At 72.3% G+C, this 57,082-nt stretch carries 53 protein-coding genes (2 of these 53 running past the window's edge); 19 read left to right on the top strand and 34 right to left on the bottom strand.

Features of this window, described 5'->3' with window-relative positions:
- Positions 1–153: the 3' portion of a DNA integrity scanning diadenylate cyclase DisA gene (gene disA, locus GSY65_RS21275; protein WP_159771210.1), read on the top strand. The gene continues 972 nt to the left of window position 1, outside the view; 153 of the gene's 1,125 nt are visible here — the last part of the coding sequence; the start codon falls outside the window, past its left edge; the stop codon is at positions 151–153.
- Between the two features lie 146 nt (positions 154–299).
- On the opposite strand, the gene GSY65_RS21270 is transcribed toward disA, so the two are convergent.
- The gene (locus GSY65_RS21270; RefSeq protein ID WP_159771209.1) at positions 300–1,124 is read right to left on the bottom strand and encodes a hypothetical protein; all 825 of its coding nucleotides are present in this window, start codon (positions 1,122–1,124) and stop codon (positions 300–302) included.
- A gap of 380 nt (positions 1,125–1,504) precedes the next feature.
- On the opposite strand from GSY65_RS21270, the gene GSY65_RS21265 reads away from it, so the two are divergent.
- From GSY65_RS21265 to cseC, 6 genes are all read left to right on the top strand, one after another.
- Positions 1,505–2,584, top strand: a complete 1,080-nt coding sequence (locus GSY65_RS21265; RefSeq protein ID WP_159771207.1) for an LLM class flavin-dependent oxidoreductase — start codon at positions 1,505–1,507, stop codon at positions 2,582–2,584.
- Positions 2,585–2,802: 218 nt separating this feature from the next.
- Positions 2,803–3,726, top strand: a complete 924-nt coding sequence (locus tag GSY65_RS21260; protein ID WP_159771205.1) for an A/G-specific adenine glycosylase — start codon at positions 2,803–2,805, stop codon at positions 3,724–3,726.
- Positions 3,727–4,107: 381 nt separating this feature from the next.
- On the top strand, positions 4,108–4,659 hold the full coding sequence (locus GSY65_RS21255) for a SigE family RNA polymerase sigma factor (RefSeq protein ID WP_159771203.1): 552 nt from the start codon (positions 4,108–4,110) through the stop codon (positions 4,657–4,659).
- Positions 4,647–5,327, top strand: coding sequence for a hypothetical protein (locus GSY65_RS21250; RefSeq protein WP_159771202.1), 681 nt, complete (start codon positions 4,647–4,649; stop codon positions 5,325–5,327). The genes GSY65_RS21255 and GSY65_RS21250 overlap by 13 nt, the downstream gene beginning before the upstream one ends.
- A gap of 57 nt (positions 5,328–5,384) precedes the next feature.
- The gene (cseB, locus tag GSY65_RS21245; protein ID WP_159771200.1) at positions 5,385–6,092 is read left to right on the top strand and encodes a two-component system response regulator CseB; all 708 of its coding nucleotides are present in this window, start codon (positions 5,385–5,387) and stop codon (positions 6,090–6,092) included.
- Between the two features lie 20 nt (positions 6,093–6,112).
- A complete protein-coding gene (cseC, locus tag GSY65_RS21240; RefSeq protein WP_443043245.1) occupies positions 6,113–7,660 on the top strand; it encodes a two-component system sensor histidine kinase CseC in 1,548 nt (515 codons plus the stop codon).
- A 185-nt stretch (positions 7,661–7,845) separates the two neighbouring features.
- Here cseC and GSY65_RS21235 read toward each other — a convergent pair whose 3' ends face one another.
- The gene (locus tag GSY65_RS21235; protein WP_201452614.1) at positions 7,846–9,537 is read right to left on the bottom strand and encodes an MDR family MFS transporter; all 1,692 of its coding nucleotides are present in this window, start codon (positions 9,535–9,537) and stop codon (positions 7,846–7,848) included.
- Positions 9,538–9,703: 166 nt separating this feature from the next.
- On the opposite strand from GSY65_RS21235, the gene GSY65_RS21230 reads away from it, so the two are divergent.
- Positions 9,704–10,339, top strand: a complete 636-nt coding sequence (locus GSY65_RS21230; RefSeq protein ID WP_236579952.1) for a TetR/AcrR family transcriptional regulator — start codon at positions 9,704–9,706, stop codon at positions 10,337–10,339.
- An 18-nt stretch (positions 10,340–10,357) separates the two neighbouring features.
- Here the strand turns inward: GSY65_RS21230 and GSY65_RS21225 are convergent, their stop codons facing one another.
- Both GSY65_RS21225 and GSY65_RS21220 read right to left on the bottom strand, forming a co-directional pair.
- A complete protein-coding gene (locus GSY65_RS21225) occupies positions 10,358–10,966 on the bottom strand; it encodes a M23 family metallopeptidase (RefSeq protein ID WP_159771196.1) in 609 nt (202 codons plus the stop codon).
- Positions 10,967–11,489: 523 nt separating this feature from the next.
- On the bottom strand, positions 11,490–14,015 hold the full coding sequence (locus GSY65_RS21220) for an ATP-dependent Clp protease ATP-binding subunit (RefSeq protein ID WP_159771194.1): 2,526 nt from the start codon (positions 14,013–14,015) through the stop codon (positions 11,490–11,492).
- A gap of 463 nt (positions 14,016–14,478) precedes the next feature.
- Here GSY65_RS21220 and GSY65_RS21215 point away from each other — a divergent pair, with 463 nt between their 5' ends.
- Positions 14,479–15,174 (top strand): SCO3374 family protein, encoded by a 696-nt coding sequence (locus GSY65_RS21215; protein WP_159771191.1) that lies wholly within the window; start codon positions 14,479–14,481, stop codon positions 15,172–15,174.
- Here the strand turns inward: GSY65_RS21215 and GSY65_RS21210 are convergent.
- From GSY65_RS21210 to GSY65_RS21170, 10 genes are all read right to left on the bottom strand, one after another.
- On the bottom strand, positions 15,153–15,488 hold the full coding sequence (locus GSY65_RS21210) for a histone-like nucleoid-structuring protein Lsr2 (protein ID WP_159771188.1): 336 nt from the start codon (positions 15,486–15,488) through the stop codon (positions 15,153–15,155). The two genes, GSY65_RS21215 and GSY65_RS21210, sit on opposite strands and share 22 nt — an antisense overlap.
- A 300-nt stretch (positions 15,489–15,788) precedes the next feature.
- Complete coding sequence (locus GSY65_RS21205) at positions 15,789–16,328, bottom strand: amino-acid N-acetyltransferase (RefSeq protein ID WP_055522484.1); 540 nt, start codon at positions 16,326–16,328, stop codon at positions 15,789–15,791.
- Positions 16,329–16,337: 9 nt separating this feature from the next.
- The gene (locus tag GSY65_RS21200) at positions 16,338–16,808 is read right to left on the bottom strand and encodes a BlaI/MecI/CopY family transcriptional regulator (protein ID WP_236579950.1); all 471 of its coding nucleotides are present in this window, start codon (positions 16,806–16,808) and stop codon (positions 16,338–16,340) included.
- 113 nt (positions 16,809–16,921) lie between these two features.
- Entirely contained in the window at positions 16,922–17,098 is a 177-nt protein-coding gene (locus GSY65_RS33355) for a hypothetical protein (RefSeq protein WP_201452613.1), read from the bottom strand.
- A 19-nt stretch (positions 17,099–17,117) separates the two neighbouring features.
- Positions 17,118–17,810 (bottom strand): hypothetical protein, encoded by a 693-nt coding sequence (locus GSY65_RS21195; RefSeq protein WP_159776221.1) that lies wholly within the window; start codon positions 17,808–17,810, stop codon positions 17,118–17,120.
- A gap of 302 nt (positions 17,811–18,112) precedes the next feature.
- On the bottom strand, positions 18,113–18,910 hold the full coding sequence (locus GSY65_RS21190) for a type III pantothenate kinase (RefSeq protein WP_055513136.1): 798 nt from the start codon (positions 18,908–18,910) through the stop codon (positions 18,113–18,115).
- 15 nt (positions 18,911–18,925) lie between these two features.
- Complete coding sequence (gene nadC, locus GSY65_RS21185) at positions 18,926–19,912, bottom strand: carboxylating nicotinate-nucleotide diphosphorylase (protein ID WP_159771182.1); 987 nt, start codon at positions 19,910–19,912, stop codon at positions 18,926–18,928.
- 5 nt (positions 19,913–19,917) lie between these two features.
- Entirely contained in the window at positions 19,918–21,672 is a 1,755-nt protein-coding gene (locus GSY65_RS21180; RefSeq protein WP_443043301.1) for an L-aspartate oxidase, read from the bottom strand.
- A gap of 11 nt (positions 21,673–21,683) precedes the next feature.
- A complete protein-coding gene (gene panC / locus GSY65_RS21175; RefSeq protein WP_159771179.1) occupies positions 21,684–22,676 on the bottom strand; it encodes a pantoate--beta-alanine ligase in 993 nt (330 codons plus the stop codon).
- A complete protein-coding gene (locus GSY65_RS21170) occupies positions 22,673–23,611 on the bottom strand; it encodes a Rossmann-like and DUF2520 domain-containing protein (protein ID WP_159771176.1) in 939 nt (312 codons plus the stop codon). Before GSY65_RS21170 ends, panC begins: the two co-directional genes overlap by 4 nt.
- A gap of 181 nt (positions 23,612–23,792) precedes the next feature.
- Between GSY65_RS21170 and GSY65_RS21165 the strand changes: the two genes are divergently transcribed.
- Positions 23,793–25,094, top strand: a complete 1,302-nt coding sequence (locus tag GSY65_RS21165; RefSeq protein WP_443043244.1) for a threonine aldolase family protein — start codon at positions 23,793–23,795, stop codon at positions 25,092–25,094.
- A 180-nt stretch (positions 25,095–25,274) separates the two neighbouring features.
- Entirely contained in the window at positions 25,275–26,381 is a 1,107-nt protein-coding gene (locus GSY65_RS21160) for a DUF5937 family protein (RefSeq protein WP_159771173.1), read from the top strand.
- 193 nt (positions 26,382–26,574) lie between these two features.
- Here GSY65_RS21160 and GSY65_RS21155 read toward each other — a convergent pair whose 3' ends face one another.
- Complete coding sequence (locus GSY65_RS21155; protein ID WP_159771170.1) at positions 26,575–27,243, bottom strand: response regulator transcription factor; 669 nt, start codon at positions 27,241–27,243, stop codon at positions 26,575–26,577.
- 75 nt (positions 27,244–27,318) lie between these two features.
- On the bottom strand, positions 27,319–28,521 hold the full coding sequence (locus GSY65_RS21150) for a sensor histidine kinase (RefSeq protein WP_159771167.1): 1,203 nt from the start codon (positions 28,519–28,521) through the stop codon (positions 27,319–27,321).
- A gap of 55 nt (positions 28,522–28,576) precedes the next feature.
- On the opposite strand from GSY65_RS21150, the gene GSY65_RS21145 reads away from it, so the two are divergent.
- Positions 28,577–29,875 (top strand): SAM-dependent methyltransferase, encoded by a 1,299-nt coding sequence (locus GSY65_RS21145; RefSeq protein ID WP_443043243.1) that lies wholly within the window; start codon positions 28,577–28,579, stop codon positions 29,873–29,875.
- Positions 29,876–29,930: 55 nt separating this feature from the next.
- On the opposite strand, the gene GSY65_RS21140 is transcribed toward GSY65_RS21145, so the two are convergent.
- A complete protein-coding gene (locus GSY65_RS21140; RefSeq protein WP_159771161.1) occupies positions 29,931–31,091 on the bottom strand; it encodes an NADH-quinone oxidoreductase subunit D in 1,161 nt (386 codons plus the stop codon).
- Between the two features lie 31 nt (positions 31,092–31,122).
- On the opposite strand from GSY65_RS21140, the gene GSY65_RS21135 reads away from it, so the two are divergent.
- Entirely contained in the window at positions 31,123–31,629 is a 507-nt protein-coding gene (locus GSY65_RS21135; protein WP_159771158.1) for a PH domain-containing protein, read from the top strand.
- A 302-nt stretch (positions 31,630–31,931) separates the two neighbouring features.
- On the top strand, positions 31,932–33,227 hold the full coding sequence (locus GSY65_RS21130; protein WP_159776215.1) for a PH domain-containing protein: 1,296 nt from the start codon (positions 31,932–31,934) through the stop codon (positions 33,225–33,227).
- Positions 33,228–33,373: 146 nt separating this feature from the next.
- On the opposite strand, the gene GSY65_RS21125 is transcribed toward GSY65_RS21130, so the two are convergent.
- Positions 33,374–35,221 carry a hypothetical protein gene (locus tag GSY65_RS21125; protein ID WP_443043300.1) on the bottom strand — a complete coding sequence of 616 codons (1,848 nt, stop codon included), beginning with the start codon at positions 35,219–35,221 and terminating at the stop codon, positions 33,374–33,376.
- Between the two features lie 491 nt (positions 35,222–35,712).
- The gene (locus tag GSY65_RS21120) at positions 35,713–36,837 is read right to left on the bottom strand and encodes an alpha/beta hydrolase (RefSeq protein ID WP_159771152.1); all 1,125 of its coding nucleotides are present in this window, start codon (positions 36,835–36,837) and stop codon (positions 35,713–35,715) included.
- A gap of 192 nt (positions 36,838–37,029) precedes the next feature.
- Here GSY65_RS21120 and GSY65_RS21115 point away from each other — a divergent pair, with 192 nt between their 5' ends.
- Positions 37,030–38,874, top strand: coding sequence for a phosphatidylglycerol lysyltransferase domain-containing protein (locus GSY65_RS21115; protein WP_159771149.1), 1,845 nt, complete (start codon positions 37,030–37,032; stop codon positions 38,872–38,874).
- A gap of 80 nt (positions 38,875–38,954) precedes the next feature.
- Here the strand turns inward: GSY65_RS21115 and GSY65_RS21110 are convergent, their stop codons facing one another.
- The 11 genes from GSY65_RS21110 to dacB form a co-directional block, all read right to left on the bottom strand.
- Positions 38,955–39,440 (bottom strand): DUF3180 domain-containing protein, encoded by a 486-nt coding sequence (locus tag GSY65_RS21110; RefSeq protein ID WP_159771146.1) that lies wholly within the window; start codon positions 39,438–39,440, stop codon positions 38,955–38,957.
- Between the two features lie 121 nt (positions 39,441–39,561).
- Positions 39,562–40,173 (bottom strand): 2-amino-4-hydroxy-6-hydroxymethyldihydropteridine diphosphokinase, encoded by a 612-nt coding sequence (gene folK / locus GSY65_RS21105; RefSeq protein WP_159771143.1) that lies wholly within the window; start codon positions 40,171–40,173, stop codon positions 39,562–39,564.
- Positions 40,170–40,529 carry a dihydroneopterin aldolase gene (folB, locus tag GSY65_RS21100; protein WP_159771140.1) on the bottom strand — a complete coding sequence of 120 codons (360 nt, stop codon included), beginning with the start codon at positions 40,527–40,529 and terminating at the stop codon, positions 40,170–40,172. The genes folK and folB overlap by 4 nt, the downstream gene beginning before the upstream one ends.
- Positions 40,530–40,778: 249 nt before the next feature.
- Positions 40,779–41,279, bottom strand: coding sequence for a nuclear transport factor 2 family protein (locus GSY65_RS21095; RefSeq protein WP_159771137.1), 501 nt, complete (start codon positions 41,277–41,279; stop codon positions 40,779–40,781).
- Positions 41,276–42,142, bottom strand: a complete 867-nt coding sequence (gene folP, locus GSY65_RS21090) for a dihydropteroate synthase (protein WP_159771134.1) — start codon at positions 42,140–42,142, stop codon at positions 41,276–41,278. The genes GSY65_RS21095 and folP overlap by 4 nt, the downstream gene beginning before the upstream one ends.
- 59 nt (positions 42,143–42,201) lie before the next feature.
- Complete coding sequence (gene folE, locus GSY65_RS21085) at positions 42,202–42,807, bottom strand: GTP cyclohydrolase I FolE (protein WP_159771131.1); 606 nt, start codon at positions 42,805–42,807, stop codon at positions 42,202–42,204.
- 178 nt (positions 42,808–42,985) lie between these two features.
- Entirely contained in the window at positions 42,986–45,001 is a 2,016-nt protein-coding gene (gene ftsH / locus GSY65_RS21080; protein ID WP_159771128.1) for an ATP-dependent zinc metalloprotease FtsH, read from the bottom strand.
- A 199-nt stretch (positions 45,002–45,200) separates the two neighbouring features.
- Entirely contained in the window at positions 45,201–45,761 is a 561-nt protein-coding gene (gene hpt, locus GSY65_RS21075) for a hypoxanthine phosphoribosyltransferase (RefSeq protein ID WP_159771125.1), read from the bottom strand.
- Positions 45,762–45,843: 82 nt separating this feature from the next.
- Positions 45,844–47,025, bottom strand: a complete 1,182-nt coding sequence (gene tilS / locus GSY65_RS21070) for a tRNA lysidine(34) synthetase TilS (RefSeq protein ID WP_159771122.1) — start codon at positions 47,023–47,025, stop codon at positions 45,844–45,846.
- A 191-nt stretch (positions 47,026–47,216) separates the two neighbouring features.
- The gene (locus tag GSY65_RS21065) at positions 47,217–48,341 is read right to left on the bottom strand and encodes a zinc-dependent metalloprotease (protein WP_159771119.1); all 1,125 of its coding nucleotides are present in this window, start codon (positions 48,339–48,341) and stop codon (positions 47,217–47,219) included.
- A 183-nt stretch (positions 48,342–48,524) separates the two neighbouring features.
- Positions 48,525–49,928, bottom strand: coding sequence for a D-alanyl-D-alanine carboxypeptidase/D-alanyl-D-alanine endopeptidase (gene dacB / locus GSY65_RS21060; RefSeq protein ID WP_328707508.1), 1,404 nt, complete (start codon positions 49,926–49,928; stop codon positions 48,525–48,527).
- Between the two features lie 25 nt (positions 49,929–49,953).
- On the opposite strand from dacB, the gene GSY65_RS33930 reads away from it, so the two are divergent.
- The 3 genes from GSY65_RS33930 (at position 49,954) to GSY65_RS21050 (ending at position 52,615) form a co-directional block, all read left to right on the top strand.
- A complete protein-coding gene (locus tag GSY65_RS33930; RefSeq protein ID WP_236580279.1) occupies positions 49,954–50,211 on the top strand; it encodes a hypothetical protein in 258 nt (85 codons plus the stop codon).
- 48 nt (positions 50,212–50,259) lie between these two features.
- On the top strand, positions 50,260–50,751 hold the full coding sequence (locus tag GSY65_RS21055; RefSeq protein WP_055520960.1) for an inorganic diphosphatase: 492 nt from the start codon (positions 50,260–50,262) through the stop codon (positions 50,749–50,751).
- 145 nt (positions 50,752–50,896) lie between these two features.
- Entirely contained in the window at positions 50,897–52,615 is a 1,719-nt protein-coding gene (locus GSY65_RS21050) for a threonine/serine ThrE exporter family protein (RefSeq protein WP_159771113.1), read from the top strand.
- A gap of 133 nt (positions 52,616–52,748) precedes the next feature.
- Here GSY65_RS21050 and GSY65_RS21045 read toward each other — a convergent pair whose 3' ends face one another.
- Entirely contained in the window at positions 52,749–53,735 is a 987-nt protein-coding gene (locus GSY65_RS21045) for a DedA family protein (RefSeq protein ID WP_159771110.1), read from the bottom strand.
- A 151-nt stretch (positions 53,736–53,886) separates the two neighbouring features.
- A complete protein-coding gene (locus tag GSY65_RS21040; protein WP_159771107.1) occupies positions 53,887–54,648 on the bottom strand; it encodes a MerR family transcriptional regulator in 762 nt (253 codons plus the stop codon).
- 88 nt (positions 54,649–54,736) lie between these two features.
- Between GSY65_RS21040 and GSY65_RS21035 the strand changes: the two genes are divergently transcribed.
- A complete protein-coding gene (locus GSY65_RS21035) occupies positions 54,737–56,170 on the top strand; it encodes a glutamate decarboxylase (protein WP_159771104.1) in 1,434 nt (477 codons plus the stop codon).
- 46 nt (positions 56,171–56,216) lie between these two features.
- On the opposite strand, the gene GSY65_RS21030 is transcribed toward GSY65_RS21035, so the two are convergent.
- Positions 56,217–56,996: an ABC transporter permease gene (locus GSY65_RS21030; protein WP_159771101.1), complete on the bottom strand. Its 780-nt coding sequence runs from the start codon at positions 56,994–56,996 to the stop codon at positions 56,217–56,219.
- Positions 56,993–57,082: the end of an ATP-binding cassette domain-containing protein gene (locus tag GSY65_RS21025; RefSeq protein WP_201452612.1), read on the bottom strand. 879 nt of this gene lie beyond the right edge of the window; only the last 90 of its 969 coding nucleotides appear in the window; its start codon lies off the right edge, out of view; it ends in the stop codon at positions 56,993–56,995. The genes GSY65_RS21030 and GSY65_RS21025 overlap by 4 nt, the downstream gene beginning before the upstream one ends.

The following is a 57,082-nucleotide window of genomic DNA, read 5'->3' as shown; positions in this document are numbered from 1 at the left end:
CTGGTGGAGCACTTCGGCGGTCTGCAGAAGCTGCTCGCCGCGAGCGTCGACGACCTCCAGACGGTCGACGGCGTCGGCGAGGCTCGCGCCCGCAGTGTCCGCGAGGGCCTGTCGCGCCTGGCGGAGTCCTCGATCCTGGAGCGCTACGTCTAGGGCGACCGGCCGAACCCACCACCGTCCACACCCCCGGCGGGCCACGGCTGCACGCGCGCCCGGCGCCGCGCCCCGACGGACCGCCCGTCAGGAGGCCCGCCACCTGCCCGTTCCCGAGCACCCGCCGGCGCGTCCACCCCGGAGGGTCAGTCCTTCTCCAGTACGAACGAGGTCCGGTCCTTGGCCAGGCCGGGGGCCTTCGCCTCGACGAGGTACGTGCCGGGCTTGGCCGAACCGGCGGACGGGGTGGCGCAGTTGGGGGCGCTGGGGTCCCGGTTCCACTGGACGGTGTAGGTGACCTGGTCGCCGGCCGGGACCCGGAACAGCAGGCTGCCCGCGGTCTCGTGGCAGTCGTCGGACGACCAGAACGCGTCGTCGGCGCCGGTCGGCGTGATCGTCACGACCGTGTGCTCAGGCCCCAGGTCGAGCTTGCAGTCCTTGCCCGAGGAGTTACGGGCGACGAGCTCGAACGTGGGATCCGTGCCGGGCGCGTAGGCGTTGCGCACACTGCGGATGCTCAACTTCACCGCCGAGGACGTGCAGTTGGGCAGACTGGACCCCACCGGCACCTGCTCGCCGGACGTGCTTCCGCCGCCGCTCCCGGTGCCGCCGCCCTGCGAGCCGCCGCCGGTGCCCGTACCGCCGTCACCATCGCCGGACCCGGAACCCGAACCAGTGTCCGAGCCCGAACCGGAGCCGTCGCCCCCGGAGCCGGACCCGTCGCCCGTCTCGTCACGGCCGCCCGGCGCCTGACTGATCGCCGGGCCGGAGCCGGAGGGCCCGGGGGTGATGGAGGGCACGGGGTTCTTGCCGTTGGAGCCGCCCGCGTCGTTCTTGCCGTTGCCGCCACCGCTGGTGACGACCCATACGACCAGCAGGGCGAGCACGCCGAGGACGGCCAGCATGACGGCCCTCCGTCGCCAGTAGATGGTGGAGGGAAGCGGCCCGACCGGATTGCGCAGAGATCCCACGGCGCAAACTGTACGAGAGATCAGGCACGTAACTGGCCCCACCCGCCGCCCTGAACCGCAACTTTTCCGGATCATCATCCCGGTCGGCCCGACTCACCGCCGATCAGGGAAGTCAACGGTCGCGGTCAGTAACGACGAGGACGGAACGGACACCGTCCGTGATCATCCCGATCAGGCGGGCGCGAGGTCAACTCCCGTATCGGCGTGACATGTTCACCGGGCCGGTGCGCGAGTCCCCCGGATCGGCCGCCGACGCCCCGCCTCCCCCGGCCGGGTTCGCGATCGCACCCCTTGCACCTCTGGCCATGCCCCAGCCACCGCCGCCCCACCGGACCCGCCTGCGACAATCGTCCCCACCGCGGACCAGTTGGAGGACGACCATGCACCACACCGTGCCGCCGGGTGCGCGGCCCTTGCGGAAGCTGGGCTTTCTGACCATCGGCCTGTTCGACGAGGCGGATCCCCGTCGGGGCCACGAGTCGACCCTGGAGATCATCGAGCTGGGCGAACAACTCGGCTTCGACAGCGCCTGGCTGCGCCACCGTCACCTCCAGTACGGCATCTCCTCCCCCGTCGCCGTGCTCGCGGCAGCCTCACAGCGCACGCGCCGCATCGAACTGGGCACCGCCGTCATCCCGTTGGGCTGGGAGAACCCGCTGCGGCTCGCGGAGGACCTGGCGACGGTCGACATCCTGTCCGGCGGCCGGCTCAACCCCGGCGTCAGCGTGGGCCCGCCGATGCACTACGACACCGTCAGGTCGGCGCTCTACCCCGACACCGCCGACGCCGAGGACTTCAGTTTCGAGCGGGTCCGGCGGCTCCTCGGCTTCGTCCGCGGCGAGGCGGCGACGGACTTCCGCGGCACCGAGGGGTTCGAGGTCTTCTCGGACCGGGTCCAGCCGCGCTCCCCCGGCCTCGGAGACCGCATGTGGTACGGCGGCGGCAGCCTGCGGTCGGCCCGCTGGGCCGGGGAGAACGGGATGAACTTCCTCACCAGCAGCGTCGTGAAGGCGGAGCCGCCGGAGGCGACGCGGAGCGAGGAGCGGCAGGAGGAGGGGGCGCAGGGGACGCCGGACTTCGCCGCGATCCAGCTCTCGCACATCCGGCAGTTCCGCGCGCACCACCCCGACGGGGAGCGGGCGCGGGTCTCGCAGGGACTGGTGGTGATCCCGACGGACTCCGCGAGCGCGGAGCAGCGGGCCCGCTACGAGGCGTACGCCGCCGCCCGGCTGCCCCGGACGGCGGCTCCGCAGGGGCCGGGCCGGCTGCTGTTCGCGCCGGACCTCGTGGGAACGGCCGAGGAGATCGCCGAGCGGCTGCACGCACAGGTCGCGTTCCGCGAGGTCGACGAGGTCGCGTTCGCCCTGCCCTTCACCTTCGAGCACGAGGACTACGTGCAGATCCTGACGGACATCGCGACGCGGCTGGGCCCGCGGTTGGGGTGGACGGGCGCCCAGTAACGTGCCGGGGCTGCGCCCCGTGCCCCTCAGCATGAAGGCCGGGCCGCGGGCCCATGCCTTCAGGGGGAGGGCGGGCCGCGGGCCCGATCCTCCAGGGGCGCGGGGAACCGCGCGACCAGCCCCCATCCACCCGCACCGGCCCTCCGCATCCCACGGCCCCGCCCACCCGCCGCGCCCCCACCACCCCGGCGGAGCGACATGGCAGGATCGGATGCGCCATGACTGCACCCACCAAGCCCCAGGGCAACACCGTCGACCCGACCCCGTCCGCCTCCCCCCTGCACACCCCGGTGATCGCCTGGTTCGAGACGCACGCGCGGGATCTTCCGTGGCGGCGGCCGGAGGCCGGCCCGTGGGGGGTGATGGTCAGCGAGTTCATGCTGCAGCAGACGCCGGTCAACCGTGTACTGCCGGTCTACGAGCAGTGGTTGGCCCGCTGGCCCCGCCCCGCGGACCTCGCGAAGGAACCGCCGGGTGAGGCGGTGCGCGCGTGGGGCCGGCTCGGCTATCCGCGCCGGGCGCTGCGGCTGCACGGCGCGGCGACGGCCATAACGGAACGGCACGGCGGCGACGTACCGAAAGACCACGCGCAACTGCTGGCGCTCCCGGGCATCGGGGAGTACACGGCGGCGGCCGTGGCGTCGTTCGCGTACGGGCAGCGGCACGCGGTGCTGGACACGAACGTCCGCCGGGTCCTCGCCCGCGCGGTCACCGGGACGCAGTACCCGCCGAACGCCACGACGGCCGCCGAGCGGAAGCTGGCGCGCGCCCTGCTACCGGAGGACGAGGGCACGGCGTCACGCTGGGCGGCCGCGTCGATGGAGCTGGGCGCGCTGGTGTGCACGGCGAAGAACGAGTCCTGCCACCGCTGCCCCATCGCCTCCCAGTGCGCCTGGCGGCTCGCCGGGAAGCCCGCGCACGACGGGCCGGCGCGCCGGGGCCAGACGTACGCCGGGACCGACCGTCAGGTGCGCGGCAAGCTCCTCGCCGTGCTGCGGGACGCGATGGAGCCCGTGCCGCAGGCGGTGCTGGACCGGGTCTGGGACGAGCCGGTGCAGCGGGCCCGCGCGCTCGACGGCCTGGTCTCCGACGGCCTGGTGGAGCCCCTCCCCGACGGCTTCTACCGCCTTCCCCTCACCTGACAGCCCTCATCCGGCATCTGACGACCGGCCTGGCGACACACGGAGTCCGTCACGGCGATCCGGCGGACTCCGTCACAGCCATCCCACAGCCCCATGGGGGCGAATCACCCGATACCCGCCCCCCATCGCCCCTCGCTTTACCCCGTTCCTACTTCTGTTACACAACCGACGGACAGCCGCGCGTTCTCCGCAGGCTGCCTCGGACACCTCCGTGACAACAGCTCCGTAGCTTCTTCGACGTGCCGCGGGAACACGCGAACGAACCAGCGGGACACAGCGGCGGAACGCACGACCAGAACGCGTTCGGCGGCACGAAGGAGCGGAGGACCGACGGCGCAGACCGCGCGCGGGTCGGCAAACGGGGAACGGAGGCGGTTGATCATGGCGCACGGCGAGGTGCTCGAATTCGAGGAGTACGTCCGCACCCGGCAGGACGCGCTGCTGCGCAGTGCCCGTCGACTCGTGCCGGACCCGGTGGACGCCCAGGATCTGCTGCAGACGGCGCTGGCCCGGACGTACGGCCGCTGGGACGGCATCGCGGACAAGCGGCTGGCGGACGCGTACCTCCGCCGGGTCATGATCAACACGCGGACCGAGTGGTGGCGGGCCCGGAAGCTGGAGGAGGTCCCCACCGAGCAGCTCCCCGACGCCTGCATCGACGACTCCACCGAGCAGCACGCGGACCGCGCGCTCCTCATGGACATCATGAAGGTGCTCGCTCCGAAGCAGCGCAGCGTCGTGGTCCTGCGACACTGGGAGCAGATGTCCACGGAGGAGACGGCCGCCGCCCTCGGTATGTCGGCCGGAACCGTGAAGAGCACGCTCCACCGTGCGCTGGCCCGGCTCCGCGAGGAGCTGGAGTCGCGGGACCTCGCAGAGCGCGCCCCCCGCGCGCTCGCACCGAACAAGGAGCAGGAGCGTTGCGCGGCCTGAGCACAGCGGCCGGCCCGGACCAGGGGACCCGGCAGGCCACGAAGGCGGTGATCACGGCGGTGGCCGTGCTCGCCGCCCTCGGCCTTTCCGTCTCCGCCTGCGGCACGGGCGGCACCGGCGCACGCGACGAGGGCCCGGCGGACAGCGAGTCGCTGGCCACCGGCGCCGCGTCACCGGCCGTCTCCGCCTCGGCGCACGGGGACCAGCCGAGCGTGGCGGAGGTCGTGCGGATCGTCCGGGCCGACCCTCAGGTCAGCAGGGCGGTGAAGGCCGACCTGGAGCCGTGTGTGGCCGACAAGCCGCCGATCGACGTCATCTACGGCGATCTGACCGGGAGTTCGGCGGACGACATCGTGGTGAACGTGCTGTCCTGCGCGGACGCCGTCGGCGTGGCCTCGTACGTGTACCGCTCGGAGAAGGGCCGGTACCGCAGCGTCTTCCGCTCCGAACAGCCGCCGGTGTACACGGAGATCGACCGGGGGGACCTGCTGGTGACGCGGCAGCTGTACGAGAACGACCGGTACGGCGACCCGTCCGCGTATCCGTCCAGCGAGGACGTGACCACCTACCGCTGGCTGAAGGACCGCTTCGTCGAACGGTCCAGCACACGCACGGAGTACAGCACCTCGGTGGGCGGCGCGGAGACACCCAGCCCCGAACCCCACTGACGCCGGCCCCCTTTCCCCACCCCACCGATCACTACCGAGAGCGGACGAGAAGACCGGATGGCAGAGCAGACCCACGTCCTGTTCGTCGAGGACGACGATGTCATCCGCGAGGCCACCCAGCTCGCGCTGGAGCGGGACGGCTTCGCGGTCACGGCCATGCCCGACGGGCTGTCGGGCCTGGAGGCGTTCCGGGCGAACCGGCCGGACATCGCCCTCCTCGACGTCATGGTCCCCGGCCTCGACGGGGTCTCGCTGTGCCGCCGCATCCGTGACGAGTCGACCGTCCCGGTGATCATGCTCTCGGCGCGCGCCGACTCCATCGACGTCGTCCTCGGTCTGGAGGCGGGCGCCGACGACTACGTCACCAAGCCCTTCGACGGGGCCGTGCTGGTCGCCCGGATCCGGGCGGTGCTGCGCCGTTTCGGGCACGCGAGCGGCGGCGACGCGCGGGCCGACGGCGACGGGTCCGCCGGCACCGGCGGGGTCCTCACCTTCGGTGAGCTGGAGGTCGACACCGAGGGCATGGAGGTGCGCAGGGCCGGCGACCCGGTGGCGCTGACACCGACCGAGATGCGGCTGCTCCTGGAGTTCTCGTCGGCCCCGGGCACGGTCCTCTCCCGTGACAAGCTCCTCGAACGCGTCTGGGACTATGGCTGGGGCGGCGACACCCGTGTCGTCGACGTCCATGTGCAGCGGCTGCGCACGAAGATCGGCCAGGACCGCATCGAGACGGTCCGCGGCTTCGGCTACAAGCTCAGGGCCTGAGCGGGGCCGCCGGTATGGCCATGAGGGGGACACGAGGACGGCGGGGGCCGGGAGCGCCGGTCGGGGCCGGTACGGAAACCGCCCGGCCGAGAAGCGGTGCGGCCGTCGGTCCGGGCGCCGTGGCCGGCCGCGGCGGGGGCGACGGCGGCGGGAACGGTGTGGGCGCGGGCGGCGGGCGAGGGGCCGGAGCGGGCGGCCCGGGTGCCGGTGCCGCCGACGGCGTCGACACGGTCTCCGGAGGTCCGGTCCCGGGTCTGCGCACCGGACTGCGCTGGCAGCTCAGCGCCGCGATCGCGTTCGTCGGGGCGCTGGTGGCGATCGCGCTGAGCCTGGTCGTGCACAACGCGGCGCGGGTGTCGATGCTGGACAACGCGCGTGACCTGGCCGACGAGCGCATCCAGGTCGCCCAGCGCATGTACGAGTCGGGGCGCCCCCTGAAGTCGGGGGCGTTCGGGGTGCGGATCAACGATCCCGGCATCCCGCCGGACCTGCTGGCCAAGGTCATGGAGGGCCGCCGGGCGACGTACGTCTCGGAGGGTCCCGACGGGGTGCCGGACATCTGGGCGGCGGTGCCGTTGAAGGACAACCGGGTGCTGTCGCTGCACACGCACACGGACCACAGCTCCACGGTGCTGAGGGATCTCGACCAGGCCCTGATCATCGGCTCGATCGCGGTCGTCTTCGGCGGCTCGGCCCTCGGTGTGCTCATCGGCGGGCGGATGTCGCGCCGGCTGCGCAAGGCGGCCGCCGCCGCGAACCGGGTCGCCAAGGGCGAGACCGATGTCCGTGTGCAGGACGCGATCGGCGGGATCACGCGGGACGAGACCGCCGAGCTGGCGCGGGCGGTGGACGCCATGGCCGACACGCTGCGGCAGCGCATCGAGGCGGAGCGCCGGGTGACGGCGGACATCGCCCACGAGCTGCGCACCCCGGTGACGGGTCTGCTCACCGCGGCGGAGCTGCTCCCTCCGGGCCGCCCCACCGAGCTGGTCCGCGACCGGGCCCAGGCGCTGCGGACGCTCGTCGAGGACGTGCTGGAGGTGGCACGGCTCGACGGCGCGTCGGAGCGGGCCGAGCTGCAGGACATCCTGCTGGGCGAGTTCGTGAGCCGGCGGGTGGCGGCGCGGGACGCGGGCGTGCGCGTACGGGTGGTGCACGAGTCGGAGGTGACGACGGACCCCCGCCGTCTGGAGCGGGTGCTGCTGAACCTGCTGGCCAACGCGGCCAAGCACGGCAAGCCGCCCATCGAGGTGTCCGTCGAGGGGCGGGTCATCCGGGTCCGTGACCACGGTCCCGGCTTCCCCGAGGAGCTGCTGGCCGACGGCCCGCGCCGCTTCCGGACCGGCGCCTCGGACCGCGCCGGCCAGGGCCACGGCCTCGGGCTCACCATCGCCGCCGGTCAGGCCCGGGTGCTCGGCGCCCGCCTCACCTTCCGCAACGTCCGCCCGCCCGGCGCCGCGGACTCCGTCCCGGCGGAGGGCGCCGTCGCCGTCCTCTGGCTCCCCGAACACGCCCCCACCAACACGGGCAGCTACCCGATGCTGCCGGTGACGGGGGAGACGGCCTGACGACAGCCTGAAGGACAAGGGCGTGAACCCCTGCCCTTCGGGAGGCGGCGCGTCTCGGGAGACGGTGCGGGCCACAAGGCGGTGCGCCTCGGGAAGCGGTGCGTGCCGGGAAGCGGTGCAGGCCGCAAGGCAATGCGGGCCGGGAAGCGGTGCGACTCGGGAGGCGGTGCCGCCGGGCTCGTCTGCTACTCCGCCGCCACCGGCGGCGCCCCGGCCCCGCGCAGCGGAACCTCCTTCACGAACACCGCGGCCGCCAGCGCGAGGGCGGCCACCACCGAGCCCAGCAGGAACGCCGAGTGCGTGCCGGAGGCCACCGCGTACTGGTACGCCTCCCGCGCGGCCGCCGGCAGCTTCGCCAGGCTCGCCGCGTCCAGCTGCGCGGACTGCTCGGTCACCTTGGACCCGAGCGCACCGGCCCGCTCGGCCATGACGTCCTGGACCCGGCTGTTGAACAGCGCGCCCATGATCGCGACACCGAAGGACGACCCGAGCGTCCGGGACAGCGTGGTCGTCGAGGACGCGACACCCATGTCCTTCATCTCGACGCTGTTCTGCGCGACGAGCATGGTGATCTGCATCAGGCAGCCCATGCCGGCGCCGAGCACCGCCATGAAGATCCCGGACGTCAGCCGGCTCGTCCCCGTGTCCATCTGCGCCAGCAGGAAGAGGCCCACGATCATCAGGACGCTGCCGACGAGGGGGAAGACCTTGTAGCGTCCGCTGCCCGTGGTCACCCGCCCGGCGACCATCGACACCACGAGCATCGCGCCCAGCATCGGCAGCAGCAACAGCCCGGAGTTGGTCGCGGACGCGCCCTGCACGGACTGCTGGTAGAGGGGCAGGAAGAGCACCGCGCCGAACATCACGAACCCGGTGATGAAGCCGATCAGGGACATCAGGGCGAAGTTCCGGCTGCGGAAGATGTGCAGCGGCATCACCGGCTCGGCCGCCTTGGTCTCCACGAACAGGAATCCCGCGAGCGCGGCCACACCGATCGCGGCCAGCTCCATGATGACGGCCGACCCCCACGCGTACTCGGTCCCGCCCCACGTCGTGACCAGCACGATCGCCGTGATGCCGACGGTGAGCAGGGCCGCGCCCAGGTAGTCGACACTCCGCGCCGAGCGCGCCTCGCGCGACGGCTTCGGCAGGTGCAGGACGGCACTGATGGCGGCCAGGGCCAGCACGCCGAGCGGCAGGTTGATGTAGAAGGACCAGCGCCATCCCCAGTGGTCGGTGATGGTCCCGCCGACCAGCGGCCCCGCGATCATCGCCAGGGCCATGACACCGGCCATCATGCCCTGGTACTTGCCCCGCTCCCGCGGCGGGATCAGGTCGCCGATGATCGCCATGACGCCGACCATGAGGCCGCCGGCGCCGAGGCCCTGCAGGGCCCGGAAGCCGATCAGCTGCCCCATGTCCTGGGCCATGCCGCTGAGCGCCGAACCGATCAGGAAGATCACGATCGAGGTCATGAAGACGCTCTTGCGGCCGTAGAGGTCGCCGAGCTTGCCCCAGACGGGGGTGGAGGCGGCGGTCGCGAGCGTGTACGCGGTCACCACCCACGACAGGTGTTCGAGCCCGCCCAGCTCACCGACGATCGTCGGCATCGCGGTGCCCACGATCATGTTGTCGAGCATCGCGAGCAGCATCGCGATCATGAGGGCGAACAGCACGACGCGCACACTGCGCGGCTGCGGCTCCTTGGCCCCCTCGCCCCCGCCGGGGACCCCGCCGGAAGCCCTCTCGGAGGTTTCGCCGGGGGCGGCGTCACGCACCGCGTCACGGACCGGTTCGTCGGCCACGGCGGCGTAACCCGCTGCCCCTCCGGCCCCACCGTCCCCTCTGATCGCTTCCTTCTCGGTGTCCGCGCTCATGACGGTCCTCCCTCTCCCCCGGACCGCTTCCCTACTTACTTGCCGCCCGGCTAGTTGACTACACTAGGGGAAACTAGGCCGCCAACTAGCCGGTCGTCAAGTAAGTTCGGCGGGCTTGGCAGAGGCTTGACCCATCACCAGGGTCGCGGCGACGAGGAGCAGCAGGATGAGCGAGACGACAGCCGACGGTGAGACGCCCGTCGGCACCACGCCCGCCGGTACGGCACCGAAGCGGCATCGCCGCGGGGACACCCGTCAGCGCATCCAGGACGTCGCCCTCGAACTCTTCGCCGAGCAGGGCTACGAGAAGACCTCGCTCCGGGAGATCGCCGAGCGCCTGGAGGTGACGAAGGCGGCGCTCTACTACCACTTCAAGACGAAGGAGGACATCCTCGTCAGCCTCTTCCAGGACCTCCAGCGGCCGATCGACGAACTGATCGAGTGGGCGGGGCACCAGCCGCGCACCCTCGGCACCAAGCGGGAGATCCTGCGCCGCTACAGCGTGGCCCTGGCCGACGTGGCGCCCCTGTTCCGTTTCATGCAGGAGAACCAGGCGACGGTGCGGGAGCTGAGCGTCGGCGAGTCGTTCAAGGACCGCATGCTGAGCCTGATCGACACCATCAAGGAGCCGGACGCCGCCCTGACGGACCAGGTCCGCTGCATCAGCGCCCTGTTCACCATGCACGCCGGGATGTTCGCGCTCCGGGACGTCGAAGGCGACCCCGAGGACAAGCGCAAGGCCGTCCTGGAGGTCGCGATCGATCTGGTGACCCAGGCGCACGCCGGCACGCCGGGGGCCTGAGGCGCGTCACGCCGCCGGTCAGAGGGTGATGCCCTTGCCGCGCAGGAAGGCGACGGGGTCGACGGCGGAGCCGTAGTTCGGGGTCGTACGGATCTCGAAGTGCAGGTGCGGCCCGCTGGAGTTGCCGGTGTTGCCGGAGAGGGCTATGCGCTGGCCGGTCTTCACGATCTGCCCGACCTTCACCTGGACCCGGGAGAGGTGGGCGTACTGCGAGTACGTGCCGTTGCCGTGCTTGATGACGACGGCGTTGCCGTACGCGGGGCCGTCACCGGCGCCGTTGCCGCCGGCCTTCACGACGGTGCCGCCGTGCGCGGCGAAGACGGCCGTGCCGCTCTTGACGGCGAAGTCCTGCCCGCTGTGCGTGGAGTTCCACATGTTGCCGGCCTGGGCGTAGCGGGCGCTGAGCTTGTAGCCCTTGACGGGCGCGACCCACGAGGTCGCCTTCTTGGCCGCGGCGGCCTGGGCGACGCCCGCGGTCTGGACGGTGCCGGCGCTCTGAGCACCGCCGGCCGCGGCCGCGACCCCGACGCCCAGCACACCCGAGACCCCCACTCCGGCGGCCACGACGGCGGCACGGACACGAAGGGCGGACATACGGGCACGGGGGGAGCGAACGCGCTGCGACATGGGTGACCTCACGGGGGACGGAGACAGGGACCGGTGCCTCGGGAGGCACACGAAGACCACCCGGCGCTCAGCTGCGACCGCCGAATGGCACGTCCCTTGGTACCCCCACTCCCCCCGGCACCCAAAACCCCTCATCTACGACACAAGGCCGTATCAACCACGCAAACCCCTCCTCTCCCCTGGATCACCCAAAACACCCAAAGCCCTGCACGTCAGCCCACACCTATCCAAATGCTGCACCATAAGTCCGTTTTGCCCCGTCGAGGCCTCACCACTATTCCCCCTAGTACGTGACGCAGGCCCTATGCGGCATGTCACGACCCCCACCGCGGAACCCCCGCCCGAATGTGACCCGGACTACGGGCAGCCGAGCCGTGGCACGCTCGCGAAAGCGGGTTCCGTCCTCCCGGACGACACCTCCTTTGCGGCACTGCTCGGTCGCTCATGCCACGCAAAAGGGGCTGCCCCGGGACCGAAGTCCCGGGGCAGCCCCTTGTCGTTCGCTCAAGCCCTGCGCAGCGGACTACGCGTCCTTGCTCAGGTTCGGCCCGGCACCGCCGGCCGCCTGCTCGATCGGCGGGACGTCGGGCAGCGCCGACTTCTCCTCACCGCGGAAGGTGAAGGTCTGCGCGTCGCCCTCGCCCTCGGTGTCCACGACCACGATGTGTCCGGGGCGCAGCTCGCCGAAGAGGATCTTCTCCGAGAGCGTGTCCTCGATCTCGCGCTGGATGGTCCGGCGCAGCGGCCGGGCGCCCAGCACGGGGTCGTAGCCCTTCTTGGACAGCAGCTCCTTCGCGGACTGGGAGAGCTCGATGCCCATGTCCCGGTCCTTGAGGCGCTCGTCCACCTTGCCGATCATCAGGTCGACGATCCGCAGGATGTCGGACTGCGTGAGCTGCGGGAAGACGACGACGTCGTCCACACGGTTGAGGAACTCGGGCCGGAAGTGCTGCTTCAGCTCGTCCGAGACCTTGTTCTTCATGCGCTCGTAGTTGGTCTTCGTGTCGCCCGAGGCCGCGAAGCCCAGGTTGAAGCCCTTGGAGATGTCCCGCGTGCCGAGGTTGGTCGTCATGATGATGACCGTGTTCTTGAAGTCCACGACCCGGCCCTGGGAGTCGGTCAGACGACCGTCCTCCAGGATCTGCAGCAGCGAGTTGAAGATGTCCGGGTGGGCCTTCTCGACCTCGTCGAAGAGGACGACGGAGAACGGCTTGCGGCGGACCTTCTCGGTCAGCTGGCCGCCCTCCTCGTAGCCCACGTAGCCGGGGGGCGAACCGAAGAGACGCGACACCGTGTGCTTCTCGCTGAACTCCGACATGTCGAGGGAGATCAGCGCGTCCTCGTCGCCGAAGAGGAACTCGGCGAGCGCCTTGGACAGCTCGGTCTTACCGACACCGGACGGGCCGGCGAAGATGAACGAACCACCGGGACGCTTCGGGTCCTTCAGACCGGCGCGGGTACGGCGGATCGCCTTCGACAGCGCCTTGACGGCGTCGTCCTGGCCGATGACCCGCTTGTGGAGCTCCTCCTCCATGCGCAGCAGGCGGGAGGACTCCTCCTCCGTGAGCTTGAAGACCGGGATGCCCGTGGCCGTGGCGAGGACCTCGGCGATCAGCTCGCCGTCGACCTCGGCGACGACGTCCATGTCGCCGGCCTTCCACTCCTTCTCGCGCTTGGCCTTGGCGGCCAGGAGCTGCTTCTCCTTGTCGCGCAGGGAGGCGGCCTTCTCGAAGTCCTGCGAGTCGATCGCGGACTCCTTGTCGCGGCGGACACCGGCGATCTTCTCGTCGAACTCGCGCAGGTCCGGCGGCGCGGTCATCCGGCGGATGCGCATCCGGGAACCGGCCTCGTCGATCAGGTCGATCGCCTTGTCCGGCAGGAAGCGGTCCGAGATGTACCGGTCGGCCAGCGTCGCGGCCTGGACCAGCGCCTCGTCGGTGATCGAGACACGGTGGTGGGCCTCGTACCGGTCACGGAGACCCTTGAGGATCTCGATCGTGTGCGGCAGGGACGGCTCCGCGACCTGGATGGGCTGGAAGCGGCGCTCCAGGGCCGCGTCCTTCTCCAGGTGCTTGCGGTACTCGTCCAGGGTGGTGGCGCCGATGGTCTGGAGCTCACCGCGGGCCAGCATCGGCTTCAGGATGGAGGCCGCGTCGATGGCGCCCTCGGCGGCACCCGCACCGACCAGCGTGTGGAGCTCGTCGATGAACAGGATGATGTCGCCGCGGGTGCGGATCTCCTTGAGCACCTTCTTCAGGCGCTCCTCGAAGTCACCGCGGTAGCGGGAGCCGGCGACCAGCGCGCCGAGGTCCAGGGTGTAGAGGTGCTTGTCCTTGAGGGTCTCGGGCACCTCGCCCTTGACGATGGCCTGGGCGAGACCCTCGACGACGGCGGTCTTGCCGACGCCGGGCTCACCGATCAGGACCGGGTTGTTCTTGGTACGGCGGGACAGCACCTGCATGACCCGCTCGATCTCCTTCTCGCGCCCGATGACCGGGTCGAGCTTGGACTCACGAGCGGCCTGGGTGAGGTTCCGGCCGAACTGGTCGAGGACCAGGGACGTCGAGGGCGTGCCCTCGGCAGGCCCGCCGGCGGTGGCGGTCTCCTTGCCCTGGTAGCCGGAGAGCAGCTGGATGACCTGCTGCCGCACCCGGTTGAGATCGGCGCCCAGCTTGACCAGGACCTGGGCGGCGACGCCCTCGCCCTCACGGATCAGGCCGAGCAGGATGTGCTCCGTGCCGATGTAGTTGTGGCCCAGCTGAAGGGCCTCGCGGAGCGACAGCTCCAGGACCTTCTTGGCACGGGGGGTGAAGGGGATGTGGCCGGACGGGGCCTGCTGGCCCTGGCCGATGATCTCCTCCACCTGCTGGCGGACCGCCTCGAGCGAAATCCCGAGGCTCTCCAGGGCCTTAGCGGCGACACCCTCACCCTCGTGGATCAGGCCCAGGAGGATGTGCTCGGTGCCGATGTAGTTGTGGTTGAGCATCCGGGCTTCTTCCTGAGCCAGGACGACAACCCGCCGCGCGCGGTCGGTGAACCTCTCGAACATCGTTAATCGCTCCTCAGAGCGGTCAGGCAGTAAGGGGACGCTCCCCTCTCTGTCCTTCCGCAGCTTAGTCCCGCAAGCGGGGACCGCTCATTCCAACTGCCGACACCGTCCGGTTCACCTCCGCTCTCGCGGAGACAGAAGTCGCTGCCTCCTGGGTCCCGAACGCCGACATCTGCTCCAACCCGATGGTGCGAGACGATGTTCCCGCAGGCCAGGCAGTTACCCCCACCATCAGTACGCCGATGGCGAACGTGAGACGGCCTGTCCTGCGTGTCGCCCCCTCCCACTAGGGATGTCTTACCCGTAGGGACTGACACTCCATGCCGGGTGCACCGGTTCCCTCCGCTAAGGGCGAACACCCTTGCGTCGATACCCACAGCTGAACGCCCCCTTTCCCAGCACCCTGTGCAGCCGCACCGGCACCCAGCGTAACTCCGGGCCCCTTCGCACGGTTGCTCCTGACATGGCCATCGTCCCCCTTCCCCGCCGACCGCTCGACCCGAGCGACAACTCGGGCGGTGCCACAGGCATAAACCCAGGCCACACCGCGGGCGGCCGCCCCGGCGTTCCGGGCGTTCCGGGCGATCCGTGGGACGCGGTACGGCAGTGGTACGAGAACGATCTCGGGTGGGCGACCGTGCCCGGGACGCCCTTACACCTCATTACGGGGCTGCGCTTCGATGTGCTCGACGTGCCGGCGCCGGCGGGGTTCGCGGCGCTGCGGCACCTGGGCCCGGTTCCCGGGCCCGGCTCGCCGGTGGCGCTGCGCGGCGGGCGGATATGGCTGCTGGTCGCGGCGGGCGGCGCCGAGGAGGTGCCGGGGCTGCTGGAGTGGCTGGACTGGGGCGGCCTCGACCTGGACCTCACAGCCGTGGGAACGGGCGGTCGCATCGAGGCGCCGGCACCCGCGGGTGGGGCCACGGGGCGCGGGGGCATGCCGGAGGGCACCGGTTCACAGGGGGCCGCCGTATGGTTGCGGCCCCCCGAGCCGGGGCGCGAGGTCGAGGCCTCGCTGCCGACGATGTCGGCGTTGGGGGGCGCTGCGGGCACCCCCGACCTCGTACGGGTGGTGGACACGGTGGCCACGCACTGCCACCGCGTCCGGCTGCGGCGCGCGAGCACCGGACCGTCCGAGTCTCAGCCGTTGGCCTTCTCGTAGGCCTCGCGGATGGCGGCGGGGACCCGGCCGCGGTCGTTGACCTCGTGGCCGTTCTCCTTCGCCCAGGCGCGGATGGCCGCGGTGTCCTGGCTGCCGCCGGAAGCGGCACGGGCCTTGCCGCGCCCGCCGGAAGCACGGCCTCCGGTACGCCGCCCACTCTTGACGTAGGGGTCGAGAAGGCCGCGAAGCTTGTCCGCGTTGGCGGTCGTGAGGTCGATCTCGTACGTCTTGCCGTCCAGCGCGAACGTCACGGTCTCGTCGGCCTCGCCGCCGTCGAGGTCGTCGACAAGAAGGACCTGAACCTTCTGTGCCACCGGATTTCCTTTCATCGATAACTTCAGGGCCGAGGGCCTGCGGCGTCCGCCGCTGTTTCACGTCCCCTGTTATATGCAGTACTGCAGTACGTCGGAAAGCAAACCGCTTTTCCAGGAAAAACACAAACCCCTGGGAGAGACTGAGGAGAGGCCGAGGAGAGGGCCGGGAGAGACCGGGGAGCCCGGAGCGGAGCGAGAAGATGCGCGTTTCGGACATAGGGAACCTGGGCAAGGCATCCTCACCGGAATAGCGCTTGAGGCTCCTTCGGAAGCCGCCGGTCCTTGCCGATCGCCCGACGATCACAGATGCAGAAGCATCCGGCTGTTGCCCAAGGTGTTCGGTTTCACTCGTTCGAGACCGAGGAACTCCGCGACGCCCTCGTCATAGGAACGCAGCAGCTCCGCGTAGACATCGGTGTCGACGGGCGTCTCGCCGATCTCCACGAAGCCGTGCTTCGCGAAGAACTCGACTTCGAAGGTCAGACAGAAAACCCGGCGAACACCCAGCCAGCGAGCGGTCTCCAGCAACTTCTCCAGCAACCGGTGACCGACCCCGAGTCCCTTCGCCTCCGGGTTCACCGCGAGAGTGCGGACTTCCGCGAGGTCTTCCCACATCACGTGCAGCGCCCCGCAGCCCACGACCTCCGCGTCCGCGCCGGAGCCCCGCTCCGCCACCCAGAACTCCTGGATGTCCTCGTAAAGGGTCACCGTCGCTTTGTCGAGCAGGATGCGGCGCTGGACGTAGGAGTCGAGGAGCCGGCGTACGTGGGGCACATCGCTGGTCCGAGCCCGTCGGACGGTGAGGGCTTTAGCGGTGACTTCGGGACTCTCTGCTGGCATGAGCGGACGCTATCGCCCGGGGTGATCCGGGGATTGGCCGGGGGTACCCCTGGTTTCGCCGGACGATGAGGGGGATTCGACGCCGGTTTCGGCAGGGGTTTCGGCTTCGGGGGCGGGCGGCGCGAGCGCTTCGGGACCTTGCACGATGCGTACGGCGTCAGTGAGGGACCGCCGCTGTTCCTCGCTCATCATCCCGAAGAAGGCGACGAGAGCGGCTGCCGGGTTGTCGCTCTGCGACCAGGCCTCGTTCATGAGAGCGGCCGCGTAGGCGGCCCGCGTGGAGACCGCCTCATATCGATAGGCCCGGCCTTCCGACTCCCGCCGGACCCAGCCCTTCTGATGGAGATTGTCCAGAACGGTCATCACCGTCGTGTACGCGATGGACCGTTCCTGTTGCAGATCTTCCAGGACTTCCCGAACAGTCACCGGGCGGTTCCACTTCCACACCCGCGTCATGACCGCGTCTTCGAGTTCTCCCAATGGGCGAGGCACAGTTCCGCACGATATCCGGAGAACATGAACAAAAAGGGCGTACGACTCGAAAACCACACGAGTCGTACGCCGTTGGGGTGCGAGGCGCCGGGCTGCGAGCCTCAGCGGTCGCCGTCGGAGGCCGGGCGGGCGCGGTCCGCGCGGGCGAGCGCCGCGTCGACGGCCGCGTCCTCCTTGGCCTTGTTGGGGCCACCCTGGGTCTTCACGATCACCCTGATCACAGCGATGAACAGTGCGGCCATCACGAAGGGGGGCAGCAGCGCGGAGACGTAGTCCATGCGTCCAGGGTAGCCAGGGCTAGACGGCGGCCAACTGGTGGGGCGGGTTCGCCGGCGGGGCACCGGGCTTCCGCTTGGGCGGGAACACCTCGCCCGGGGTGGGTACGGGCCGGCGGCCCGGCCGGGGAGCGTCGGGCCGGGGCGCGGGGCCCGGCTTGTCGGCAGGCTGCGCGGGACGGGCGGGCCGGGACGGCTTGGGCGGCTGCTCGGCGGGCTCCTCACCGGCGGAACGCGCGGGTGCCGCCCACGCGGACCGGCCGCCCGGCAGGGCGGTGAGCAGGGCGCGCGCGGGGGCGCCGACGCCGGAGCGGGAGGCCGGGACGACCACCGTCCGCACCGCGCGCCCCGCGAAGCGGGCGCGCACGTCGCGCTCCGCGAGGGAGCGGCAGCGGTCCAGGAGCGCGGCCACCGTGGGATTGCCGCGCAGGGCACGCAGCGCCGCGAGGTCGTCCGGCTGGGGGCGGTACCCGGCTTCCAGGGCCTCCTCCAGCAGGGCCGTGTAGCCCGTGACCGTGCCGGGGAGCGCGGCGCGGTAGCGGGCGAGGTCGGCCAGCAGGAAGGCCCTCAGGCGGGCGTCCTCGCGGGTCGCCTCGTCGACGGACTCGGCGAGCCGGAGGCAGTCCTGGACGTCCTCCGCCGAGGCGGGACTGGGGTTCAGGGCGAGGGCGAGGGCACGACGGAGCACACGCAGCTCCTCAGCGCCGAACGCCATGCCGCCGCGGGTTCCGTGGGGCGTGGGCATACGGCGACGATACGCGCTAATCAGACAAAAGAGGCCCGCGCGGGGGCGCGTGGCGCCGGGGACCACCCGCGTGGAGGGATCTCGGGGTGGGGATCGTGGAGCGGGGGTGCCTACAGCTCGGAGCGCGGGTGGATTCGGCGGGTGCGGCCGGGTGCGGGCTGATCGCGCCCACGCGGCGGAGCCGGACACGGGGCGCGGGGAACGGCGCGAGAAACCACGACGACCGCCGCGCCCGCGGGCACACTCCCGCGGCCCCGAGCCGCACGGCGCCCTCAGAGACGCGACACGTTCCGCTCGTACACCAGCCGCAGTCCGATCAGCGTCAGCCACGGTTCGTGCTCGTCGATCACCGAGGACTCGCCCAGCACCATCGGCGCCAACCCGCCCGTGGCGATCACCGTCACCTCCTCCGGGTCGTCCGCCAGCTCGCGGACCATACGGCTCACCACGCCGTCGACCTGCCCGGCGAACCCGTAGACGATGCCCGCCTGCATCGCCTCGACCGTGTTCTTGCCGATCACGCTGCGCGGCCGGGCCACCTCGATCTTGCGCAGCTGCGCGCCCTTGACACCGAGCGCGTCGACGGAGATCTCGATGCCGGGGGCGATGACACCGCCGACGTACTCGCCGCGCGCGCTGACCGCGTCGAACGTCGTGGCGGTACCGAAGTCGACGACGATCGCGGGCCCGCCGTACAGCTCGACCGCGGCGACCGCGTTGATGATGCGGTCGGCACCGACCTCCTTGGGGTTGTCGGTGAGGATCGGCACGCCGGTCTTCACGCCCGGCTCGACGAGGACCGCCGGGACGTCCCCGTAGTAGCGCCGGGTCACCTCGCGCAGCTCGTGCAACACCGAGGGCACCGTCGCGCAGATCGCGATGCCGTCGATGCCGTCGCCGAGTTCCTCGCCGAGCAGGGGGTGCATGCCCATGAGGCCCTGGAGGAGGACCGCCAGTTCGTCGGCGGTGCGGCGCGAGTCCGTGGAGATGCGCCAGTGTTCGACGATGTCCTCGCCGTCGAACAGTCCGAGGACGGTGTGGGTGTTGCCCACGTCGATCGTCAGCAGCATGTCCGGCCCCCGTCCCTACTCGGCCGCGCGCAGGTCGAGGCCGATGTCCAGGATCGGGGACGAGTGGGTCAGGGCCCCGACGGCCAGGTAGTCGACGCCGGTGTCCGCGTACGCCCTGGCGCCCGCGAGCGTGAGGCGCCCGGAGGCCTCCAGCAGCGCGCGGCCGGCGACGAGAGCGACGGCCTCCTCGCACTCCAGGGGCGTGAAGTTGTCCAGGAGGATCAGGTCGGCGCCCGCGTCGACGACCTCGCGGAGCTGGTGGAGGGTGTCGACCTCGACCTCGATGGGCACCTCGGGGAACATCTCGCGGACGGCCTTGAATGCCTGCGCGACCCCGCCGGCGGCGACCACGTGGTTGTCCTTGACGAGGGCCGCGTCGGACAGTGACATGCGGTGGTTGACGCCGCCGCCGCAGCGGACCGCGAACTTCTCCAGGGAGCGCAGCCCCGGCGTGGTCTTCCTGGTGTCGCGGACCTTCGCCTTGGTGCCCTCCAGGGCGTCCGCCCACGCGCGCGTGGCGGTCGCGATGCCGGACAGGCGGCACAGCAGGTTCAGGGCGCTGCGTTCGGCGGTGAGGAGGTCGCGGGTGGCGCCGGTGACGCTGAGGAGCTTCTGCCCGGCCTCCACACGGTCGCCGTCGTCGACGTGGCGCTCGACCTCGAACTCGTCGGAGCAGGCCACCGACAGGACCGCCTCGGCGACCCTGAGGCCCGCCACGACGCCGCCCTCGCGGGCGGTGAAGTCGGCGGTGGCGCGGGCGTCCTCGGGGATCGTCGCGACGGTGGTGACGTCGACGCCGTGGTCGAGGTCCTCCTGGATGGCGACGTTGGCGATGTCCTCGACCTCGACGGGGTCGAGTCCGGCGTCGGCCAGGAGCTGGGCGAGCGCGGGGTCGAGCCCGCACTCCAGGTACTCCTCGCCCGTGAGGCCGTCGTCGGCGCCGCACGCGCAGCCGTCGCCGCAGCCGCCTGCGGAGGCGAGGGGAAGTTCGGGGGTGCTCACGTCTGTCACTGCTCCTGGTGATGCGGCCGGGTCGGGGGGAAGTCTGCGGTATCCGTGGTGTGTAGAGCGAGCGTGCGGTCCGGTTCGAGCCGTACGACGATGTGGCGGCGCCAGTCGGTGTCGTCGCGGTCGGCGTGGTCCTCGCGCCAGTGGCAGCCGCGGGTCTCCTCGCGCAGCCGGGCGGCGGCGACCAGGACGCGGGCCACGCACAGGAGGTTGGTGGTCTCCCAGGTGTCGACGCCGGGCTCGGCCGTCTTGCCGTTCTCGGCGAGCGCGTCGCGGGCCTCGGCGTGCAGCCGCTCCAGGGCCGCGGCGGCGGTCGCCAGGGACGCCTCGGACCGCAGGACGCCGGCGCCCTCGGTCATGGTCCGCTGGATCGCGAACCGTGCCTCCGGGGCGAGCAGCGGGTGCGCGGGCTGCTCGTCGTACGGGACGGGCTGGGGCACCCGCGCGCGCAGACCGTTCTCCGCGTGGGCCGCCGCGATGTCGGCGACGATGCGCTCGGCGTAGACCAGGCCCTCCAGCAGGGAGTTCGAGGCGAGCCGGTTGGCGCCGTGGACGCCGGTGCAGGCGACCTCGCCGCAGGCGTACAGGCCGGGGACGGTGGTACGGCCGTGGGAGTCGGTGCGGACGCCGCCGGAGGCGTAGTGGGCGGCCGGGGCAACCGGGATGGGCTCGGTGACGGGGTCGAGGCCGTGGGCGCGGCAGGCGGCGAGGATCGTCGGGAAGCGGTGCTCCCACATGTCGGCGCCGAAGTGCCGGGCGTCCAGGTACATGTGCTCGGCGCCCTGCTCCTGCATCCGGCGCATGATGCCCTTGGCGACGATGTCGCGCGGCGCCAGCTCCGCCAGCTCGTGCTGCCCGAGCATGAAGCGGGTGCCGCCGGCGTCGACCAGGTGGGCGCCCTCGCCACGGACGGCCTCGGACACCAGCGGCTGCTGGCCCTCGGCGTCCGCGCCGAGGAACAGCACGGTGGGGTGGAACTGCACGAATTCGAGGTCGGAGACCTCGGCGCCCGCGCGCAGGGCGAGGGCCACGCCGTCGCCGGTGGACACGGACGGGTTGGTGGTGGCGGAGAAGACCTGGCCCATGCCGCCGGTGGCCAGGACCACGGCGGGGGCGTGGACGGCTCCCACGCCGTCGTGCTGGCCCTCCCCCATGACGTGCAGGGTGACACCGGCGGTGCGGCCCTCGGCGTCCGTCAGCAGGTCCAGGACGAGCGCGTTCTCGATCGTGCGCAGGCCACGCGCGCGTACCGCCTCGACGAGGGCCCGGGAGATCTCCGCGCCGGTGGCGTCGCCGCCCGCGTGGGCGATGCGGCGGCGGTGGTGGCCGCCCTCGCGGGTCAGCTCCAGGCCGCCTTCCTCGGACTCGTCGAAGTGGGCGCCGGTCGCGATGAGACGGCGGACGGCGTCGGGGCCCTCGGTGACGAGGAGGCGTACGGCCTGCTCGTCGCAGAGGCCGGCACCCGCGACGAGGGTGTCGTCCAGGTGCTGTTCGGGGGTGTCGCCCTCGCCGAGGGCGGCGGCGATGCCGCCCTGGGCCCAGCGGGTGGAGCCGTCGTCGAGACGGGCCTTGGTGACGACGACCGTGTCGAGGCCGGCGGCCTCGCAGCGCAGCGCGGCGGTGAGGCCGGCGACGCCGGAGCCCACGACGACGACGTCGGCGGCGATGGACCAGCCCGGCGCGGGAGCGGGCAGGTGGGGGCGAGCGTGAAGCGCTCCCGTCCCGGGGTGGTGGTGGGTGGCGGGCGGGCGTATGCCTGTGCTGCTCACGAGGCGGCTCCGAAGCTCAGCGGGATGTTGTCGATCAGCCGGGTCGTCCCCACGCGGGCCGCGACGGCGAGGACGGCTTCGCCGGTGAAGTCGTCGGGGATGTCGGTGAAGTCGGACGGGTCCACCAGGGCCAGGTAGTCCAGTTCCAGCGGTGGCTTCATGCGCAGGGCCTCGTCGAGGACCAGCCGGGCGGCCGCGCGGACGGCGGCGGGGCCGCCGGGCGCGGACTTGGCCATGGCGTGGGCGTCGGCGGCCGCGCGGGACTCGCCGAGCGCGCTGAGCGCCTCGGCACGCGCACGCGTGGCGGGCACCTCGCGGGCGCGCGCGCGGAGCGCCTCCTGCGCGGCGTGCCGGTCCCGGCCCGCGAACAGGGCCTGGGAGAGGGCGAGGGCCGTGCGGCGTTCCGGCGCGGACAGGTAGCGGTTGCGGCTGGAGAGGGCCAGCCCGTCGGGTTCGCGGACGGTGGGGACGGCGACGACGTCCACGCCGAAGTTGAGGTCCTTGACCATGCGGCGGATCAGGGCGAGCTGCTGGGCGTCCTTCTGGCCGTAGAGCGCCACGTCGGGGCGGGTGAGGTGGAGCAGCTTGGCGACGACGGTGAGCATGCCGTCGAAGTGGCCGGGGCGGGAGGCGCCCTCCAGCCGTCCGCCCATGGGGCCGGCGGTGACGCGGACCTGGGGTTCGCCGCCGGGGTAGACCTCGTCGACGGACGGGGCGAACACGACGTCGGCGCCGGACTGTTCGGCGAGCTTGACGTCGGCGTCCAGGGTGCGCGGGTAGCGGTCGAGGTCCTCGCCCGCGCCGAACTGGAGGGGGTTCACGAAGACGGTGACGACGACCTCGCCCTCGGCGCCCGCGATCCCGCGCGCGGTGCGGACCAGGGTGGCGTGGCCCTCGTGCAGGGCACCCATGGTCATCACGACGGCGCGGCGGCCCGCACGCGTGCGTGCGTGCAGTTCGGCGGCGGTGCGCAGCACGGTGGTGGTCATCCGGCGTTCCCTCCGGTCCCGGTGGTCCCGCCCGCTCCGTTCGCGAGCACCCCGAGGAGGTCCTCGGCGAGCTCCGGCTTGAGCAGGCCGTGGGCGAGGGCCCGGTCGGCGGTGGCGCGGGCCATCGCCAGATACCCGGACACGGTGGCGGGGGCGTGCGTGCGCAGCTCGGCGATGTGCGCGGCGACCGTGCCCGCGTCCCCGCGCGCGACGGGGCCGGTGAGGGCGGCGTCCCCGGACCGCAGGGCGTTGTCGAGGGCGGCGCCGAGGAGCGGGCCGAGCATGCGGTCGGGGGCCGTGACACCGGCCGTGCGCAGCAGCTCGATGGACTGGGCGACCAGGGTGACCAGGTGGTTGGCGCCGAGGGCGAGGGCCGCGTGGTAGAGCGGGCGGTTCGCCTCGGCGATCCACTCGGGCTCGCCGCCCATCTCGATCACCAGGGCCTCGGCGGCCAGCCGCAGCTCCTCGGGCGCCGTGACCCCGAAGGAGCACCCGGCGAGTCGCTGCACGTCCACGGCGGTCCCGGTGAACGTCATCGCGGGGTGCAGCGCGAGGGGCAGCGCCCCGGCCCGCAGCGCCGGGTCCAGCACCTTCGCGCCGTACCGCCCGGAGGTGTGCACCAGCAGTTGTCCCGGTCGGACGGAACCGGTCTCGGCGAGGCCCTCCACGAGGCCCGGCAGGGCGTCGTCGGGGACGGTCAGCAGAACCAGGTCGGCGTGGCGCAGCACGTCGGCCGGGGGCATCAGCGGCACGTCGGGCAGCAGCTCGGCGGCGCGTCGCCGGGAGGCGTCGGAGACTCCCGACACGGCCACCGGGCGGTGTCCCGCGAGCCGCAGCGACGCGGCCAGCGCCGGGCCGACGCGGCCGGCGCCCACGACGCCGACGGTGAGCCGCGCGGGGCGGTCCTTCGGCTCTGGTTGCTGGAATGTACTCACTCGTGGTGGCCTTCCCGTTCCAGTCCGCTCCGGGTACCGGACGATTTCTCGTCATGTTAACGCGATTGGTTCGAGGGCCGTTCGGTTGTCCACAGGCTGTGGGTTTCCGTGTGGAATGTCCGCAGGTCACGACGGTGCGACATGCGTGTGCCCGGAGGGCGGCGCACGGGATGATCCGGGGATGACTGACGCGGCGGGCAGGACGACGGCACACACGCACGACGGGACGGACTCCACGGAGGGGCCCGCGGCGCACGAGCGGCACGAGCAGTCCGCGGCGGACGCGGCGGATCCGGCGGGCGCGGCCGGCGCGGCCGACGAGGCCGGCGGGGAGTCCGCGGCGATGTCCCGGTACCGGCGGCGGGTGGTCGCGCACCGCGCGGCGGACCGGGTGCTGTCGCGGCCGGGCGCCCTGGCGACGGTCCGGGAGCGGCTGGCCGTGCTGGACGCGGCCGGGGACCTGTACGACCTGGACGAGTCTGCGGACCTCTACGGCAACGGGGTCGTCGAGACCCTGGAGGAGCGGACGGCCGCGCTGCTCGGCACGGAGGCCGCCGCCTTCTTCCCGACCGGCACGATGGCCCAGCAGGTGGCCCTGCGCTGCTGGGCGGCCCGGACCGGGAACCCGGCTGTCGCACTGCACGCCCTGTCCCATCCCGAGGTGCACGAACGGAACGCGTTCAGCCAGCTCAGCGGGTTGCGCCCGGTCCGGCTGACGGGTGAGGCCCGGCAGCCGACCGCCGGCGAGGTCGAGGGCCTCCCCGAACCCTTCGGGACGCTGATGCTCGAACTTCCCCTCAGGGAGGCCGGGTTCGTGCTGCCGACCTGGGAGGAGCTGACGGCGCTGACCGAGGCGGCGCGGGAACGCGACGCGGTGGTCCACTTCGACGGGGCCCGACTGTGGGAGTCGGCCACGTACCTCGGCCGCCCGGTGGACGAGATCGCGTCCCTCGCCGACAGCGTCTACGTCTCGTACTACAAGTCCCTCGACGCCTACGGCGGTGCCGCGGTCGCCGGTCCCCGGGCCCTGGTCGAGGACCTGAGGACCTGGCGGCACCGCTACGGCGGCCAGCTGTTCCAGCAGTTCCCGACCGCGCTGTCGGCCCTGGTGGGGCTGGAACGGGAGCTGCCCCGCCTGCCGGAGTACGTCCGGCACGCGCGCGTGGTCGCCGCCGCGCTGCGCGAGGGGTTCGCCCGGGCGGGGGTGCCGTGGGCGCGGGTGCACCCCGAGGTGCCGCACACGCAGGAGTTCCAGGTGTGGCTGCCGTACGACGCCGACGTCGCCGCGGAGGCCGCGGTCCGGCAGGGCGAGGAGACAGGGACACTGCTGTTCGCCCGCGCCTGGGACAGGGGCGGTCCGGGACTGGCCGTCACCGAGGTGGAGGTGCGGGCGGCGGGGCTGGAGTGGACCGCGGAGGACGTACGGCGGGCGGCGGAGGACTTCGTGGCGCGGGTGGGGACGGTGGTCGAGGCGCAAGGGTGAGGCCCGTGCCGCGGGCAGAAGGGTGAGGCCGGTGCCCTGGGGGTCGCGGGCGAGGACCCTGGGGCGGGTCGCTGCGGGCGAGGACCCTGCTCGGCCGTGGCGGGCGAGGACCCCGCTCGGTCGTGGCGGGCGGGCGTCCGCGCCGGGGGCGTTGTCGGTGGTCGGGTGCACCATGGGGTCATGAGCGTGCGCATCGACATCACGGGGCTGCGGCCGGAGCGGGTGGCCTTCGTGCCCTCTCCCCTGGCCGAGCTCGGCATGGCGCTGCACGTGCTGGCCGAGCCGGGGCACCATCCGGGGGCGCAGGGCTGGGCGACCGGGGTGGCCGCCCGGCTCGATCCGCATCTCGCGGACCGGATGTGCGAGGCGGACTTCCTGTGGCGCACGACGTTCTCGGACCTGTTCATGCCGTTCGCCGGTGTTCCCGGCCGGGCCACGCTCCCCGGTGGGACCCTCGCCGAGGAGCTGGACCTGCTCGACAAGCTGACGGACGACCAGTTCGTGGACGCGGGGCTGGAGTTCGTCTGCACCCCAGGCTACGACGCGCGGAAGCGGGACGTGCTGTCCGATCCGGAGACGCGCCGGCTCGCCCTGGAGCTGGCCGCCGCGCGGGGGCCGCGGCAGGTGCGGTTCGCGCAGCGGCTGCTGGCGGACCCGCCGGCCGTGCGGGCCTGGCTGCGGCAGTTCCTGGAGGACTGCGACGAGGCGTTCTTCGCCGAGACGTGGTCCCGGCTGCGCCACACCCTCGCCGCGGACGCCCGCCACAAGACGGAGCTGCTGCGGCACAAGGGGCTGGCCGAGGCGCTGGGTGCCGTGTCCCCGTCGATCGCCCACGACGAGGCGGCGGCCCGGATCACCGTGGACAAGCTGGTCGAGAGCCGGACGGCCACGGAGGACGGGGGCCTGCTCCTGGTGCCGACCAGCCTCGGCCGGCCCCACCTCACCGTCCTGCACCGGTTCGGCTGGCAGCCGGTCCTGCAGTACCCGGTCGGTGGCGCCGAGCCCGTGGCGCCGCCGTCGGTGGAGCAGCTCGCGCTGCGCATGACCGCCCTGTCGCACCCGGTCCGGATGCGTCTGTGCCGCAATCTCGCCCGCAGCGCGTACACCACGGGCGAGCTGGCCCAGATGCTGGGCATGACGGCACCGGAGATATCCCGGCACCTCGCCGTCCTGAAGAAGGCGGACCTCCTGACGACCCGTCGCCGCGGCCGGTACGTCCTGCACCAGTTGGACGTGGCGGTGGTGGCCCGTCTCGGCAGCGACTTCCTGGAAGGGGTCCTGCGGTAGACGGGGTGATCTGAGCCGAACAGGTGAGCGACCCGCGCCGGTCCCGTCTGCGGCAACGGCGACCGAGGAGAGCGGACGGAACATGCGATGGACCGTGCGCGGCGAGCACATGCCGGGGAGGCTCACGGCGTCCGGTGCGGGGCGCGTGTCACGCCGGGGTCACGCTCCCGCGGACGGCGGGGAGCCGGCCGGCTCAGCCGTGGCCGCCGGCCCGCACCAGCCCGGTCTCGTAGGCGAGGACGACGACCTGGACGCGGTCGCGCAGGCCCAGTTTGGTGAGGATGCGGCCGACGTGGGTCTTGACCGTGGCCTCGGACAGGACGAGACGGGCGGCGATCTCGCCGTTGGACAGGCCCTGGGCGACGAGGATCATCACCTCGCGTTCCCGTTCGGTGAGCCGCTCCAGTTCCTTGTGCTCGGGATCGGCGGCGCCCGGCAGCATCGGCGCGAACCGGTCGAGCAGCCGCCGGGTCGTGGAGGGCGCGACGACGGCGTCGCCGCTGTGCACGGAACGGATCGCGGCGAGCAGTTCGCCGGGCGGCACGTCCTTGAGCATGAAGCCGGAGGCGCCCGCCTTCAGCCCGGAGAACGCGTACTCGTCGAGGTCGAAGGTGGTCAGGATGAGCACCTTCGGCGGGTTCGGTTCGGCGCAGATCCGGCGGGTCGCCTCGACGCCGTCCAGCTTCGGCATCCGGACGTCCATGAGGACCACGTCCACGGCCGTCGAGCGCACCGCCTGGAGGGCCTCGACGCCGTCGCCCGCCTCGGCCACGACCTCCATGTCCGGCTGGGCCGCCAGCACCATCCGGAAACCGGTGCGCAGCAGCACCTGGTCGTCGACGAGCATTACGCGGATCGCCATCGGGGTCCTCTTCCGTGTCCGTGGGGTGTCGCCGGGTGCCGTCCGTGACAGGTGTCAGCCGGAGGCATGATCGTGTCAGTGTGCGGGTTTGAGGGGCAGGAGGGCGCTGATGCGGAAGCCGCCACCGGGCCGGGGACCCGCGTCGAGCGTGCCGCCGACCATACCGACGCGCTCGCGCATCCCGATCAGGCCGTGCCCCTGGCCGTCCACGCCGCCCTCCTCGTACAGCTCGTGCGGGGCGCCCTTGCCGTCGTCCTCGACGAGCAGACCGAGCCCGTCGTCGAAGTAGACCAGCCGGACGCTCGCACCCGCGTTCGGGCCGCCGTGCTTGCGGGTGTTGGTGAGGGCCTCCTGGACGATGCGGTACGCCGTCAGCTCCACCCCGCTGGGCAGCGGGCGCGGGGTGCCCTCGATCTTGAAGTCGACGGGCAGCCCGGCGGTGCGGCACTGCTCCACGAGGTCGTCGATCTGCTCGACGTCCGGCTGCGGGACGTACTCGCCGCCCTCCTGGTGCTCGCCGGTGCGCAGGACGCCCAGCAGGCGGCGCATCTCGGCGAGGGCCTGACGGCCGGTGGAGGAGATGGTCTCCAGGGCCTTCTTCGCCTGGTCGGGGGCGGCGTCCAGCACGTACGCGGCACCGTCGGCCTGGACGACCATCACCGACACGTTGTGCGCGACGACGTCGTGCAGTTCCCGGGCGATCCGGGCGCGCTCGGCGGCGACGGCGACCTTGGCCTGCGCCTCGCGCTCCTTCTCCAGGCGGGCGGCACGCTCCTCCAGCTGCGCGAAGTACGCCCGGCGGGTGCGCAGCGAGTCGCCGAGCACCCAGGCGAGGGCGAACGGCACCGTCAGGATGACCGCGAGCACGGCGTTGCCGAGCATCCCCGACTGCTGGTCCTGCCACCGCATCTGCGCCAGCGGCGCCGCGCACAGCCCGCCGGCCAGGGCGAACCGGGAGGCCCAGCGGGCGCCGTCCGCGGCGACCGTGTAGATGACCACCAGCATCGCGAAGTCGGCCGGGATCATGGGCACGTCGAGGATCAGCTGCGCGAGGCCCGCGAGGGCGGCCAGCACCAGCGTCTTCTCCGGCATGCGCCGCCGCAGGGCGACCGCCAGGCACAGGGCCAGCGTGATCGGCACGAGAGCGGAATAGCTGACACCCACCGCGTGGTCGGTGTTGATAGGTCCGCCCAGCACGGACATCCCGAGCAGGACGAGGGCCCAGAAGGCATCGACCCATGTCGGGTGCCTGCGGAGGAAGTCATAGAGGCGCTGCACGTAACCCAGCGTAGGGAAGCGCGCGGCGCAGCGGGGTCAACCGGAGGATCGATCCATGACAGGGCCAAGTACTCCCCAAGGTGGAGGCGGCATAGCCTCTGGCGGCGAGGGATCACCGGGACGTCGGGAGGGTTGCGTGGCGCACGACCGCGGGTCGCAGGAGGCCGGCCGCTCCGCCGCGCCGGATCGGCACGGGTCACGGCCGTCCGCCCCCGGCGGGACGGGCCGGTGGCTGCCGTGGCGGGCCGCCACCGAGGAGGCCCTGTACGGGGCCCAGGGCTTCTACCGGCGGCCGGAGGGGCCCGCCGGGCACTTCCGGACCTCCGTGCACGCGTCCGCGCTCTACGCGGGCGCCGTGGCACGGCTGCTGTGCCGGGTGGACGAGGCACTGGGGCGGCCCCGCGAACTGGGGTTCGTGGACATGGGCGCGGGCCGGGGCGAGCTGGGCGCCGGGGTTCTGGCGGCGCTCCCCGCGGACGTGGCCGCCCGCACGCGGGCGTACGCCGTCGAGATCGCCGACCGGCCGGCGGGACTCGACGACCGCGTCGAGTGGCGGGCCGAGCCGCCGGAGCGGGTCCGCGGGCTGCTGTTCGCCAACGAGTGGCTGGACAACGTGCCGGTGGACGTCGTGGAGGTGGACGCGGCGGGCACGGCCCGGCTGGTCCTGGTCCGCGCGGACGGCCGGGAACGGCTCGGGGAGCCGGTCGGCGGCGAGGCGGCGGCCTGGCTGGAGCGGTGGTGGCCGACGGCCGGGGAGGAGGGGCTGCGGGCCGAGATCGGGCTGCCCCGGGACCGTGCCTGGGCCGCGGCCGTCGCGGGCGTCGAACGGGGGCTCGCGGTCGCCGTCGACTACGCGCACCGCGCGGACGCCCGGCCGCCCTTCGGGACGCTCACCGGCTTCCGGGAGGGCCGTCAGACGGCGCCCGTGCCGGACGGTTCCCGCGACATCACCGCGCACGTCGCCCTGGACGCCTGCGCGCTGCCGGGCGCGCGGCTGCTGACCCAGCGGGACGCGCTGCGGGCCCTCGGCGTCACCGCCGGCCGCCCCCCGCTGTCCCTGGCGGCCACGGACCCCACCGCGTACGTACGCGCCCTCGCGGCCGCCGGGGAGGCCGCCGAACTCACCGCGCCGGGCGGACTCGGCGACTTCGGCTGGCTGATCCAGCCGGTGGGCATCCCCCACCCGCTCGGGGACGGCGACACGGAGAACGCCACGGAGTACGGCACCGAGGACGCCACCGAGGACGGCACCGAGGACGCCACTGAGCACGGCACTGAGCACGGCACTGAGCACGACGAGACGTGCGACGGGAAGCAAGGCGGGCAGTACGACGGGAAGCGCGACGGCGCATAGACAGGGGTTCGCCGTCAGTCCACTTGTCGACGTATTCGTCGACGTGCTTGTCGATCTACTTGTCGATGTCCCCCACCACGAAGAACATCGATCCCAGGATCGCCACCATGTCGGCCACCAGGGTCCCCGGCAGCAGTTCCGTGAGGGCCTGGATGTTGTTGTAGGAGGCCGAGCGGAGCTTCAGCCGGTACGGGGTCTTCTCGCCCTTGCTGACGAGGTAGTAGCCGTTGATGCCGAGGGGGTTCTCGGTCCAGGCGTAGGTGTGGCCCTCGGGCGCCTTGAGGACCTTGGGCAGGCGCTGGTTGATCGGCCCGGGCGGCAGTTCGGCGAGCCGGTCCAGGCAGGCGTCGGCGAGGGCGAGGGAGACATGGGTCTGCTCCAGCAGGCACTCGAAGCGGGCGAGGCAGTCGCCCTCGTCGCGGGTGACGACCTTGAGGACGTCCTGGAGCTCCCCGTACGCCAGATAGGGCTCGTCGCGCCGCAGGTCGAAGTCGACGCCGGACGCGCGGGCGATCGGCCCGCTCACCCCGTACGCGTGCACGGCCTCGGCGGAGAGGACGCCCACGTCCCGCGTGCGGCCCCGGAAGATCTCGTTGCCGAGGACGAGGTCGTCGAAGACGCCCATGCGGGAGCGGACGTCCGCGACGGCGGCACGCGCGCGTGCGGTCCAGCCGGCCGGCAGGTCCTCCTTGAGGCCGCCGACGCGGTTGAACATGTAGTGCATGCGCCCGCCGGAGATCTCCTCCATGACGTTCTGGAGCTCCTCGCGCTCCCGGAAGGCGTAGAACACCGCCGTGATGCCGCCCAGCTCCAGCGGGTACGAGCCGAGGAACATCAGATGGTTCAGGACCCGGTTCAGCTCGGCGAGGAGCGTCCGCATCCAGACCGCGCGCTCGGGAACCTCCATGCCGAGCATGCGTTCGACACCGAGGACGACGCCCAGCTCGTTCGAGAAGGCGGAGAGCCAGTCGTGGCGGTTGGCGAGCATGATGATCTGGCGGTAGTCGCGGGCCTCGAACAGCTTCTCCGCGCCGCGGTGCATGTAGCCGATCACCGGCTCCGCGTGCGTGATGCGCTCGCCGTCCAGGACGAGCCGCAACCGCAGCACACCGTGCGTGGACGGGTGCTGCGGTCCGATGTTCAGCACCATGTCCGTGCTCTCGGCGGCACCGCCGATACCGACCGTCGTCTCTCTGGTCTCCGTCGGGGGAGTCATGGACACAGTCTGTCGTACGTACGCTGGCGGCATGGAGACGGGGACCGTGGAGGACGGCGCCGAGCGGGCGCAGGGCGAGCCGGTGTGGACGGGACTGCCGCGCGGGCTGCTTCGGATGAGACGACTGCTGCTGGTGGTGTGGCTGGGCCCGATCGCGATCGGTACGGGCGTTCTGCTGGGCTGGCTGGCGGGGCCCGGCTGGGCGGCGTTCGCGCTGCTGCCGCTGGGCCTGATGCTGTGGGGCTGGCCGATGCTGGGACGCAACTGGCGCTCCTGGCGGTACGCCGAGCGGGCCGACGACCTGCTGATCAGCCGGGGGGTTCTGTGGCGTGAGGAGACCGTCGTGCCGTACGGGCGCATGCAGTTGGTCGAGGTGACGTCCGGGCCGGTGGAAAGGCACTTCGGGCTGGCGAGCGTGCAGCTCCACACGGCGGCGGCCGCCACCGACGCCCGGATCCCCGGCCTCGAACCCGAGGAGGCGGAACGTCTCCGCGACCGGCTGACCCAGCTGGGCGAGGCCCGATCGGCGGGGCTGTGACCAGGCCGGCCCCCGGCGCCGACGACGCCGTGAACAGCACGCGGAACACGCCGTCGGCACACCGGGCGACGGCAGAGCACAGGGCCGCGGAGCATCCGGCGGCGGAACATCGGGCGGCGGAACATCGGGCCGGTGAGGACGCGCGGTCGTCGGCCGCCGAGGAACCGAGGGCCGCCGCACCCGAGCGACGGACGGACTCGTACGGGGACGGAGTCGGGGAGGACGCCGGGGACGGGGTCGGGTCCAGGGACGGAGCCGGGGACGGGGTCGGGGCCGGGGCCGGGGAGGTCTCCGGCGGGCCGGTGGCCGTCGTGGAGCAGCGGCTGCATCCCGTGACGCCGCTGCGGCGGGCCTGGGCGCCGGTGGCGGTGGTCATCGGCTGGGCGGTGCACGATCCCGACGGGGCGCAGCGCCAGCTCACCCGGCTGGACCCGTCCACCCTCCTGATCGGGCTGGCCGTGCTGGTGCCGGCCGCCGTCCTCTACGGCTTCCTGACCTGGTGGTTCACTCACTTCGCGGTGACCGAGAGCGAACTGCGCATCCGTACCGGCCTGCTGTTCCGCCGGACCGCCCACATCCGCCTCGAACGCATCCAGGCCGTCGACGTCACCCGCCCGCTGCTGGCCCGGATCGCGGGCGTCGCGAAACTCAGACTCGACGTCGTCGGCACCGACAAGAAGGACGAGCTGGCGTACCTCGGCGAGGGCACCGCCCGTGCGCTGCGCGCCGAACTCCTCGCCCGCGCGGCCGGTTTCGCCCCCGACACCGCGCAGGACGTCGGCGAGGCGCCGGTACGGCAGCTGCTGAAGGTCCCGCCGGGCGTCCTGGCCGTCTCCCTGGTGCTCACCGGCGCCACCTGGGGCACCCTGCTGGCTGCGGTCGTGGTGCCCTCGGTGCTGTGGATCGCCACGGAGAGCCTGTGGACGGTCCTCGCGACCGCGCTCCCGCTGCTCGGCGCGGCGGGGGCGAACAGCGTGGGCCGGTTCGTCGGCGAGTACGACTGGACGGTGGGCGAGTCCCCGGACGGCCTCCGCATCGACCACGGGCTCCTCGACCGCGCGCACGAGACGGTACCGCCCGGCCGGGTGCAGACCGTACGTGTCGTGGAACCGCTGCTGTGGCGGCGGCGCGGATGGGTACGGGTCGAGCTGGACGTGGCCGGGTCCTCGAACTCCGTGCTCATACCGGTCGCGCCGCGCGAGGTCGCCGAGTCCGTGATCGCCCGGGTGCTGCCGGGCGTGCGCGTGCCGGACGCGGCGGCGCTCCTGCGACCGCCGGCACGGGCCCGGTGGTGCGTGCCGCTGTGGTGGAAGGGGCACGGGCTGGCCGTCACCGACACGGTGTTCGCCGCGCGGCAAGGGCTGCTCCGCAGGCAGTTGGCGCTGGTGCCGCACGCGAAGGTCCAGAGCGTACGACTGGCGCAGGGCCCCTGGGAACGGTTCAAGCGCGTCGCCGACGTCCACGTCGACACCGGCGCGAACAAGACGGTGACCGCCCGCCTCCGCGACGCCACCGAGGCAGCCGTGCTCCTCCACGCCCAGGCCGAACGCTCCCGGACGGGGCGCCGGGAGGCGCTGCCGGACAGGTGGATGGTCTAGCACCGGCCCCCGGGACGGAACGCGGGTGCCGTGACACACCGAGGCCGCCCAGCGCGTGGCGCGGGCGGCCTCGGTGTGTCACAGCCGGTGTGGGTCGGCCGGGCAGGTCGTGCCGGGCAGGTGCCGGGCAGGTCGTGCCGGCGCTCTCAGGACGCCGCCGTCCGCAGGCCCTGGAGGTCGATCTGCTCCGTCTCGTCGTGGGCGGTGAGGTCGATGACCTGGCCGATCCCGCGGGCCGCCTCGTCCATGCGCTTGAACTGCGCCTCGGACTCGGCCTTGTGCAGTGCGAGCGCCTCCTGCCCGACCACGTCGGCGAGGTCCTCGTTCTGCACGGCCTCGATCGCGTCCGCCTCCTTCTGCGTGCCGAAGAAGTCGAACCCGCCCTCGACGGCCGTCCGCCGCTGCGGCGCCGCCGGGGCCACGGCCACGGCGGTCGGCACCGTGAAGTGACCGCCCGGCGGAACCGCCGGCGGCACGGGCCCCACGGGCTCCGACGACGACTCCGGCTGCGACGACTCCCGCTCCCGCTGCGGCTCCGTCTCGGACTCCGACTGCGACTGCGCGGGAACGGGCTCGGCCGGTACCGGGGCCGGCGGTACGGGCTGGGCGGCCGCGTGCTCGTGCTCGTCGACCGCCCCCGGCTTCCCCGCCGGATCGTCCTCCTCGGCGGTCACGGCCGGAACCCGCACCGCCTCGTCACCCTCGGCGGAACGTCCCTGCCGGGTGCCACCGCCGTTCGGCCCGTCCGGATCGTCCTCGGGCGTACCGCCCTTGCCTGAACCGGCCTTCACCGACAGCGCCTTGACGGGCGCGTCCGCGGTCACGCCCCCGGACACTCGCTCATCGCCCGCCTCGGCGGACTCGCCCGGCTCCGACGCCCGCCCGGCCTCGGGGGCGTCGGCGGCGGTCTCGGCCTCAGCCGTGGCCTGGCCCACGCCCTGGCCCACGCCGTCCCGTCGGCCCTGTGCCTCGGCCCCGCGCGCCTCATAGGCCCCGTCCGCATCGACCTCGGATTCCGCCCCGGCGCGCGACGCGTCGTCGGTCCCGGCCGTGGCCAAGTCGTCTGCGGCGACGGCCACTTCGGTACCGCTCTCCGTCTCCGCCGGCACCTCGGTCCCGGCCCTGACCTCGGCCTCGGTCCGTTGCCCGGAATCCTCCACCACGGCCACGGCCCCGGTGTCCGCCCCGTCGGCGACGCCCGCCTCGCCCGGGATCCGCACCTCGTCCTTCGCCGCACCCCGCTGGGTGATGATCCGCTCCAGCGCCGAGTTCGCCCGCAGCCACAGCGCGGAACCGGCCGGGGAGAACACCCCGGGCGCGGGCTTCCCGCCCTCGCCCTTCCCGTCCTCGACGTCCTCGATGCCGGCGTCCGCGTCGGCGTCGGCGTCGGTTTCGGTGTCGTCGGCGCCCTCGGCATCCGCTCCGGCACCGGTCGCCCCCGCCGCACCGCGCGCCCCCCAGGGAGCGCCCGCCGCGGGTACCCCCTGCGGCGGCACCGGCGAAGCCTGCGCGGCCGCACGGCCCCGAGCCGCACCCGCCGTGCCGGACGCGGCACCCGCCCCGGCCGTGGTGGACGCGGCCTGCGTGCCCTCGCCGCGCTCGCCGCCGGCCGTCAGTTCGCGTGCCCCCTCCGGGGCGACCGTCTCGATCTCCAGCAGGCGGCGGCCCTCCAGTGCGCTGGCCCGCTCGGTCTCGGCGGTGGCGTACCGGCGCAGCAGCGCGGCGTGTTCGTTGCGGAGGTTCGCCAACTCGGCCCGCTTGGCGCGCAGCTTGTGCTCCAGCTTGGTGCGCAGCTCGCGGGACTCCTCGAGGTCCGTCTCCAGTTCCGCGACCCGCTCCTCGTGCCGCCATTCGTCGCTCGCCCGCGCGCGCGTGAGGTCGGCGACGCGCTTGCCCGCCTCGACGTCCCAGCGGCGCATGACCGCGGCGCCCACGGCCGCAGTGGCCGCGGCGAGCGCCGCGAGGACCCGGAGCACCGCCGGCCCGGAGAACACCCAGGGCCCGAGGGCGCAGACGAGCGAGACGCCTGCGATCGCCGTGGGGGGCAGCAGCCTGTGCAGAGGCGGTGAATGGCGGTGACGTCCACGTGGCATGGCCAGAAACTTACCGCGCGTAGGCGAATCGTGGTGCCCCGGGCCGTAAAAACTCAGCCGCCCCTCTCACCTCTCACAAGCCTTCACAAGCTCCCTCACCACCCGAGCACCATTGCGCCCACCGGCGGCTCCTCTACTCGATCAACTCCCGTCATTCCAGATACGCCTTGGCCACATCCCGCTCTTTCGCCAACCGCGCAATTCGACGGATTCCACGGATTCCACGGATTCCACGGGCCTCACCGATCGCGCGGATCCCACCGATCCCACCGATCCCACCGATCCCACCGACCATGCCGATCCCACCGACCGCGCGGATCCCACCGATCCCACCGATCGCCTGGATCCCACCTGTCCCATGGAATAACCGACCGGCCCGGCCCCCACCCCCCTCACCGGTCGCTGAGCCTTCCGCTGAGCCACTGCAGGGTCGCCGGAATCTCCCGCCGCCATGTGTTGAAGTTGTGTCCGCCGCTGTCGAGGATGATCGACGAGATCCGCGTCGGCTGCTTCTCCTCGGCCAACGCGATGAAGTCCAGCGTGGCCTTGTAGTTGACCTCTCCCTGTTTGCTGCTGGTGACGAGGAGGGAGGTGTCGGGCGCGGACCGGTGCTTGAGGTACCAGAACAGATCGGCCTCGTTCCGCAGCGTCCTGTTCCCCCGGAAGAGATCACCGGTGGTCGGGTCGATCGGCGCCCTGTAGTACGGCGAGAGTCCCGCGCCGGCGGTGTACGTGCCCGGGTGGTGCAGAGCGAGCTTCAGCGCGCAGTACCCGCCGGTGGAGTCGCCGACGACGCCCCAACTGCCGGGCCGTCCGCCGACCCTGTAGTGGTGGCCGACCGCGTCGGGCAGGTCCCGCGCGAAGAACGTCTCGGTCTGCGGGCCGCCCGGCACGTCCACGCACTCGGTGTCGCGCGGCGGCGCCACTGTCGGCCGCAGCATGACCAGGATCATCGGCTGCGCCTCGCCGTCGCGGGCCAGCCGGTGGGCGGTCTGCGGGAAGTGCAGGCCCTTGATGAGCGCCTCGGCGGTGCCCGGGTAGCCGGTGAGGACGACGGCCGCCGGGAAGCTGCGGGTGCGGTACCGGGGCTGGAAGTACTCGGGTGGCAGATAGACGTACGCGGGGCTGGCGATCCGTGAGGTGCGGCCGACGATCTCGACCTTCTGGATCTGCCCGCCGACCGCGGGCCGGCCGCCGCCCGTCACGTCCACCGGCAGGGCGCCGAGGACCCGCAACGGGCCGCCGGTCCCGGCGCCGTCGTGGTCGACGACCACGCCCTGGCCGGTCTCCCGGCCGAGGAGGTCGGCCCAGTCTGCGTAGAACCCGAAGGCCTGGTTCGCGGAGAGGCCGACCGCCGCGAAGACGGCGACCTGCGTGGCCAGCAGCATCCCGACACGCGCGCACACGGGCCGCCAGCCCCGCCGTGCCAGCCTCGGCCACAGCCACACCGTGCCGACGAACAGCAGCACGGCGGACGTCACCGCCAGCACCAGCACGTTGTCGCTCGTAAGACCCATCGGGTTGTCCCCCGCCGTTCTTTCTTTCCCTGTCTTTCCCTGCCCTTTGGTTCAGCTTTCCGATGGAGACTGAACCTCCGTGGCCGAGCCACCGTCCTAGAGGGCGCAATGTCGCCGGATGCCGGAAAGGCACCGGGTCCAAGATCTCTCGCGGAACTACGGGATGCGATGTCTGTCAGGACAGATGGGGAAATGTCGGGTGGGGTTCCGGCCCGTTCGGGCCGGCTCCCGCTGAGCGCCGCTCGGCGCGCACGCGGCCTGCTGAGCGGGCCGCGCCCCGAAGCGGTGCCCGCCCTGGTCGCCAGGGCCTGCACGCTCGTCGGGCTCGTGGACATCGCCGCCGGCGTGTTCCCCCGCTTCCGGCACAGCCGCATGCACGCGCTGGCGGAAGTACTGCCGGGCGCCCTCGGGCCGTTCGCCGCGGCGCTGTCGCTCAGCGTGGGAGTCCTCCTGCTGCTGCTCGCCCACGGACTGCGGCGGCGCAAGCGCCGGGCCTGGCGCGCGGCGGTCGTGCTGCTGCCGGCCGGGGCCATCGCCCAGTTCACCTACCGGCACTCGCTCGCCGGCGTCCTCGTCTCCCTGGCGCTGCTCGTCCCGCTGCTGCGCCACCGCGACGAGTTCCGCGCCCTGCCCGACCCCACCAGCCGCTGGCGGGCACTGGCCAACTTCATGCTGATGGGCACCGGTTCGATCGTCCTCGGCCTGCTCGTCGTGAGCGCCCACGCCGGGCACATGGTCGGCGACCCGAGCCTCGCCGCACGCCTCGAACACGTCATCTACGGCCTCTTCGGCTTCGAGGGCCCGGTGGCCTACGCCGGCAACACCTCCTGGACGGTCGCCTTCTCGCTCGGCGCCCTCGGCCTGCTGACCGCCGTCACCACCATCTACCTCGCCTTCCGCCCCGAGCACCCGGCGGCCCGCCTCACCGCCGACGACGAGACCCGGCTGCGCGCCCTGCTGGCCCGGCACGGCGGCCGTGACTCCCTCGGCCACTTCGCGCTCCGCCGCGACAAGGCGGTCGTCTTCTCACCGAGCGGCAAGGCGGCGGTGACGTACCGCGTGGTGTCCGGGGTGATGCTCGCCAGCGGCGACCCGATCGGCGACGTCGAGGCCTGGCCCGGCGCCATCGAGCGCTTCATGGACGAGGCGAGGGCCCACTCCTGGACCCCCGCCGTCATGGGCTGCTCCGAGACCGGCGCCGAGGTGTGGACCCGCGAGACCGGCCTCGACGCCCTCGAACTGGGCGACGAGGCGGTGGTGGACGTGGCGGATTTCTCCCTCGCCGGACGCGCGATGCGCAACGTGCGTCAGATGGTGAAGCGCATCGAGCGCCTGGGTTACGAAACCCGGGTACGGCGCGTCCGTGACCTCGGCGAGGCCGAACTGGACCGGATCCGCCGCGCCGCCGAGGACTGGCGGGGCACCGACACCGAACGCGGCTTCTCCATGGCCCTCGGCCGCATCGGCGACCCGGGCGACGGGGACTGCCTGATCGCCACCGCCCACAAGGCCGACGGGGCCACCGGCGCCCACGGCGACCTGAAGGCCGTACTCCACTTCGTGCCGTGGGGCCCCGACGGCGCCTCCCTCGACCTGATGCGCCGTGACCGCTCCGCCGACCCCGGCATGAACGAACTCCTCATCGTCGCGGCCCTGGAAGCGGCCCCCGGCCTGGGCGTCCAGCGCGTCTCCCTGAACTTCGCGATGTTCCGCTCGGCCCTGGCCCGCGGCGAGAAAATCGGCGCCGGCCCCGTCCTGCGCGCCTGGCGCGGCCTGCTCGTCTTCCTCTCGCGCTGGTTCCAGATCGAGTCGCTGTACAAGTTCAACGCCAAGTTCCGCCCTCGCTGGGAGCCCCGCTTCGTCGTCTACGCGGCCTCCCGCGACCTGCCGCGCATCGGCCTCGCCGCCATGCAGGCCGAGGGCTTCGTCAGCCTCGCCCTCCCCCGCGCCCTGCGCCGCCGCCCGAGGCCCCCGGCCCCCTGCGCCCACACCGGACGCGACCACGACCTGAACGAAAGAACCGCCCAACCGGCCTGACCCGCCCCGGACGACCTGGGCGGGAGCCCCACCGGCCACGCCGAGAGGACTCCCGCCCAGGTCGTCACGCGTTCGAGGGGTCAGGCGGCCCGCGCCGCGCCCCCGTCGGTGTCGTCGTCCTCCGGGAGCCTGCACACCCGCTCCAGGAAGAAGGCGGCCACTATGACGCCGATGCCCGCGACGACGGAGGCGCCGGCGTAGATGGCCTGGTCGCGGCGGGCCGGCACCTCCAGGTACTCCAGGAGGAAGACCCCCACACCGCCGTACATCCCGCAGACCAGGGCGGCGACGAGGGCGCTGGCCTGACCGAAGACGACGGCGCGGGCCGCCATCAGGGGGTCGACCCCCTTGGCGTCGGGCTGCCGCTCCCGCTGGGCCTTGAGCCGGCTGCGGATCGAGAGGGCCGTGGCGGTGAGGACGGCGGCGATCAGGGCGAGGACGATGGGCGCGGCCAGCGGCACGCTCGGCAGCGTGCCCACCGAGTTCCACAGCCGGGCCCCGGCCCAGGACAGCACCCCCGCCACGACGAACACCGCGGCCAGCGTCCTGATGCGCAGCTCTTTCACGATGCCCTTTCGACGAGTCCGGTGGTCCGGGGACACCGGGAGCCGCGGGCATCGGACGGTCGGTCCGATCCCCGGTCCCGGCGGCGTCGGGTGACGATCCCGACCCGGTAGACCTTAACGACTACTCGGGCAGGTGGAGTTCCAGGTCGGCACGGGGCGACACGCCTTCGCGGGTGAGGCCGTCGAGGAGTCCGGCCACCGGGCCGCGGCCGGCGAGCAGGGCCCCCGGCTCCACGTCGTGCCAGGGCGCGAGGACGAAGGCCCGTTCGTGCGCGCGGGGGTGCGGCAGGGTCAGGACGGGGTCGTCGGAGACCACGTCGGCGTAGGCGACGATGTCGACGTCCAGTGTGCGCGGCCCCCACCGCTCGTCGCGGACGCGGTGGAAGGCCTCCTCGACGGCCTGCGCGCGCTCCAGGAGGGACGACGGGGGCAGCGTGGTCTTCAGGACGACGACCGCGTTGAAGTACGAGGGCTGGCTGCCCGGCGCGACGCCCCACGGCTCCGTCTCGTACACCGGGGACACGGCCTTCACGCGGACGCCGGGTGTGTCCTCCAGCGCGTCGACGGCGCCCTGGAGGTTCTCCAGGCGGTTGCCGAGGTTGGAGCCGAGGGAGAGCACGGCACGCCGGGGGTTCTGCAGGGTCGTGTCGGCCTCGTCCACCTGGCGCACCACTGAGGCGGGCACCGGCTGGACGGTCGGGTCGCTCTGACCCCCGGCGAAGAACGCGGTCATACTCGGCTCCGGGTGATGGTGACGGTCACGTCGTCGAAGGGGACGGTGATCGGGGCGTTCGGCTTGTGGACGCTCACCTCGACCTCCTGGACCCCCTCGTGCCCCAGACAGACGCGGGCGATGCGCTCGGCGAGGGTCTCGATGAGATTCACCGGCTCGCCCTCGACGATGCGCACGACCTCCTCCGCCACGATCCCGTAGTGCACGGTCTTCGTGAGGTCGTCGTCGGCCGCGGCCGGCCGGGTGTCCAGGCCCAGCGTGAGGTCCACGACGAAGGTCTGGCCCTCCTCGCGTTCGTGCGGGAACACCCCGTGGTACCCGCGGGCCCTCAGGCCGCGCAGCGCGACACGATCCACGCGAATCACTCCTGCAGTCGTCGGTACGGGCCGGTGTCCTCCGGTGCGGTCGGGGCACCGGCCACCTCGAATCTACCTGCGGGCACGGACAGCGCCTTCCCGGGGAAGGCCGTGCCCACTCCCCGGGGGGTAGGGGTTCACCGGGCGTTTCCCGCAAGGGACACGATGGCTCACACGCCGGGCGCCGCGCCCACCCGGACGGCCGTGTTCCCCGTCACGTCACGGCCCGTCCGGCGGCACGCCCCCGGTTCAGGAGGGTGACTCCTCGCCCTCGTCGGCGGATTCGGTGAGCACGGGAGAGGCGTGGTGCGACCAGAGCCGCCAGCCGTCGGCCGTACGGCGGAACACGTTCGTGGCGACGACGAGCTGTCCGACGAGCGGCCCCAGTTCGTCGCTCCCGTCCGGGGCTGGCCCTCCGCTGAGGATGTTCTCGGTGCACGTCACCAGAGCGGTGTCCCCGGTGACGGAGACGTGCACGTCGGTGAGGAAGAACTGGATGTACTCGGTGTTCGCCATGATCAGCGCGTAGGACCGCAGCACCTCGCCGCGGCCGGTGAGCACCGGCCAGCCGGGGTGCACGCAGGAGATCACGCCGGTCCCGGCGGGGTCGTGGTACTCCTCGTCCACGCCCAGGTCGGCGGGGTCCAGCCAGAGCGACGAGAGCGTCTCGAAGTCGCCCTGCTCCATCGCCTCGTAGAAGGCCGTGTTGGCGAGTTCCACCTGTTCGACGTCGGTGTGGGCCGAACTCACCGCTCCCGGGCTCCTTCGATCGCGCGGGCGACGCGGACGGCGTCGGCGGTGGCGCGCACCTCGTGCACGCGGACGGCCCAGGCGCCCTGCTGGGCGGCGAGGGCGGAGACGGCGGCGGTGGCGGCGTCCCGTTCCCGCGCGGGCGGCGGGGCGCCCTCGGGTCCGGCGAGCACCCGGCCGAGGAACCGCTTGCGGGAGGCGGCGACCAGCAGGGGGTGGCCGAGTCCGAGCAGCCGGTCGAGGTGGGCGAGCAGCGTGAGATCGTGCTCGGCGTCCTTGGAGAAGCCGAGCCCGGGGTCGACGATGACGCGGTCGGGGGCGACGCCGCCCTCCAGAACGGCCTCCACCCGCGCGTGCAGTTCGTCGACCACCTCGGAGACGACGTCCTCGTACACGCCCTTGACGTTGCCGCCCTCCAGGAAGCCCCGCCAGTGCATGACCACGAAGGGGGCTCCGGCCGCGGCGACGACCGGGATCATCGCGGGGTCGGCGAGACCGCCGCTGACGTCGTTGACGAGGGTGGCTCCGGCTGCGAGCGCCTGCTCGGCGACCGAGGCGCGCACGGTGTCCACGGAAACGGTGACGCCCTCGGAGGCCAGGCCCCGCACGACGGGGACGACCCGCCGCAGTTCCTCGGCCTCGTCGACGCGGGTGGCGCCGGGACGGGTCGACTCACCGCCCACGTCGACCAGGTCGGCGCCCTCCGCCACCAGTTCCAGGCCGTGTTTGACGGCCGCCGTGGTGTCGAACCAGCGGCCGCCGTCGGAGAAGGAGTCCGGGGTGACGTTCACGACGCCCATGACCGCGCAGCGGTCCCACGGAGGCATACCAGCCACTCGGCCGCGCCGGTTCAGCTTGCTCATACGACAAGCGTAGGCCCCCGGGAAGGACCGTGGTCGGCCGCTCCCGCCGACGGGGCCGGTCAGCGGGCCATGATGAGACTCATCGCCTCGTTCCGCGTCGCGGCGTCCCGCAGCTGCCCGCGCACCGCCGAGGTGAGGGTCTTGGCTCCGGGCTTGCGGATGCCCCGCATCGACATGCACATGTGCTCGCACTCCACGACCACGATCACCCCGCGCGGTTCCAGAATCTCCATCAGCGAGTCGGCGATCTGGGTGGTGAGTCGTTCCTGCACCTGCGGGCGGCGGGCGTAGACATCCACGAGCCGGGCCAGCTTGGACAGCCCGGTGATCTTCCCGCTGGTGGCCGGAATGTATCCGACGTGAGCCACGCCACGGAACGGGACCAGATGATGCTCACAGGTCGAGTACACCTCGATGTCCTTCACGAGCACCATCTCGTCGTGCCCGAGGTCGAACGTCGTGGTCAGCACGTCCTCGGGCTTCTGCCACAGCCCCGCGAAGATCTCCTTGTACGCCCGCGCCACCCGCGCCGGCGTCTCCCGCAGCCCTTCCCGGTCCGGGTCCTCCCCGACCGCGATCAGCAACTCTCGTACGGCGTTCTCGGCGCGCTTCTCGTCGAACTCGCCGATGGTGCCCTCGCCGTCCAGCGTCACGGGGTCGGTCATGTGGTGCCTCGTTCCTGCAGCCTGTGACGCGTGCGGCTGACGCGTCTGTTTACGGCCGTACGACAGTGCCGCGCCCCCCAGGCTAGAACCAGGGGGGCGCGGCATCCATTCCGGGCCTGGCGAGGCGGCCGCGGCCGGGAGCGGTGGCTCCCGGTGGCCGGATCTCATCGGCTGGGCGTCAGCTCTCGGGACGCTCCTCCGGGGTGGCCTCGACGGTGGACTTGGCGGTGATCGCCGGCGTCGCGCCGTTGGCGCCGTTCGTCAGGGCCAGCTCCTTGGGGGAGAGCACCGGCGGACGGGTGGAGGGGGTGCGGCGGGAGGAGCCGGTCCAGGCGGGCCGGGGCGGACGCTTGACGACGGGGGCGAAGATCTCGGCGATCTCCTCCTTGCCCAGCGTCTCCTTCTCCAGCAGCTGCAGGACGAGGTTGTCGAGGACGTCGCGGTTCTCGACCAGGATCTCCCAGGCCTCGTTGTGCGCGTTCTCGATGAGCTTCTTGACCTCTTCGTCCACGAGCGCGGCGACCTCTTCCGAGTAGTCGCGCTGGTGGGCCATCTCCCTGCCGAGGAACGGCTCGGTGTTGTCGCCGCCGAACTTGATGGCGCCGAGCCGCTCGGTCATGCCGTACTGGGTGACCATCGCGCGGGCCAGATTGGTGGCCTTCTCGATGTCGTTCGCGGCGCCGGTGGTCGGGTCGTGGAAGACCAGTTCCTCGGCGGCGCGGCCGCCCAGCATGTAGCCGAGCTGGTCGAGCATCTCGTTGCGGGTGGTCGAGTACTTGTCCTCGTCCGGCAGGACCATCGTGTAGCCGAGGGCGCGGCCCCGGGACAGGATCGTGATCTTGTGGACCGGGTCGGAGTTCGGGGAGGCCGCCGCGACCAGGGCGTGGCCGCCCTCGTGGTACGCGGTGATCTTCTTCTCCTTGTCCGACATGATCCGGGTCCGCTTCTGCGGGCCCGCGACCACGCGGTCGATCGCCTCGTCCAGCATCTGGTTGTCGATCAGCTTCTTGTCACTACGGGCCGTCAGCAGGGCGGCCTCGTTCAGGACGTTGGACAGATCGGCACCCGTCATGCCGGGGGTGCGGCGGGCGACGGCGGACAGGTCGACGTCGGGCGCGACCGGCTTGCCCTTCTGGTGGACCTTGAGGATCTCCAGGCGGCCCTGCATGTCCGGGCGGTCCACGGCGATCTGCCGGTCGAAGCGGCCGGGGCGCAGCAGCGCCGGGTCGAGGATGTCGGGGCGGTTCGTCGCGGCGATGAGGATCACGCCGCCCTTGACGTCGAAGCCGTCCATCTCGACGAGGAGCTGGTTCAGGGTCTGCTCGCGCTCGTCGTGTCCGCCGCCGAGGCCGGCGCCGCGGTGGCGGCCGACCGCGTCGATCTCGTCGACGAAGACGATCGCCGGGGCGTTCGCCTTGGCCTGCTCGAAGAGGTCGCGGACACGGGAGGCACCGACACCGACGAACATCTCGACGAAGTCGGAACCGGAGATCGAGTAGAAGGGGACGCCCGCCTCGCCGGCGACGGCGCGCGCGAGGAGCGTCTTGCCGGTGCCGGGCGGGCCGTAGAGCAGGACGCCCTTGGGGATCTTGGCACCGACGGCCTGGAACTTGGCGGGCTCCTGGAGGAACTCCTTGATCTCGTGGAGTTCCTCGACGGCCTCGTCCGCGCCCGCGACGTCGGCGAAGGTCGTCTTCGGGGTGTCCTTGGTGATGAGCTTGGCCTTGGACTTCCCGAAGTTCATCACCCGGGAGCCGCCGCCCTGCATCTGGTTCATCAGGAACAGGAAGACGACGACGATCAGGACGAAGGGGAGCAGGGACAGCAGGATGCCGACGAAAGCGTTCTGCTTGGTCGGGGAGACCGTGTAGCCGTCGGGGATCTGCTTGCTCTGGTACTTGTCCTGCAGGGTGTTGGCGAGGGTGACGCCCTGGTCGCCGATGTAGCTCGCCTGGATCTTCGAGCTGCCCTCGATCTTCTCGCCGTCCTTGAGCTGCACCTTCAGGAGCTGCTCTTCGCCGGTGGTCAGCTTGGCCTCTTGGACCTTGTTGTCATTGATCGCCTGGACGACCTGGCCGGTGTCCACCGTCTTGTAGCCGCCGGACGAGCCGACGACCTGCATCAACACGACCACGGCAAGGACGGCCAGCACGATCCACATGACTGGCCCACGGAAGTATCGCTTCACGTCCATCCATACGGAGCGGTGCCGCCCCGTCCCTCCTGCCATAGTGAGTTTGATAAAGACTGTTCTTCGGACGGTACCCCAGCATTGTCACCCGAAGCCGCGTAGGACCGATGGCACCCCGTCCTCGCATGCTCCAACGGCTTGAAACCCGCTGGGGTTCCCGTGCGTCTCAGTAAGACTGGCCCGTGCGCGTGACGCGGGTGGTTCAGCCGCCGTAGACGTGGGGCGCGAGCGTACCGACGAACGGGAGGTTCCGGTACTTCTCGGCGAAGTCGAGGCCGTAGCCGACGACGAACTCGTTGGGGATGTCGAAGCCGACCCACTCGACGTCGATGGCGACCTTGGCGGCCTCGGGCTTGCGGAGCAGGGTGCACACCTTGAGGGAGGCGGGCTCGCGGGAGCCGAGGTTGGAGATCAGCCAGGACAGGGTCAGGCCGGAGTCGATGATGTCCTCGACGATCAGGACGTGCTTGCCCTTGATGTCGGTGTCGAGGTCCTTGAGGATCCGCACCACGCCGGAGGACTGGGTGCCCGCACCGTAGGAGGACACGGCCATCCAGTCCATGGTGACCGGGGTGGACAGCGCCCGGGCGAGGTCCGCCATGACCATCACCGCGCCCTTGAGGACGCCGACGATCAGCAGGTCCTTGCCCGCGTACTCCGCGTCGATCTTCGCGGCCAGCTCGGCCAGCTTCGCGTCGATCTCTTCCTTGGTGATGAGCACCTGCTTGAGGTCGGCACCCATGTCTTTCGCGTCCACCCGCATCACTTTCGGTCGTCCCAGGGCCGCCGGACACTTCTCCCCCTGGGGGCAGGGGCCCGGTGAGGGGCCCCTTCGGCGTCCGGTTTCAGCCTTGCCGAATCACCAGTCTGCCACCCTGGCGCTGGGCGACGACCCGGCCGGGGAGATTGATGGCCCCCTGGCCGCGCCATCCGGTGATGAGCCGGTCGATCTCCTCGATGTGGCGGGCGAAGAGGGAACCGGCCGGGGCACCGGCCTCGATGGCCGCGCGGCGCAGGATGCGGCGGCGTACGGCGGGGGGCAGGGCGTACAGCTTGGCGCACTCCAGCAGGCCGGCGGCGTCGCGTACGGAGGCTTCCGCCTGGCGGGCCCAGGTGTCGAGGGCGTCGGCGTCGTCGCGGGAGAGCTGGGCCGTACGGGCGAGGGCTTCGACGACGCCCTTGCCGAGGGCCTTCTCCAGGGCGGGCAGTCCCTCGTGGCGGAGCCGGGAGCGGGTGTAGGCGGGGTCGGCGTTGTGGGGGTCATCCCAGACGGGGAGGGACTGGACCATGCACGCCTTGCGGGCGGTCTGGCGGTCGAGCGTGAGGAACGGGCGGCGGTAGCGGCCGCCGGCCCCCGAGACCGCGGCCATACCGGACAGGGAGCGGATGCCGGAGCCGCGGGCGAGGCCGAGGAGGACGGTTTCGGCTTGGTCGTCGCGGGTGTGGCCGAGGAGGACGGCGGTGGCGCCGTGGCGGTCGAGGGCGGCGTCGAGGGCGGCGTAGCGGGCGTCGCGGGCGGCGGCCTCGGGGCCGCCGGCGCGGCCGACGGTGACGGCGACGGACTCGGCGGGGTCGAGGCCGAGTTCGCGCAGGCGCAGGACGACCTCCGCGGCGCGCACGTCGGAGCCGGGCTGCAGTCCGTGGTCGACGGTGATGCCGCCGGCGCGGATGCCGAGCCTCGGCGCCTCGAAGGCGAGGGCGGAGGCGAGCGCCATGGAGTCGGCGCCGCCGGAGCAGGCGACGAGCACCAGCGGCGGGGGTGCGGGCGCGTGCGGGACGGCCCCGTCGGCGGGGGGAGCCGGGCGGGGGGCCGGAGTGTCGTGGGAGGGCGTCGGGCCCGGCACGGCCTCGGGGGGTGCGGCCGTGAGGGGCGTGGGCGCCGGTGGTGCGCCGGTGAGGGGGGGCGCGCCCGAGGTGGTGCGGGCGGGCGTGCGACGGGTGGTGTGCGTGTGGTGTTCGGTGAGGATGTCGTGGAGTACGCGGCGCACCGCCAGGCGTATCGCCGCGACCGCGGGGTGGGGACCCATGTCCGGTTCCCTTCACGAAATAGTCGGGGGGTGAGCCCGAGGTCGGTCACTCAGAGTGTGTAGATGGTGACAGAACCGGGCCGTTCCCCGAGCATTGCACGCCTACCCATCGCTCACGGTCCCTCGGACGGGTGATTGGAGGGGCGTTCGCCTGCCGTCGGCCGGATTCGTTCACCACGCTCGCGCGCGGCTCACGACTCCGCCTTGCGGTGCACCCGTGCGACCCAGTCCGCGGGTTTGGAGATCTCCGCCTTGGTCGGCAGGGTGTTCGGCGAGGTCCACACACGGTTGAAGCCGTCCATGCCGACCTGTTCGACGACTGCCCGTACGAACCGTTCGCCGTCCCGGTACTGCCTGAGTTTGGCATCGAGACCGAGCAGCTTGCGCAGGGCGAGATCCAGGCGTGAGGCGCCCTTCGCGCGGCGCTGCTGGAACTTCTCGCGGATCTCGGTGACGGACGGGACGACCGCGGGCCCCACTCCGTCCATGACGAAGTCGGCATGTCCCTCCAGGAGGGACATGACGGCGGTGAGGCGGCCGAGGATCTCTCGCTGGGCGGGGGTCTGCACCAACTCCACGATCGAGTGACCGTCGTCGCCGGCCTCTCCTTCGGGGCGGCCCCCCGCGAGTGACTGGGCGGCCTCCCGGATGCGCTCCAGCACCGTCATGGGGTCGACCTCGGTCTCCTGCAAGAACGACTGGATTTCGCCCTCCAGGTGGTCGCGCAGCCAGGGCACGGCCGTGAACTGGGTGCGGTGCGTCTCCTCGTGGAGGCAGACCCAGAGGCGGAAGTCGTGCGGCTGCACGTCGAGTTCGCGTTCGACGTGCACGATGTTCGGGGCGACCAGCAGGAGCCGGCCGCCGCCGTTCTCGCTCGCGGGGAGTTCGCGGGAGGCGGGGGCGAAGGTCTCGTACTGGCCGAGGACCCGGGAGGCGAGGAACGACAGCAGCATGCCGAGCTCGACACCGGTGACCTTGCCGCCGACGGCGCCCAGCACGGCGCCGCCGGGGCTGCCGGCACGGCGTTCCTGCATCTTCTCCAGCAGCGGTTTGAGCAGCTCCCGGAACCCGGCGACGTTCGCCCGGACCCAGCCGGGGCGGTCGACGACGAGGACGGGTGTGTCGTCGGCCTCGTCGGGGAGCATCCGCGTGAACGCGCGGACGTGCTCCTCCGACGCCTTCGCGTGTCGGCGCAGCTCGGCGACGATGGCGCGTGCCTCGTCGCGGCTCACCTCGGGGCCCGGCCGCACGAGCCGGGTCGCGGTCGCCACCGCGAGATTCCAGTCGACCATCTCGGCACCACCGATTTGCGTCATGTCGTCAACCGTACGGGAGCGCTGCCGCTGGGGGCAGGCCGCGCGAGAGGGGGGGTGCCCAGGGGTCGTGGGCGACCGCGGGTCGGCGGGGGTGGTTCGCCCCCACGCCGCGGAGGCGCGTGTGTCGCCGCGCCGCGCCCCTCGGGGCCCGCGGCCCGTCAGGGGCGCAGGCCCTCCCGTGGATCAGCGGCAGCCGCACTCGGCCAGGGCTGAAGCCGCGGTGTCCAGGGCTGCCTGGGCCGCGTCGCGGCTGGTGGTCTCCGTAGCCATGAAGGCGAAGGCGAGCAGGCGGCCGTCGGCGTCGACGACGGTGCCGGCGAGGGTGTTCACGCCGGTCAGGGTGCCGGTCTTGGCGCGGACGACGCCGGTGCCGGTGGAGCCGGCCGGGTAGCGGGTGCGCAGGGTGCCCGTGAAGCCGGCGACGGGGAGACCGGTGAGGACCGGGCGGAGTTCGGGGTGGGAGGGGGACGCGGCGGCGGCGAGGAGCGAGGTGAGCAGGCCGGGGGTCAGCCGGTCGCCCCGGCTCAGGCCGCTGCCGTCGGCGAAGGCGACGTCGCCGACGGGGAGTTCGAGCTTCCTGAGTTCCTTCTTGATCGCCGCGCCGCCGCCCTCGAAGCTGGCCGGTTCGCCGGTGGCGAGGGCGACCTGGCGGGCGAGGGCCTCGGCGATGTCGTTGTCGCTGTGGGTGAGCATGCGCTCGACCAGGGTGGACAGGGGCGCCGAGGAGACGGAGGCGATCTCCTGGGCCTTGCGGGAGGCCGTGACGGGGCCCTCGGCGGGGCCCTCGGCCGTCTTGATGCCGCGGTCCGCCAGGAGGTCCGCGAAGGCGCGGGTGGCGTCCGCGGCGGGGTCGAGGCTGCGCGGGGCCGTGCCGCTGGTGGTGTCGTTCGTGCGGGCCTCGTCGACCATCAGGGCGGTGACGGGGGCCAGGTTCTCGTCGCGGCCGATGGTGTGCAGCTCGGGGCCGTCGTAGAGGGACGTGTCGTAGGTGAGCGTGATCTTGTCCAGGTGACGCTTGTCGAGCGCGGCGGCGGTCCGGTCGGCGAGGGTGCGCAGGCTCGCGTAGCCGTCGGCGTCCTCGTGGGCCGTCAGGGTGGGGTCGCCGCCGCCGACGAGGACGACCTCGTCGGAGCCGGGCTCCAGGACGACGCGGGTCTCGATGCGGTGGTCGGGGCCGGCCGCCGACAGGGCCGCGGCGGCTGTGGCGATCTTGGTGGTGGAGGCGGGCGTCAGCGCGTCGTCGGCGCCCTTGCCGTACAGCAGTTCGCCGGTGGTGACGTCGACGACGGCCGCCGCGCGGCGGGGGCCGAGCGCCGGGGCTCGCAGGAGCGGGTCGAGGACGGCCGCGAGGGCGTCGCCGCCGGGCGCGGAGCCCGCGCCGGAGACGCCGCCGAGGCCGCTCAGGACGGAGGGGGCGCTCGGCGCGGGCTTGGGCGCTCCCTGGGCCGCGCCGGACGACGTACCGGAACTACGTCCGTGATCTGCGCCACCCTCGTGGCCGTGCGATGCGGCCCAGTCGCGCTCGGCCGTACGCTGACCGGTGGAGTCCCAGGGCCCGGCGGCGAGGACGGCGCCGGCCGAGAGCACCAGCCCCAGGGTGGCAGCACCTGCGGTGAGCTGGACGTTCGTGAGGTTCTTCGTGCTCTTCGTGAGTCGCGAAGAGCGCGTGCCGACGGCGCTCGTGACGCGTACGACACCGGGTTTCACCACCCGTGCGACGCGCGCGGCACCGGGTTTCACGGCGTGCGTCATCCGCACGACAGCCGGTTTCACGGCGCGCGCGACCCGCACCACATGCGGTCTCGCGGCCCGCCAGACCTTCGGCTCGGGCACGACCACCAGCCCCTTTCGCGATCACACACCTGCGTGAGGGACACTTAACCACCAGAACTATGTGTTGATCATGGAGGAGCCACCGGTGGAGTTCGACGTCACGATCGAGATTCCGAAGGGTTCGCGGAACAAGTACGAGGTGGACCACGAGACCGGTCGGATCCGCCTGGACCGTCGGCTCTTCACCTCGACCAGCTACCCGGCCGACTACGGCTTCGTCGAGAACACCCTCGGCGAGGACGGCGACCCGCTGGACGCGCTGGTCATCCTGGAGGAGCCGACCTTCCCCGGCTGCCTCATCAAGTGCCGTGCGATCGGCATGTTCCGGATGACCGACGAGGCCGGCGGCGACGACAAGCTGCTGTGCGTCCCGGCGTCCGACCCGCGCGTGGAGCACCTGCGTGACATCCACCACGTCTCGGAGTTCGACCGCCTGGAGATCCAGCACTTCTTCGAGGTCTACAAGGACCTGGAGCCCGGCAAGTCCGTCGAGGGCGCCGACTGGGTCGGCCGCGCCGAGGCCGAGGCCGAGGTCGAGAAGTCGTACAAGCGCTTCAAGGAGCAGGGCGGTCACTGACCCCCCCCCCCGCCTTGCGGGCCGGTGAACCGGACGGGCCGCGTGTCCCCTTGCGGGACGCGTGGCCCGTTCGCGTTCCGGCGTGTCGCGCCGCGCATACTGAGGCGTACTGGAGCTGTCGTACAGGGAGCGCCGCGGAGTGGGAGTGACGGGACGCGAGGACCGGGTGCCGGTGTCGGACGAGGCGGGGAGCGCCTTCGCCGCCGTGAGAACGGCGGGCCAGGCGGGCCCGGTCCCGGGGATCGACGGCGAGTCGTCGGTGACGTCGGAGTTCGCGATCCCCGCTGGGCTGGACGTGCCGCCGGTCGCGGCGGAGCCCGAGGCGCAGACGACCTCGGAGTTCGCGCTGCCGCGGGGACTCACACCGCCCGAGCCGGTGGCCGGCGAGCAGGAGGGGTCGGCGTTCGGCACACCGCGGACGTACCGCGCGCGGCAGGCGCCGCCCGCGTTCACGCCGCCCGGGGGGATACCGACCGTCAGCCTGACCAAGGACGCGCCGTGGCAGGACCGGATGCGGACCATGCTGCGGATGCCGGTGGCGGAGCGGCCCGCGCCGGAGCCGGTGCGCGCGGAGGGCGAGTCGGGGCCCGCCGTGCCTCGGGTGCTCGACCTGACGCTGCGCATCGGGGAGCTGCTGCTCGCGGGCGGTGAGGGCGCGGAGGACGTGGAGGCGGCGATGTTCGCCGTCTGCCGGTCCTACGGCCTGGACCGCTGCGAGCCGACGGTGACGTTCACGCAGCTGTCGGTGACCCATCAGCCGTCGCTGGTGGACGACCCGGTCACCGCCTCACGGATCGTGCGGCGCCGGGCCACCGACTACACGCGGCTCGCGGCGGTCTTCCGGCTGGTGGACGACCTCAGCGACCCGGAGAACGTGATCTCGCTGGAGGAGGCGTACCGGCGGCTCGCGGAGATACGGCGCAACCGGCACCCGTACCCCGGCTGGGTGCTGACGGCCTCCAGCGGGCTGCTGGCGGGCGCGGCGTCCACGCTGGTGGGCGGTGGTGTCATCGTGTTCGTCGCCGCGGCGCTCGGGGCCATGCTGGGCGACCGGCTGGCGTGGGTGTGCTCCGGGCGGGGGCTGCCGGAGTTCTACCAGTTCCTGGTGGCGGCGATGCCGCCGGCGGCGATCGGCGTGCTGCTGACGGTGTTCCACGTGGACGTGGAGGCCGCCGCCGTCATCACCGGTGGGCTGTTCGCCCTGCTGCCCGGACGGGCGCTCGTCGCGGGCGTCCAGGACGGGCTGACCGGCTTCTACATCACCGCCTCCGCCCGGCTGCTGGAGGTCATGTACCTCTTCGTGGGCATCGTGGTGGGGGTGCTGTTCGTCCTGTACTTCGGGGTGAAGCTGGGGGCCCAGCTGAACCCGGACGCGGCGCTGAGCACCGCCGAGCGACCCGTGCTGCAGCTCGTGGCGTCGATGCTGCTGTCGCTGACCTTCGCCGTCCTGCTCCAGCAGGAACGATCCACCGTGCTGGCGGTGACCCTCAACGGGGGTGTGGCCTGGTCGGTGTACGGGGCGATGCACTACGCGGGCGACATCTCACCGGTCGCCTCCACGGCGGTGGCCGCGGGCGTGGTGGGGCTGTTCGGGCAGTTGCTGTCCCGCTACCGGTTCGCGTCGGCGCTGCCGTACACGACGGCGGCGATCGGCCCGCTGCTGCCGGGTTCGGCGACGTACTTCGGGCTGCTGGCCTTCGCGCAGAACGACGTGGACGCGGGGCTCGTCTCGCTGACGAAGGCGGCGGCGCTGGCCATGGCCATCGCGATCGGGGTGAACCTGGGCTCGGAGCTGTTCCGGCTGTTCCTGCCGGGGGCGGCCCGCGCGGGACGCAAGGCGGCGAAGCGGACCCGCGGATTCTGAGCGCCTGCCGCCCGGGGGTGTGCTGTTCGCGGGCGGCGGCGGGCCGTCTCGGGCTGATCGCGCAGGTCCCCGCACCCCTGAAAAGCGATCCGCGCCCCTGGTGACAAGGGCGCGGAGTTCGGGGCGGGGCCGGTCAGTACTGCGGGTAGTTCTGCCCCTGGTAGCCCTGGTTGTCGCCGTGGTTCTGGCCCTGGCGGGGGTCCTGCGGGTACTGGTGGCCCTGCGGGTACTGCGGGGCGTACGGCTGCTGCGGGGGCTGCTGGTAGCCGTAGTCCTGGTGGCCGCCGTTGTCGTACCCCTGGTTGCCGTGGCCCTGGTGGCCCTGGTTGCCATAGCCGCCCTGGTGACTCTGGTTGCCGTAGCCCGGGTGCTGGTCGTACTGCTGCTGGTGCGGGGGCTGCTGGGCGTACGGCTGGGGCTGGTCGCCGGAGGGGACGCGGCGGAGCTGGGTCGTCGCGTCGTCCATCACCGGGGCGGCCGGGGGCTGTACGGGCTGGTTCTTCTTGGCCTTACGGGCCTTCAGGAGCTCGATGATGATCGGGAGCACCGAGATGAGGACGATCAGGATCAGCATCGCCTCGATGTTCTTCGCGACGAACTCGATCTGACCGAGCCAGGCGCCGAGCAGCGTGACGCCGGCGCCCCACAGGATGCCGCCCACGACGTTGAAGATCAGGAACGTGCGGTACTTCATGCCGCTGACGCCGGCGATGATCGGCGTGAACGTACGCACGATGGGCACGAAGCGGGCCAGGACGAGGGACTTCGGGCCGTGCTTCTCGAAGAACTCGTGGGCCTTGGTGACGTTCTCCTGTTTGAACAGGCGCGAGTCGGGGCGCTTGAAGAGGGCGGGGCCGACCTTCTTGCCGAACATGTAGCCCGCCTGGTCGCCCAGGATCGCCGAGACGCAGATCAGCACGATCGCCAACCACAGCGGGAAGTCCAGCACGTCGGTCGCGATGAGCATGCCGGCGGTGAACAGCAGCGAGTCGCCGGGCAGGAAGAAGCCGATGAGGAGGCCGGACTCGGCGAACACGATCACGAGCAGGCCCCAGATCCCGAACGAGTCGAGCAGGTAATCCGGGTCCAGCCAGCTCGGTCCGAGGGCGATCGTCGTCACGGTTCCGGGCTCCTGGGGGGTGAGAGACAAGTGAGGACCCGTGGGTGAGGACCCACAGGGGTGACCAAAGCTATCAACGCATGGTCACCCCCCTAGGTTCCACGGGCTCCTCCAGGGTGCCCTGTGCCCGCCCCGGGACCAAGCTGTGTGGTCAGGGGCGCGGGCGGGCGGCGTTGGCAGCGATCGCCTCCCTCAGGTGCTCCGCGAGCCCCGGGCGCACGGAGTCGTAGTACGCCTTGAACCGTTCGTCGGCGACGTACATCTCGGCGAGGGACCGGTGCATGTCGTAGGGGCAGTCGTAGAACCAGCGGCAGATGTGCAGGCGGTGCTCCTCGGCCAGGTCCATCGCGGCCTCGCCGGTCGCCGGTTCACCGGCGGCCATCAGGGCGTCGTAGCGCTCGCCCCAGGCGGCGACCTCGGCCTGCATGCGTTTCCAGTCGTCCTTGGTGTACGAGCCCGCGCGGCGCTGCGACTCGGCGTAGGCGTCGGTGCCGCCCCAGCGCTGCTCCGCCTCCTCGGCGTACTGCTCGGGGTCCTTGTCCCCGAAGACCTCGAACCGTTCCTCCGGCGTGAGGTTGATCCCCATTTTCCGTGCCTCCATGGCGTGCTCCACGGCCGCGGCCATCTTCTGCAGCTTCTCGATCCGGGCGGTCAGCAGCTCGTGCTGGCGGCGCAGGTGCTCCCGCGGGTCCGCGTCGGGGGCGTCGAGCAGGGCCGCGACCTCGTCGAGGGGGAACCCGAGCTCCCGGTAGAACAGGATCTGCTGCAGCCGGTCGAGGTCGGTGTCGCTGTAACGGCGGTGCCCCGCGTGGGTGCGTTCGCTCGGTACGAGCAGGCCGATCTCGTCGTAGTGGTGCAGCGTGCGCACCGTGATCCCGGCGTATCCGGAGACCTGTCCCACGGTGTGACTCATGGTCCGCTCCTCCTTCGGTCGCCCTCCAGCCTGGGTCCTCACGTCGCGTGAGGTGCAAGTCCCCCGCGGCGGACCTACCGTCGAAGACATGCCCCTGCACCGATGGGACCCTCCCGCCCCGGACGACCGGCATCACGACGGCCGGCGGCGGATCGCCATGAACCCCTTCTACGGCGCGGCCGACCCGGTCGCCGGTATGGCGGAGGCCCCGCCCAAGCACCGGTTGTCGGACGGCCCGCTCGCGCCCTCCACTGCGTACCAGCTGGTCCGCGACGAACTCATGCTGGACGGCAACGCGCGGCTGAACCTCGCCACCTTCGTCACCACCTGGATGGAGCCGCAGGCCGGCATCCTGATGGCGGAGTGCCGGGACAAGAACATGATCGACAAGGACGAGTATCCGCGCACGGCCGAGCTGGAGCGGCGCTGTGTGGCGATGCTCGCCGATCTGTGGAACGCGCCGGACCCCGACACGGCCGTCGGCTGTTCGACCACCGGGTCCAGCGAGGCGTGCATGCTCGCCGGGATGGCCCTCAAACGGCGGTGGGCGCAGCGCAACGCCGACCGCTACCCGTCCTCGGGCGCCCGGCCCAACCTGGTCATGGGCGTCAATGTGCAGGTCTGCTGGGACAAGTTCTGCAACTTCTGGGAGGTGGAGGCCCGGCAGGTGCCCATGGAGGGCGACCGGTTCCACCTCGACCCGGCGGCGGCCGCCGCGCTGTGCGACGAGAACACCATCGGGGTCGTGGGCATCCTCGGGTCCACCTTCGACGGCTCCTACGAGCCGATCGCGGAGCTGTGCGCGGCCCTCGACGAGCTGCAGGAGCGCACCGGCCTGGACGTGCCCGTCCACGTGGACGGGGCGTCGGGCGCCATGGTCGCGCCGTTCCTCGACGAGGACCTGGTGTGGGACTTCCGGCTGCCGAGGGTCGCGTCGATCAACACGTCCGGGCACAAGTACGGGCTGGTGTACCCCGGCGTGGGCTGGGCGCTGTGGCGGTCGCCGGCCGAGCTGCCGGAGGAACTGGTGTTCCGGGTGAACTACCTGGGCGGCGACATGCCGACGTTCGCGCTGAACTTCTCGCGGCCGGGCGCCCAGGTCGTCGCGCAGTACTACACCTTCCTTCGGCTGGGCCGCGAGGGGTTCCGGGCGGTGCAGCGGTCCGCGCGGGACGTCGCCACCGGGCTCGCCGGGCGCGTGGCCGCGTTCGGTGACTTCCGGCTGCTCACACGGGGCGACGAGCTGCCGGTGTTCGCCTTCACCACCACCGACGACGTCACCGCGTACGACGTGTTCGACGTGGCGCGGCGGCTGAGCGAGCGGGGCTGGCTGGTGCCGGCGTACACCTTCCCGGAGAACCGGCAGGACCTGTCCGTGCTGCGTGTGGTGTGCCGCAACGGGTTCTCCTCCGACCTCGCCGAGCTGTTCGTGGAGGACCTGGGGCGGCTGCTGCCCGAACTGCGCAAGCAGCCGCACCCGTTGACCCGCGACAAGGCCGCCGCCACCGGCTTCCACCACTAGGCGTGTTGGTCCGGCGTTCGCCGGGTCCGCCCCGGGGCGCTCCCGGCTACGTGTCGAGGCGGGCGAACCGCCGGGCCGCCAGGGGGAAGAAGACGGCGGTCAGGGCCAGGGGCCAGGCCACCGCGAGGAGGGCGGCGTGGTCGGCGGCCCAGGACGCGGAGGTGGCGCCGGCGTCGCCGCACAGGTCCCGGACGGCCGTGGCCGTCGCCGAGAGCGGGTTCCACTCGACGACGGCGCCCAGCCACGCCGGCATGGACTGCGGGGTGGCGAAGGCGTTGGACAGGAAGCCGACGGGCCACACCAGGATCTGCACGGCCTGCACCATCTCCGGCTTCCCCGCGACCATCGCGAGGTGGATGCCGACCCACAGCATGGCGAAGCGGAGGAGCAGCAGCAGGCCGACCGCCGCGAGGAGGGCCCCGGGCCCGCCGTGCGCGCGCCAGCCGAGGGCGTACCCGGCGCCGAGCATCACCGCGAGGTTCAGCGCCGACTGGAGCATGTCGGCGCTCGCGCGGCCCACCAGGACGGCGCCGCTCGCCATCGGCAGGGACCGGAAGCGGTCGATGACGCCCTTGTCGAGGTCCCGGGTGACGGCGATCATGGTCCCTTCGAGCCCGAACGCCATGGTCAGCGCGAGCATGCCGGGCACCAGGTAGGACAGGTAGTCGCCCTCGACGCCGCGGCCGCCGCCCAAGAGGTAGCCGAACATCAGCAGCATCATGACGGGGAAGACCAGGGCGACCAGGACCTGGACCGGCTGCCGCGCCCAGTGGGCGAGTTCACGGCGGGTCATGGTCCAGGAATCGACGAGCGCGTACGAGGTCATGCGGCCTCCTCCATCCGGTGGTGCCCGGCCCGGTCGTCGCCGGTGAGGTGCAGGAACACCTCGTCCAGCGTCGGGCGGCGCAGGGC

The sequence above is a fragment of the Streptomyces sp. HM190 genome (genome assembly GCF_009857135.1).
GTDB lineage: Bacteria > Actinomycetota > Actinomycetes > Streptomycetales > Streptomycetaceae > Streptomyces > Streptomyces heilongjiangensis.
The sequence above is the reverse complement of the archived record's forward strand: the minus strand, read 5'-3'. Positions and strand labels throughout refer to the sequence as shown.

Excerpts from the sequence above, each read along its gene's own strand:
- GSY65_RS21265 (WP_159771207.1), top strand. The coding sequence starts at position 1,505 with ATGCACCACACCGTGCCGCCGGGTGCGCGGCCCTTGCGGAAGCTGGGC.
- GSY65_RS21260 (WP_159771205.1), top strand. The coding sequence starts at position 2,803 with ATGACTGCACCCACCAAGCCCCAGGGCAACACCGTCGACCCGACCCCG.
- GSY65_RS21255 (WP_159771203.1), top strand. The coding sequence starts at position 4,108 with ATGGCGCACGGCGAGGTGCTCGAATTCGAGGAGTACGTCCGCACCCGG.
- cseB (WP_159771200.1), top strand. The coding sequence starts at position 5,385 with ATGGCAGAGCAGACCCACGTCCTGTTCGTCGAGGACGACGATGTCATC.
- cseC (WP_443043245.1), top strand. The coding sequence starts at position 6,113 with ATGAGGGGGACACGAGGACGGCGGGGGCCGGGAGCGCCGGTCGGGGCC.
- GSY65_RS21235 (WP_201452614.1), bottom strand. The coding sequence starts at position 9,537 with ATGAGCGCGGACACCGAGAAGGAAGCGATCAGAGGGGACGGTGGGGCC.
- GSY65_RS21230 (WP_236579952.1), top strand. The coding sequence starts at position 9,704 with ATGAGCGAGACGACAGCCGACGGTGAGACGCCCGTCGGCACCACGCCC.
- GSY65_RS21225 (WP_159771196.1), bottom strand. The coding sequence starts at position 10,966 with ATGTCGCAGCGCGTTCGCTCCCCCCGTGCCCGTATGTCCGCCCTTCGT.
- GSY65_RS21220 (WP_159771194.1), bottom strand. The coding sequence starts at position 14,015 with ATGTTCGAGAGGTTCACCGACCGCGCGCGGCGGGTTGTCGTCCTGGCT.
- GSY65_RS21215 (WP_159771191.1), top strand. The coding sequence starts at position 14,479 with ATGGCCATCGTCCCCCTTCCCCGCCGACCGCTCGACCCGAGCGACAAC.
- GSY65_RS21205 (WP_055522484.1), bottom strand. The coding sequence starts at position 16,328 with ATGCCAGCAGAGAGTCCCGAAGTCACCGCTAAAGCCCTCACCGTCCGA.
- GSY65_RS33355 (WP_201452613.1), bottom strand. The coding sequence starts at position 17,098 with ATGGACTACGTCTCCGCGCTGCTGCCCCCCTTCGTGATGGCCGCACTG.
- GSY65_RS21195 (WP_159776221.1), bottom strand. The coding sequence starts at position 17,810 with ATGGCGTTCGGCGCTGAGGAGCTGCGTGTGCTCCGTCGTGCCCTCGCC.
- GSY65_RS21190 (WP_055513136.1), bottom strand. The coding sequence starts at position 18,910 with ATGCTGCTGACGATCGACGTGGGCAACACCCACACCGTCCTCGGACTG.
- panC (WP_159771179.1), bottom strand. The coding sequence starts at position 22,676 with ATGACCACCACCGTGCTGCGCACCGCCGCCGAACTGCACGCACGCACG.
- GSY65_RS21165 (WP_443043244.1), top strand. The coding sequence starts at position 23,793 with ATGACTGACGCGGCGGGCAGGACGACGGCACACACGCACGACGGGACG.
- GSY65_RS21160 (WP_159771173.1), top strand. The coding sequence starts at position 25,275 with ATGAGCGTGCGCATCGACATCACGGGGCTGCGGCCGGAGCGGGTGGCC.
- GSY65_RS21155 (WP_159771170.1), bottom strand. The coding sequence starts at position 27,243 with ATGGCGATCCGCGTAATGCTCGTCGACGACCAGGTGCTGCTGCGCACC.
- GSY65_RS21145 (WP_443043243.1), top strand. The coding sequence starts at position 28,577 with ATGACAGGGCCAAGTACTCCCCAAGGTGGAGGCGGCATAGCCTCTGGC.
- GSY65_RS21140 (WP_159771161.1), bottom strand. The coding sequence starts at position 31,091 with ATGACTCCCCCGACGGAGACCAGAGAGACGACGGTCGGTATCGGCGGT.
- GSY65_RS21135 (WP_159771158.1), top strand. The coding sequence starts at position 31,123 with ATGGAGACGGGGACCGTGGAGGACGGCGCCGAGCGGGCGCAGGGCGAG.
- GSY65_RS21120 (WP_159771152.1), bottom strand. The coding sequence starts at position 36,837 with ATGGGTCTTACGAGCGACAACGTGCTGGTGCTGGCGGTGACGTCCGCC.
- GSY65_RS21115 (WP_159771149.1), top strand. The coding sequence starts at position 37,030 with ATGTCGGGTGGGGTTCCGGCCCGTTCGGGCCGGCTCCCGCTGAGCGCC.
- folK (WP_159771143.1), bottom strand. The coding sequence starts at position 40,173 with ATGACCGCGTTCTTCGCCGGGGGTCAGAGCGACCCGACCGTCCAGCCG.
- folP (WP_159771134.1), bottom strand. The coding sequence starts at position 42,142 with ATGAGCAAGCTGAACCGGCGCGGCCGAGTGGCTGGTATGCCTCCGTGG.
- folE (WP_159771131.1), bottom strand. The coding sequence starts at position 42,807 with ATGACCGACCCCGTGACGCTGGACGGCGAGGGCACCATCGGCGAGTTC.
- ftsH (WP_159771128.1), bottom strand. The coding sequence starts at position 45,001 with ATGGACGTGAAGCGATACTTCCGTGGGCCAGTCATGTGGATCGTGCTG.
- hpt (WP_159771125.1), bottom strand. The coding sequence starts at position 45,761 with ATGCGGGTGGACGCGAAAGACATGGGTGCCGACCTCAAGCAGGTGCTC.
- tilS (WP_159771122.1), bottom strand. The coding sequence starts at position 47,025 with ATGGGTCCCCACCCCGCGGTCGCGGCGATACGCCTGGCGGTGCGCCGC.
- GSY65_RS21065 (WP_159771119.1), bottom strand. The coding sequence starts at position 48,341 with ATGACGCAAATCGGTGGTGCCGAGATGGTCGACTGGAATCTCGCGGTG.
- GSY65_RS21040 (WP_159771107.1), bottom strand. The coding sequence starts at position 54,648 with ATGAGTCACACCGTGGGACAGGTCTCCGGATACGCCGGGATCACGGTG.
- GSY65_RS21035 (WP_159771104.1), top strand. The coding sequence starts at position 54,737 with ATGCCCCTGCACCGATGGGACCCTCCCGCCCCGGACGACCGGCATCAC.
- GSY65_RS21030 (WP_159771101.1), bottom strand. The coding sequence starts at position 56,996 with ATGACCTCGTACGCGCTCGTCGATTCCTGGACCATGACCCGCCGTGAA.